This window comes from Streptomyces sp. NPDC127068 (assembly GCF_042724695.1).
Taxonomy (GTDB): Bacteria; Actinomycetota; Actinomycetes; order Streptomycetales; family Streptomycetaceae; genus Streptomyces.
This window is the reverse complement of sequence record NZ_JBHXEN010000066.1, coordinates 1-43,020: the sequence shown is the minus strand read 5'-3', so window position 1 is coordinate 43,020 and position 43,020 is coordinate 1. Positions and strand designations below refer to the sequence as shown.

The 43,020-nt window shown below is 73.3% G+C and carries 31 protein-coding genes, 1 tRNA gene and 2 pseudogenes; 24 read left to right on the top strand and 10 right to left on the bottom strand.

From position 1 onward, the window contains the following. Positions 1 to 47: 47 nt before the first annotated feature. The gene (locus ACFWIA_RS30980; protein WP_006382668.1) at positions 48 to 722 is read right to left on the bottom strand and encodes a Crp/Fnr family transcriptional regulator; all 675 of its coding nucleotides are present in this window, start codon (positions 720 to 722) and stop codon (positions 48 to 50) included. Positions 723 to 973: 251 nt separating this feature from the next. Between ACFWIA_RS30980 and nth the strand changes: the two genes are divergently transcribed. From nth to ACFWIA_RS30965, 3 genes are all read left to right on the top strand, one after another. Next, entirely contained in the window at positions 974 to 1,927 is a 954-nt protein-coding gene (nth, locus tag ACFWIA_RS30975; RefSeq protein ID WP_387010571.1) for an endonuclease III, read from the top strand. Positions 1,928 to 2,060: 133 nt separating this feature from the next. After that, on the top strand, positions 2,061 to 2,864 hold the full coding sequence (locus ACFWIA_RS30970; RefSeq protein WP_387010570.1) for an NUDIX hydrolase: 804 nt from the start codon (positions 2,061 to 2,063) through the stop codon (positions 2,862 to 2,864). A 60-nt stretch (positions 2,865 to 2,924) separates the two neighbouring features. Next, a complete protein-coding gene (locus ACFWIA_RS30965; protein ID WP_387010569.1) occupies positions 2,925 to 4,127 on the top strand; it encodes a MarP family serine protease in 1,203 nt (400 codons plus the stop codon). A gap of 41 nt (positions 4,128 to 4,168) precedes the next feature. Here the strand turns inward: ACFWIA_RS30965 and ACFWIA_RS30960 are convergent, their stop codons facing one another. The 6 genes and pseudogenes from ACFWIA_RS30960 to ACFWIA_RS30935 form a co-directional block, all read right to left on the bottom strand. Then, a complete protein-coding gene (locus tag ACFWIA_RS30960) occupies positions 4,169 to 4,357 on the bottom strand; it encodes a hypothetical protein (protein WP_385484354.1) in 189 nt (62 codons plus the stop codon). A 96-nt stretch (positions 4,358 to 4,453) separates the two neighbouring features. Beyond that, complete coding sequence (locus ACFWIA_RS30955) at positions 4,454 to 5,398, bottom strand: alpha/beta fold hydrolase (protein WP_385761874.1); 945 nt, start codon at positions 5,396 to 5,398, stop codon at positions 4,454 to 4,456. Then, a complete protein-coding gene (locus tag ACFWIA_RS30950) occupies positions 5,395 to 5,880 on the bottom strand; it encodes a phage holin family protein (RefSeq protein ID WP_387010568.1) in 486 nt (161 codons plus the stop codon). Before ACFWIA_RS30950 ends, ACFWIA_RS30955 begins: the two co-directional genes overlap by 4 nt. Before the next feature lie 136 nt (positions 5,881 to 6,016). Next, the gene (gene nhaA / locus ACFWIA_RS30945; protein WP_387010567.1) at positions 6,017 to 7,411 is read right to left on the bottom strand and encodes a Na+/H+ antiporter NhaA; all 1,395 of its coding nucleotides are present in this window, start codon (positions 7,409 to 7,411) and stop codon (positions 6,017 to 6,019) included. 347 nt (positions 7,412 to 7,758) lie between these two features. Beyond that, positions 7,759 to 9,717, bottom strand: coding sequence for an acetate--CoA ligase (acs, locus tag ACFWIA_RS30940; protein ID WP_387010566.1), 1,959 nt, complete (start codon positions 9,715 to 9,717; stop codon positions 7,759 to 7,761). A gap of 152 nt (positions 9,718 to 9,869) precedes the next feature. After that, a pseudogene (locus ACFWIA_RS30935) lies at positions 9,870 to 10,697 on the bottom strand (carbonic anhydrase); the annotation flags it as partial. A 366-nt stretch (positions 10,698 to 11,063) separates the two neighbouring features. Here ACFWIA_RS30935 and ACFWIA_RS30930 point away from each other — a divergent pair. Further along, positions 11,064 to 12,341, top strand: a complete 1,278-nt coding sequence (locus ACFWIA_RS30930; protein WP_387010565.1) for a hypothetical protein — start codon at positions 11,064 to 11,066, stop codon at positions 12,339 to 12,341. 69 nt (positions 12,342 to 12,410) lie between these two features. On the opposite strand, the gene ACFWIA_RS30925 is transcribed toward ACFWIA_RS30930, so the two are convergent. Continuing rightward, entirely contained in the window at positions 12,411 to 13,400 is a 990-nt protein-coding gene (locus ACFWIA_RS30925; RefSeq protein WP_387010564.1) for an ATP-binding protein, read from the bottom strand. Positions 13,401 to 13,501: 101 nt separating this feature from the next. Between ACFWIA_RS30925 and ACFWIA_RS30920 the strand changes: the two genes are divergently transcribed. After that, on the top strand, positions 13,502 to 14,329 hold the full coding sequence (locus tag ACFWIA_RS30920; protein ID WP_387010563.1) for an oxidoreductase: 828 nt from the start codon (positions 13,502 to 13,504) through the stop codon (positions 14,327 to 14,329). 465 nt (positions 14,330 to 14,794) lie between these two features. Here the strand turns inward: ACFWIA_RS30920 and ACFWIA_RS30915 are convergent, their stop codons facing one another. Continuing rightward, entirely contained in the window at positions 14,795 to 15,637 is an 843-nt protein-coding gene (locus ACFWIA_RS30915; RefSeq protein ID WP_387010562.1) for an HAD family hydrolase, read from the bottom strand. A gap of 802 nt (positions 15,638 to 16,439) precedes the next feature. Here ACFWIA_RS30915 and ssd point away from each other — a divergent pair. The 7 genes and pseudogenes from ssd to ACFWIA_RS30880 all read left to right on the top strand — a co-directional run. Beyond that, the gene (ssd, locus tag ACFWIA_RS30910) at positions 16,440 to 17,672 is read left to right on the top strand and encodes a septum site-determining protein Ssd (protein ID WP_387010561.1); all 1,233 of its coding nucleotides are present in this window, start codon (positions 16,440 to 16,442) and stop codon (positions 17,670 to 17,672) included. Next, on the top strand, positions 17,669 to 18,829 hold the full coding sequence (locus ACFWIA_RS30905; RefSeq protein ID WP_387010560.1) for a TadA family conjugal transfer-associated ATPase: 1,161 nt from the start codon (positions 17,669 to 17,671) through the stop codon (positions 18,827 to 18,829). Before ssd ends, ACFWIA_RS30905 begins: the two co-directional genes overlap by 4 nt. Continuing rightward, entirely contained in the window at positions 18,826 to 19,764 is a 939-nt protein-coding gene (locus ACFWIA_RS30900) for a type II secretion system F family protein (RefSeq protein WP_387010559.1), read from the top strand. Before ACFWIA_RS30905 ends, ACFWIA_RS30900 begins: the two co-directional genes overlap by 4 nt. A 44-nt stretch (positions 19,765 to 19,808) precedes the next feature. After that, positions 19,809 to 20,552, top strand: a complete 744-nt coding sequence (locus tag ACFWIA_RS30895) for a type II secretion system F family protein (RefSeq protein WP_387010558.1) — start codon at positions 19,809 to 19,811, stop codon at positions 20,550 to 20,552. 83 nt (positions 20,553 to 20,635) lie between these two features. Then, positions 20,636 to 20,902, top strand: a complete 267-nt coding sequence (locus tag ACFWIA_RS30890) for a DUF4244 domain-containing protein (RefSeq protein WP_387010557.1) — start codon at positions 20,636 to 20,638, stop codon at positions 20,900 to 20,902. A 25-nt stretch (positions 20,903 to 20,927) separates the two neighbouring features. Continuing rightward, the gene (locus ACFWIA_RS30885; protein ID WP_387010573.1) at positions 20,928 to 21,314 is read left to right on the top strand and encodes a TadE family type IV pilus minor pilin; all 387 of its coding nucleotides are present in this window, start codon (positions 20,928 to 20,930) and stop codon (positions 21,312 to 21,314) included. Then, a pseudogene (locus tag ACFWIA_RS30880) lies at positions 21,311 to 21,688 on the top strand (Rv3654c family TadE-like protein); the annotation flags it as partial. The gene ACFWIA_RS30885 and the pseudogene ACFWIA_RS30880, both read left to right, overlap by 4 nt. Before the next feature lie 72 nt (positions 21,689 to 21,760). On the opposite strand, the gene ACFWIA_RS30875 reads toward ACFWIA_RS30880, so the two are convergent. After that, positions 21,761 to 24,163, bottom strand: coding sequence for a DEAD/DEAH box helicase (locus ACFWIA_RS30875; protein WP_387010556.1), 2,403 nt, complete (start codon positions 24,161 to 24,163; stop codon positions 21,761 to 21,763). A 193-nt stretch (positions 24,164 to 24,356) separates the two neighbouring features. Here ACFWIA_RS30875 and bldG point away from each other — a divergent pair, with 193 nt between their 5' ends. The 12 genes from bldG (at position 24,357) to ACFWIA_RS30815 (ending at position 42,789) form a co-directional block, all read left to right on the top strand. Next, a complete protein-coding gene (gene bldG / locus ACFWIA_RS30870; protein ID WP_003975386.1) occupies positions 24,357 to 24,698 on the top strand; it encodes an anti-sigma factor antagonist BldG in 342 nt (113 codons plus the stop codon). Positions 24,699 to 24,829: 131 nt separating this feature from the next. Beyond that, positions 24,830 to 25,234 carry an ATP-binding protein gene (locus ACFWIA_RS30865; RefSeq protein WP_387010555.1) on the top strand — a complete coding sequence of 135 codons (405 nt, stop codon included), beginning with the start codon at positions 24,830 to 24,832 and terminating at the stop codon, positions 25,232 to 25,234. A 491-nt stretch (positions 25,235 to 25,725) separates the two neighbouring features. After that, positions 25,726 to 28,200: a sodium-translocating pyrophosphatase gene (locus ACFWIA_RS30860; protein ID WP_387010554.1), complete on the top strand. Its 2,475-nt coding sequence runs from the start codon at positions 25,726 to 25,728 to the stop codon at positions 28,198 to 28,200. Between the two features lie 140 nt (positions 28,201 to 28,340). Then, on the top strand, positions 28,341 to 28,928 hold the full coding sequence (locus tag ACFWIA_RS30855; protein WP_387010553.1) for a small secreted protein: 588 nt from the start codon (positions 28,341 to 28,343) through the stop codon (positions 28,926 to 28,928). 433 nt (positions 28,929 to 29,361) lie between these two features. Then, positions 29,362 to 30,846, top strand: coding sequence for a methyltransferase (locus tag ACFWIA_RS30850; protein WP_387010572.1), 1,485 nt, complete (start codon positions 29,362 to 29,364; stop codon positions 30,844 to 30,846). Positions 30,847 to 31,001: 155 nt separating this feature from the next. After that, positions 31,002 to 31,199 (top strand): hypothetical protein, encoded by a 198-nt coding sequence (locus ACFWIA_RS30845; protein WP_387010552.1) that lies wholly within the window; start codon positions 31,002 to 31,004, stop codon positions 31,197 to 31,199. A gap of 314 nt (positions 31,200 to 31,513) precedes the next feature. Beyond that, the gene (topA, locus tag ACFWIA_RS30840; protein ID WP_387010551.1) at positions 31,514 to 34,408 is read left to right on the top strand and encodes a type I DNA topoisomerase; all 2,895 of its coding nucleotides are present in this window, start codon (positions 31,514 to 31,516) and stop codon (positions 34,406 to 34,408) included. A gap of 150 nt (positions 34,409 to 34,558) precedes the next feature. After that, positions 34,559 to 38,089: a dTMP kinase gene (gene tmk / locus ACFWIA_RS30835; protein WP_387010550.1), complete on the top strand. Its 3,531-nt coding sequence runs from the start codon at positions 34,559 to 34,561 to the stop codon at positions 38,087 to 38,089. Between the two features lie 103 nt (positions 38,090 to 38,192). Beyond that, a complete protein-coding gene (locus ACFWIA_RS30830; RefSeq protein ID WP_387010549.1) occupies positions 38,193 to 39,425 on the top strand; it encodes a DNA polymerase III subunit delta' in 1,233 nt (410 codons plus the stop codon). 141 nt (positions 39,426 to 39,566) lie between these two features. Beyond that, positions 39,567 to 41,225: an alpha/beta hydrolase gene (locus tag ACFWIA_RS30825; protein ID WP_387010548.1), complete on the top strand. Its 1,659-nt coding sequence runs from the start codon at positions 39,567 to 39,569 to the stop codon at positions 41,223 to 41,225. 96 nt (positions 41,226 to 41,321) lie between these two features. Next, positions 41,322 to 41,395 (top strand) — tRNA-Thr (locus ACFWIA_RS30820). 308 nt (positions 41,396 to 41,703) lie between these two features. After that, a complete protein-coding gene (locus tag ACFWIA_RS30815) occupies positions 41,704 to 42,789 on the top strand; it encodes a TolB family protein (protein ID WP_387010547.1) in 1,086 nt (361 codons plus the stop codon). The last annotated feature ends 231 nt before the right edge of the window (positions 42,790 to 43,020 follow it).

The window sequence follows — 43,020 nt, the reverse complement described above, 5'->3', positions numbered from 1 at the left end:
ACGGGGCGCTCCTCGGCGTTCAGGGGACGGCTCGGCGCCGTCGGGGCTCAGCGCGAGCGCTTCGCCAGGCGTTCCACGTCCAGCAGGATCACCGCACGGGCCTCCAGCCGCAGCCAGCCCCGGCCGGCGAAGTCGGCCAGCGCCTTGTTGACGGTCTCCCGGGACGCGCCGACGAGCTGGGCCAACTCCTCCTGGGTGAGGTCGTGCACCACGTGGATGCCCTCCTCGGACTGCACGCCGAACCGGCGGGACAGGTCGAGCAGGGCGCGGGCGACCCGGCCGGGCACATCGGAGAAGACCAGGTCGGACATCTGGTCGTTGGTCTTGCGCAGGCGCCGGGCGACGGCGCGCAGCAGTGCGGCGGCCACCTCGGGGCGGGCGTTCAGCCAGGGCTGGAGGTCGCCGTGGCCGAGGCCGAGCAGCTTGACCTCGGTCAGCGCGGTGGCGGTGGCCGTGCGCGGTCCGGGGTCGAACAGCGACAGCTCGCCGATCAGCTCGCCGGGGCCGAGCACCGCCAGCATGTTCTCCCGGCCGTCCGGGGACGTCCGGTGGAGCTTCACCTTGCCCTCGGTGACCACGTACAGGCGGTCCCCGGGGTCGCCCTCGTGGAAGAGGGCGTCACCGCGCGCGAGGGTCACCTCACTCATGGAGGCGCGCAGCTCCGCGGCCTGCTCGTCATCGAGCGCCGCGAAGAGCGGGGCGCGCCGCAGAACGTCGTCCACGAGTTCTCTCCTTGTCGACCTGACTCAGGGGTCCGTGCTCCCCATCTTGCCGGACGGTCCAAACAGTGTGATCAGTCACAAGTCTGCCGTACGTACGTCCCGCACAGTGCCCGTGGGGGCCAATTGGGCGCCGATCCTCCAGGTCCCGGGCGGGTGTCGGTGCCGGGCTTTAGGCTGGCCGGGTGTCCAAAACGCCGGTGAGAGCAGAGGCCAAGGGGGCTGCGCAGGTGGCCGCACGAGGGGATTCCGCTGTGGGCGAACAATCGTCCGGGCTTGCCGCAAATGCGGCAAAACGGTCGAGGGGTTCGGGGGGTCGGAGTACCGCAGCGGCCTCCGGGCGCGATGCCGCGGGCAGGGGCGCGGGGGCTGCCGGGAAGGCTCCCGGGTCGGCCGGGAAGGCGGCCGGGGGGCAGCCGTCCGAGTCCCGTACCGCCCTCGTCCGACGGGCCCGGCGGATCAACCGGGAGCTCGCCGAGGTCTACCCGTACGCGCATCCGGAGCTGGACTTCGAGGACAGCTTCCAGCTCCTGGTGGCCACCGTCCTGTCCGCGCAGACGACGGACCTGAGGGTCAACCAGACCACCCCGGCGCTCTTCGCCGCCTATCCGAAGCCCGAGGACCTCGCCACCGCCGACCCCGAACGGGTGGAGGAGCTGATCCGCCCCACCGGGTTCTTCCGGGCCAAGACCAGGTCGATCATCGGTCTGGCCGCCGCCCTGCGGGACGAGCACGACGGGGAGGTCCCCGGCACCCTGGAGGAGCTGGTCAAGCTGCCCGGGGTCGGCCGCAAGACCGCGTTCGTGGTGCTGGGCAACGCCTTCGGCCGGCCCGGGATCACGGTGGACACCCACTTCGGGCGGCTGGTGCGGCGCTGGAAGTGGACCGCGGAGACCGACCCGGACAAGGTCGAGGCCGCGGTCGGCGCGCTCTTCCCGAAGAGCGACTGGACCATGCTGTCGCACCGGGTGATCTTCCACGGCCGCCGCATCTGCCATGCGCGCAAGCCCGCCTGCGGGGCCTGCCCGATCGCCCCGCTGTGTCCCGCGTACGGGGAGGGCGAGACCGACCCGGACAAGGCCGAGAAGCTGCTCAAGTACGAGAAGGGCGGCCATCCGGGGCAGCGGTTGAACCCGCCGCGGTCCTACCTGGAGGCGGGCGGTCGGCCCGCGCCCCCGCTGGGCGCGGCCACCGGGAAGGCCGGATGACGCCCTCCGCACCCGCCGGGGCCCGCCAGGACGGCCTGGACACCCGGGACCCTGGGGGCGCCCGCGTCCGGCGCGTCGGGCCGGAACGATACGGGGGCGGACGCGCGTTGTGTCCACAGGGACGGGGGTGTCGATGACACACACGGGCAGCAACGGCAGTGGCAACGGCGCCGGCACCAACACCGGCAGGACCGGTGGCGGGGTCGGCGCGGAGCGCGCGGGCGCGGCAGCGGGCGGCGACGGCCGCCCGGGCCTGGGAGGGGGCCCCGGCCCGGTCGAGGTCAGCAGCGGCGGACTGCCGCCCTGGCTCGCCCCCGTGGCCCTGGCCGCCGAGACCGTCCAGCCCCCGCAACTCAGCAGGTTCCTCCCCCCGGCGGACGGCGCGGGCCGCCAGTCCGCCGTCCTGGTCCTCTTCGGCGAGGGCGAGCGCGGCCCCGAACTGCTGCTCATGGAACGCGCCGGCTCGCTGCGCTCCCACGCCGGCCAGCCCGCCTTCCCGGGCGGTGCGCTCGACCCCGCCGACGGCGATCCGCACGGGGACGGCCCGGTGCGGGCCGCGCTCCGGGAGGCGTGGGAGGAGACGGGGCTCGATCCCGAAGGGGTGCAGATCTTCGGCGTGCTGCCCAAGCTCTACATCCCCGTCAGCCAGTTCGTCGTCACCCCCGTCCTCGGTTGGTGGCGCGAGCCCAGCCCGGTCGGGGTGGTCGACCCGGCCGAGACCGCGCGGGTGTTCACGGTCCCCGTGGCGGACCTGACGGACCCCGCGAAGCGGGCCACCGCGGTCCACCCGATGGGCCACACCGGTCCCGCGTTCCTCGTGGAACGGGCCCTGGTGTGGGGATTCACCGCCGGAGTCATCGACCGGCTGCTGCACTTCGCCGGCTGGGAGCGCCCCTGGGACCCGTCCCGGCAGGTCCCCCTCGACTGGCGTGCGTGAAACAGTGGGCGACCGGACGGGGACCACGGTGGACGGCGAGGCAAGGCGAGGCGTGGAACGGTGAATGTGCTGGACATCCTGCTGTTGGTGGCAGCCGTGTGGTTCGCCGTCGTCGGCTACCGACAGGGCTTCGTCGTCGGCATCCTGTCGGTGATCGGTTTCCTCGGCGGCGGCCTGGTCGCCGTCTACCTGCTCCCGGTCGTCTGGGACAGCACCACGGACGACGCCGAGGTGGGGACGACCGCGGCCATCGTCGCGGTGGTGATCGTCATCGTCTGCGCCTCCGTCGGGCAGGCGTTCACCACCCATCTGGGCAACCGGCTGCGCCGCCACATCACCTGGTCGCCCGCGCGGGCCCTCGACGCCACCGGCGGGGCCCTGGTCAACGTGGTCGCGATGCTGTTGGTGGCCTGGCTGATCGGGTCAGCCCTGGCCGGGACGACGATGCCCACCGTCGGCAAGGAGGTGCGCAGCTCCAAGGTGCTCCTCGGGATCTCCCGGGCGCTGCCCGAACAGGCCGACACCTGGTTCGCCGACTTCTCGTCCGTGCTCGCCCAGAACGGCTTCCCGCAGGTCTTCAGCCCGTTCGCCAACGAGCCCATCAACGAGGTCAAGCCGCCCGACCCGGCCCTCGCCAACAGCGCGGTCGCCGCCCACGCGAAGCGTTCCATCGTGAAGGTCCTGGGCACCGCGCAGAGCTGCAACAAGGTCCTCGAAGGCACCGGCTTCGTCTTCGCCGAGCGGCGGGTCATGACCAATGCGCACGTGGTCGGCGGGGTCGAGGAGCCCACCGTCCAGATAGGCGGAGAGGGGCGGCTCTACGACGCCAAGGTCGTGCTCTACGACTGGGAGCGGGACATCGCGGTGCTCGACGTGCCCCAGCTGAAGGCCCCCGCACTCCAGTTCGTCACGGACCGGGAGGCGAAGAGCGGGGCGGGGGCGATCGTCGCGGGCTTCCCCGAGAACGGGGCGTACGACGTGCAGGAGGCCCGCGTCCGGGCCCGGATCACCGCGAACGGACCCGACATCTACCACCGGGGCACCGTCCACCGCGATGTGTACTCGCTGTACGCGACGGTGCGTCAGGGCAACTCGGGGGGACCCCTGCTGACGCCCGACGGACGGGTGTACGGAGTGATCTTCGCCAAGTCCCTGGACGATCCCGACACGGGGTACGCCCTGACCGCCGACGAGGTCCGCGAGGACGTCGAGGCGGGCCGGAAGGCCAACCAGCAGGTGGACAGCCAGGGCTGCGCCCTGTAGTCCGCAGCAGCCCGCCGGGGGCTACCCGCGGGCGGGGCCGGTCAGGGGCGGGGATGGCGGAGCCGGGCGGACACCCAGCGGGCGCGGCGGCGCAGGATGCGCGGGATGCCGATGGCCCGTCCGCCGGGGCTCTCGCCCACCCGGCGCGTACCGCTCCGTTGGAGGGAGCCCGGCCCGGAACCCGAGCGGCCCTCGCGTGCTGCGTCACTGTGGTCGTGCGTCCAGCCCATACCCGACGTGTGCCCGGCCCCCAAGGTCGGTAACCGCCCCGCGCGCCCCCAATTGGCCTATGCGCGCGGCAATTGGCCGCGCGGCTCCCGCGCTGCTCAGCGGTCCGGCTCGGGGTCCTTCAACCAGTTGACCAACTCGGTGGAGAACGCCACCGGGTCCTCCTCGTGCGGGAAGTGCCCGACCCCGTCGAACAGCCGCCACCGGTAGGGCGCCTCCACGTACTGCCCCGAACCCGCGGCGCTGCGCGTGCGCATGACCGGATCGAGGGAACCGTGCAGGTGCAGCGTCGGCACCCGCACCGGCCGCTTCATCCGACGGTTGAACTGGAAGCCGTCCGGCCGGGCGAGCGAGCGCACCATCCACCGGTACGGCTCGATCGAGCAGTGCGCGGTGGACGGGATGCACATCGCCCGCTGGTACGCGTCCACCACCGGGTCGGGGAACGCGTCGATGCGGGGCCCGGACCAGTCCCGGATCAGACGCCCCACCAGGGCCCCGTCATCGGCGACCAGCTGACGTTCCGGCAGCCAGGGCCGCTGGAAGCCCCACACGGAGGAGCCGGCCGCGGTCTGCCGGACGTCCGACAGCATCGCCGAACGCCAGCGCCGCGGGTGCGGCATCGAGGACACGGCGAGCCGCCGGACGAGCTTGGGCCGCATCACCGCGGCCGTCCACGCCAGATAGCCGCCGAGGTCGTGCCCGACGAGGGCCGCGTCGTGCTCCCCGAGCGAGCGGACCACCCCGGTGATGTCCAGGGCGAGGTTCGCGGGGTCGTAACCGCGCGGGGTGCGGTCGCTGCCGCCGACCCCGCGCAGGTCCATCGCCACGGCCCGGAACCCGGCGTCGGCGAGCGCGACCAGCTGGTGCCGCCAGGCCCACCAGAACTGGGGGAACCCGTGCAGCAACAGGACCAGCGGCCCCTCGCCGAGCTCCGCGACGTGGAAGCGCGCCCCGTTGGCGGCGACGTCACGGTGCGTCCAGGGGCCCTCGATCCGTACGGGCGAGGGCGGCTGCGCCGAGGGGGTGGCCGGGTCGGTCATGAGGACGAGCGTGCCACAAGCTCGGGCGTGTCGAGGAACTCGTCGTCCTTGGCCAGCGGACGCGGGTGCGGCTTGGCGTGCTGGAGCACGGCGGCCGTCTGCTTGGCCGAAGCGGCGACCTTCTGCGGGCCCTTGCCCTTCTTCGCCTTCTTGGCGAACGCCACGCCGACCAGGCCGAGGACCACCGCGACCAGGACGTTCGCGGCGAACGAGAGCAGGAAGCAGACGGAGAGGTGCCAGCCGCTCCACGCCTGGATGCCGTACGCGAGCGCGAAGCTCAGCATCGGCAGTGAGAACAGCAGCACGGTGCCGGCCGCGATGAACGCGCCGCCGCTGAACACGCCGCGCTTGACGTCCTGACGCAGCTGGGCCTTGGCCAGGGCGATCTCGTCGTGCACCAGCGCCGACATCTCGCTGGTGGCGCTGGCCACCAAGGTGCCGAGGCTGCGGTCGGCGCCCACGGGGGCCTCCGGTGCGCTCATCGCGTACTCCCTCTGTTCCGGTGTGTCCGTCGTTCCGGTGCGTCCGTCTGGCCCGGCCGGTGCTCCGGGGTGGTGGTGGTCCGGGGCCGCCGGGTGTCGCCGCCCGACCGGGCGACGATGACGCTTTGATGTCAGATCATGCCGGACTGTCGCCCCCGTCGCCTGCCCCGGCCATCACTTTCGCGAGCCTGCGGTGTTCGGCGGCCTTCCGTTCGTGGATCCGGGCCATCCTCAGGTGGTACTCCGGGTTGTCCTGCTCGTAGACGTCGGGGATGCCGTCGAGGTCGTCGTCGCGCTCCTCGTCCGCCCAGAGCCGCTGGTACGTGCGGTTGCGGATCTTCAGCAGCACACCGGCGAGCAGGGCCGCGATCAGGGAGCCGGTCAGGACGGCCGCCTTGACCTCGGCGGTCAGGGCGGGGTCGTCGGCGAACGCCAGCTCGCCGATCAGCAGCGAGACGGTGAAGCCGATGCCGGCGAGCGTCGCCACCGCGAACACGTCGGGCCAGGCGAGTTCCTCGCTGAGGGAGGCCCGGGTGAAGCGGGCGGTGAGCCAGGTGCCGCCGAAGATGCCCAGGGCCTTGCCGAGCACCAGCCCGAGGACGACGCCGAGCGTCTCGGGCTGGGTGAAGACCTCGGCGAGCGCCCCGCCGGAGATCGGCACGCCGGCGCTGAACAGCGCGAACAGCGGTACGGCGAGGCCCGCCGAGATCGGGCGCACCAGGTGTTCGATGTGCTCGCCCGGGGAGTGGGCCTCGCCCTCGCGCCGGGTGCAGCGCAGCATCAGGCCCATGGCGACGCCGGCGACGGTGGCGTGGACGCCGCTGTTGTACATCAGGCCCCAGATGACCAGGCCCAGCGGCACGTACACGTACCAACCGCGGACGCCCTTGCGCAGCAGCAGCCAGAAGACGACGAGTCCCAGGAACGCGCCGGCGAGGGCCGCGAAGTCCAGTTCGCTGGTGAAGAAGATCGCGATGATCAGGATGGCGAACAGGTCGTCGACGACGGCGAGCGTCAGCAGGAACGCGCGCAGCGCGGACGGCAGCGAGGTGCCGATGACGGCGAGGACCGCGAGCGCGAAGGCGATGTCCGTGGCGGTGGGCACCGCCCAGCCGGTGAGGGAGCCGCCGCCGCTGAGGTTGGTGACGACGTACACGAGGGCCGGTACGGCCATGCCGCACAGGGCGGCGACCACGGGGAGGACGGCGGCCTTGGGGTCGCGCAGGTCCCCGGCGACGAGTTCGCGTTTCAGTTCGATGCCGGCGACGAAGAAGAAGACCGCGAGGAGCCCGTCGGCGGCCCAGTGCTGGACCGACAGGTCGAGGCCGAGCGCGGCGGGTCCGAAGTGGAAGTCGCGGACCGCCTCGTAGCTGTCCCGCAGGGGGGTGTTCACCCAGACCAGTGCGGTGACCGCGGCGACGAGGAGCAGGACGCCGCCGACGGTTTCGGTGCGCAGGGCCTCTGCGACGAAGTTCCGCTCGGGCAGGGAGAGGCGTCCGAGGAAGGTGCGGGGGGAACGGGGCGCGGCCACGGGTGCGGACCTCCGGGTCGTGTGCGGCGAGCACGGTCAACGGGTCGCTGACTGCGCTGCCGACCAGACTTCCCGGCGCACCTGTAGTTCTCGCGGCATCGAGGCGACCGGGATGGAACCGGTCGGTCGGTTCGGGGCGGACCCCGACGGCGGGTACGGCACACCGTGGTGAGGTGGCCCGGTTCGCCGATTCTTGACGTGACCTTGACGCGACGGACAGCTTACCCGGTGGTGCGACGGGCGTACTGGATGATCTTCACTGTACGCAGGAAAGGGGCGTCCGGCGCGCGACGCGGTGCGTGCGCGGGCCGGACGCCCCTTTCGGGCGCTCAGGGGGCCGGGGGTGCTCAGTCCTCGCTGGACGCGGCCGGCAGCTTGGTCTGGATGAGGTCCATGACCGAGGAGTCGGTCAGCGTGGTGACGTCACCCAGCTCCCGGTTCTCCGCGACGTCGCGCAGCAGCCGCCGCATGATCTTGCCGGAGCGGGTCTTGGGCAGCTCGGCCACCGGCAGGACGCGCTTCGGCTTGGCGATCGGGCCGAGGGTGCGGCCCACGTGGTTGCGCAGGTCGGCGACGAGGTTCTCGTCGTCGGCGTCGGCGCTGCCGCGCAGGATCACGAAGGCGACGATGGCCTGCCCCGTCGTCTCGTCCGCCGCGCCGACGACCGCCGCCTCGGCGACCGACGGGTGGGAGACGAGCGCGGACTCGACCTCGGTGGTGGAGATGTTGTGCCCGGACACGAGCATCACGTCGTCCACCCGGCCGAGCAGCCAGATGTCGCCGTCCTCGTCCTTCTTGGCGCCGTCGCCCGCGAAGTACTTGCCCTCGAAGCGGGACCAGTAGGTGTCGAGGAAGCGCTGGTCGTCGCCCCAGATGGTGCGCAGCATCGACGGCCACGGCTCGGTGAGGACCAGGTAGCCGCCGCCCCCGTCGGGAACCTCGCGGGCCTCGTCGTCCACGACGGTCGCGGAGATGCCCGGCAGCGCTCGCTGCGCGGAGCCCGGCTTGGTCTCCGTGACGCCGGGCAGCGGCGCGATCATCATCGCGCCGGTCTCGGTCTGCCACCAGGTGTCGACGATCGGACAGCGGTCGCCGCCGATGTGCTTGCGGTACCAGATCCACGCCTCGGGGTTGATCGGCTCGCCGACCGACCCGAGCACCCGCAGGCTGCTCAGGTCGAACTTGGCCGGGATGTCGTCGCCCCACTTCATGAAGGTGCGGATCGCGGTCGGCGCGGTGTAGAGGATCGACACGCCGTACTTCTGGACGATCTCCCAGAACCGGCCCTGGTGCGGGGTGTCCGGGGTGCCCTCGTACATGACCTGGGTGGCGCCGTTCGCGAGCGGGCCGTAGGTGATGTACGAGTGGCCGGTGACCCAGCCGATGTCGGCCGTGCACCAGTAGACGTCGGTCTCCGGCTTGAGGTCGAACACGGCGTGGTGCGTGTACGCGGCCTGGGTGAGGTAGCCGCCGGAGGTGTGCAGGATGCCCTTGGGCTTCCCGGTGGTGCCCGAGGTGTAGAGGATGAACAGCGGGTGCTCGGCGTCGAACGCCTCGGGGGTGTGCTCGGTGGACTGACGGGCGGTGATCTCGTGCCACCACACGTCGCGGCCCTCGGTCCAGGCGACGTCCTCACCGGTGCGGCGGACGACGAGGACCTTCTCGACGCCCTCGACCCGGCCCAGCGCGTCGTCGACGGCGGGCTTGAGGGCGGAGGGCTTGCCGCGGCGGTAGCCGCCGTCGGCGGTGATGACCACCTTGGCGCTGGCGTCCTGGATGCGGGCCGCGATGGCGTCGGCGGAGAAGCCGCCGAAGACCACGGAGTGCGCGGCGCCGATGCGGGCGCACGCGAGCATCGCGACGACCGCCTCGGGGATCATCGGCAGGTAGACGGCGACCCGGTCGCCCTTGGTGACGCCCAGTTCGGTGAGGGCGTGGGCGGCCTGCGAGACCTCGTCCTTGAGCTGGGCGTACGTCACGGCCCGGCCGTCGCCCGGCTCGCCCTCGAAGTGGATGGCGACGCGGTCGCCGTTGCCGGCCTCCACGTGACGGTCGACGCAGTTGTAGGCGACGTTGAGCTTGCCGTCCTGGAACCACTTGGCGAACGGGGGGTTCGACCAGTCGAGCGTCTCGGTGGGCTCGGTCGCCCAGCTCAGCCGGCGGGCCTGCTCGGCCCAGAAGCCGAGCCTGTCAGCCTTGGCCTGCTCGTACGCCTCCGCGGTCACGTTGGCGTGTGCGGCCAGCTCGGCGGGAGGCACGAATCTGCGGTCTTCTCGCAGCAGATTGGCCAGGCTTTCGTTGCTCACGACTTCTCCCTTTCCCAGGAGGTCCGGTCCGCTGTGTCCCGCGCCACAGCTCACCAGAAGCAACGGCCGCTGACAAGGGCTGGCCGAAAATTGGTTTAGACCTGTGTGGCGTAGGTCGCGGAGGGGAGGACGGTGGGTGCCGGGGGCGCCGGTCAGGTGCGGGGGGCGGGGGCGCGGCGGTTGGCCGGGGGGTCCTCCACGGCGGTGACCTGGGTGAACGTCGCCTCCGACTCGTCCAGGAGATAGGACTGGGCCTCGCCGACGTGGAAGTACATCCCGTGCAGGTCGAGGGGGTTGCGCGCGAGCCTTCGGGCCACGGACGGGTGTTCCCGTAGGTGGGCGAGCTGTTGCAGCACGTTGGTGAGGGAGAGCTGTTCGACGGCGTCGACGGGTGGGCGCCAGGAGAGGCGGGGCGGCGGTGCGGCGGGGGTGCGCATCCGCTCCAGGCTGGGCAGGCCGTGCCGGAGCCAGCGACGCAAGGGTGTCGGCTCCGTACCCGTACCGCCCGTACTGCCCGTATCGCCCGTGCCGGTGGCTTCGGTGGACAGGAGTGCCTGCATCGCCCCGCATCCGGAGTGCCCGCACACGGTGATCGAGCGGACCTCCAGCACGTCGACGGCGTACTCGATGGCCGCCGCCACGGAGTCGTCACCGCGTTCGGAGCCGGGGCGGGGTACCAGGTTGCCGACGTTGCGGACCACGAACAGGTCGCCCGGTCGGCTGGACGTGATCATCGACGTGACGAGTCGGGAGTCGGCGCAGGCGAGGAAGAGTTGGGAGGGGCGTTGTCCCTCGCGGGCGAGCCTCGCCAGTTCTCCCCGTACCAGGGGTGCCGTGTGACGTTGGAACGCGCTGATGCCGCTGGCGAGGGGGTGCCTGGCGAGGGGGTGCCCGGCGTGCGGTGCGCGGGGCGTGGCGACGGGCGGCGCCGCACCAGGTGGTGGGCCGTGGGGCGGCGGGCTGTGGGGCGGGTGGGCGCAGGCGGTGCGCTCGGACGCGTCGTCGGTCTCGTCGGCGTGAGCAGTGTGAACGGCGTGGGGGCAGGCTGGCATGTCCCGTCTCCTCCGGGGCGGCGCGGTCGCGGACAGGGGCCCCCGGTCCCACGGAGGGCGGGGGCGGGCTCGCGGCCGTGGGGTCACGGCGTTGCAGCGGCGGGATGACTCAACTCTTGGTAAACGGATCGTCATCCAGAGTAAAGAGACGTGCCGAACATTTGCCTTAGGTATCGCAAATAATCACCTAGGTGAGTGAATAGGCATTTTTATCGGCTTGTCATACAAACGTATTGACGTTCCCGTGCGACGTTGGCGGCGCCCAGATTTGTCGTACAGGAAGAAGGTGGGCGGATGGCCGCCACCCAGAGGATCGCCGCGGGCCTGGCCGTGACCGCGACCTGCGCCATGGCCCTGTCCGGCTGCGGCGACCCCGACAGCGCCGGAGCCCGGAAGGCGGGTTCGGGGGAGAAGAAGGCCTCCGCGGCCCCCGCGCCCAAGAACGCGGTCCGGCTGATCGGCGACGGGTCCACCGCCTTCACCGGCCCCCAGCCGAAGCTCCCGCGCCCCGAACGGTTGAAGCCCGGTCAACGCCCGCCGCAGTTCGTCGTCTTCTCCTGGGACGGTGCGGGCGAGGACAGTCAGCGGCTGTTCTCGCACTTCCGGAAGGTGTCGAAGGCCAACAACGCCACGATGACGTACTTCCTCAGCGGCGTGTACATGCTCCCGGAGGAGAAGCGGAAGCTGTACGACCCGCCGCAGCACAACACGGGCAGCTCCGACATCGGCTTCAACGACGTCCAGGGCATCAAGGACACCGTCGACCAACTCCGGGGCGCCTGGCTGGAGGGCAACGAGGTCGGCACCCACTTCAACGGCCACTTCTGCGGCAGCAGCGGCGGAGTCGGACAGTGGTCGGTCGACGAGTGGAAGAGCGAGATCGCGCAGGCCAAGTCCTTCGTGACGAACTGGAAGACCAACACCGGCCTCAAGGGGGCCCAGCCGCTGCCCTTCGACTACGACAAGGAACTCATCGGCGCCCGCACCCCCTGCCTCGAAGGGCAGAAGAACTTCATGAAGGCCGCCCGCGAACTGGGCTTCCGCTACGACACCAGCGGCGTCAACGACCAGGTCTGGCCGAAGAAGAAGGAAGGACTGTGGGACCTGTCCATGCAACTCGTCCCCGTCCCCGGCCGCTCCTTCGAGACATTGACCATGGACTACAACTTCATGGTCAACCAGTCCGGTACGACCTCGCAGGGCGACCCGTCGATGCACGAGTACTGGGGGGACCAGATGCGCGACGGCCTCCTCCAGGGCTTCGACCGGGCCTACGAGGGCAACCGGGCGCCGTTGATCATCGGCAACCACTTCGAGTCCTGGAACGGCGGCACGTACATGCGGGCCATCGAGGAGACCATCGAGTCGGTGTGCACCAAGAGGGACGTGCGGTGCGTGTCCTTCCGGCAACTCGCCGACTGGCTCGACGCCCAGGACCCGGGCACCCTCGACAAGCTGCGCACCCTGAAGGTCGGTCAGGCCCCCAAGGGCGGCTGGGCGTCCCACCTCTCGGCCCGACCCGCACCGGCACCCAAGGGCGTGCCCGGGGCGCCGGCCGCCGGCGAACGCTGACGCCCCGCCTCCGGCCCCGGGGCGGGCCGCCCCTGTGGGAGGCCCGCCCCGGCCGAGCGGTCGAGGGCCTCAGACGGGCTGGGGCGCGTCGACTGACTGTTCGCGCAGCACGAAAGCGGGATCGACCTGGGTGGCCAGGTCGATCCCCGTGCGCTCGTTGCCCCAGGACTTGGCGTTCCGCAGGTGGAACTGGACCGTCTGGCGCGTGTAGCGCTCCCAGTCGCGGGTGCCGTAGGTCGCGTCGGCGGCCTTCTGGAGTGCGTGCAGGGCGGCGCGGTTGACGTCCTCCAGGAGGGCGAACCGGGGCGGGCGCCCCTTCTCCATGGACCGCACCCAGTCCGAGTGGCCCACGGTCACCAGCAGGTCGTCGCCGACCTCCTGACGCAGGAAGTCGATGTCGTCGGGGCCCTGCACCTTGTTGCCGATGACGTGCAGCGCGACCCCGAAGTCCCGTGCGTACTCCTTGTACTGGCGGTAGACGGAGACCCCCTTGCGGGTCGGCTCCGCGACCAGGAACGTCATGTCGAAGCGGGTGAACATGCCCGAGGCGAACGAGTCGGACCCCGCGGTCATGTCGACCACCACGTACTCGTCGCGACCGTCGACCAGGTGGTTCAGGCACAGCTCCACCGCGCCCGTCTTGGAGTGGTAGCAGGCGACGCCGAGGTCGGCCTCCGTGAACGGCCCGGTGACCATCAAACGGACGGTGGAGCCGTCGAGTTCCACCGGGTGGGCGCAGGCGTCGTACACCGGGTTGTTCTCCCGGACCCGCAGCAGTCGCGAGCCCTCGCCGGGCGGAGTGGTCTTCACCATGGTGTCGGCGGAGGCGATGCGCGGGTTCGAGCCGCGCAGATAGTCCTTGATCATCGGCAGCCGCGCGCCCATGGCGGGCAGTCGGGCCGAGGTCTCGTCGTCGAGGCCGAGGGCGGCCCCCAGGTGCTGGTTGATGTCCGCGTCGATCGCGATGACCGGCGCGCCGGTCGCGGCGAGATGCCGGACGAAGAGCGACGACAGGGTGGTCTTGCCGCTGCCGCCCTTCCCAACGAAAGCAGTTTTCATGTTCAGTAAGCTTAGTGGGCACCCCTCGACCGGACCGGCCCGGACGTGAAGAAGACCACTCCTTCGTGGGGTGGCGGCACCGGGTGCGTAGGGTCGTACCCATGAGTACGTCAGGTGCGCAGGCCGATCCGCTCGTCGCGCTCGGGGAGCTGCCCCGGGTGGCCGAATCCGTGGCGGCCGTGCGCAAGGCGGTGGACCGCGTCTACGGGCACCGCGTCATGCGCAGGCGCAGCAACGAGGTCACCTCGGAGGCGGCACTGCGCGGCGCGCGTGGTTCCGCCGCACTCGCCGGGGCCGACTGGGCGTTGGAAGAGGTGCGCCGGCGCAGTGACTTCGGTGTGGACGAGGAGTCCCGCGCGGTGGGCGCCGCCCTGCGGTTGGGCGCCGAGGCCGGGCAACTCCTCTCCGTCTGGCGGCAGTCCCCGTTGCGGGTGCTGGCCAGGCTGCACCTGGTGGCCGCCGCCGCCCGGCGGGACGGGTCGGTGGGGCGTCCGCGGCTGTCGGGCGAGCCGGTGGACGAGCCGCTGATTGAGCTGCCGTTGCCGGGCGCCGACGAGGTGGCCGCGCGGCTCGACGGGCTGGCGGGGCTGGTCGTCGCGGGCGGTTCGGCGCCGGCCCTGGTCACCGCGGCCGTGGTGCACGGGGAGCTGCTGGCGGTGCGGCCCTTCGGTTCGTACAACGGGCTCGTCGCGCGGGCGGCCGAGCGGATCGTCCTGGTGGGCAGCGGGTTGGACCCGAAGGCCGTCTGTCCGGCCGAGGTGGGTCACGCGGAGCAGGGGCGGGCGTCCTACGCGGCGGCCCTCGCGGGTTACGCGTCGGGCACCCCGGAGGGGGTGGCCGAGTGGATCGCCCACTGCGGCCGTTCGGTGGAGCTGGGGGCCCGGGAGTCGACGGCGGTGTGCGAGGCGTTGCAGCGCGGGGCCGCCTGACGCGGTGCGCCGGGCCGGTCCGACGCGGTGGGCTGCCGGGTGCGGGCTGCGGGTGCGCGGGGTCGCCGTCGCGCTGGTGTCGGGGTGGGGGCGGGGACGGGCGGCCCTGAACGGGGTTGCGGCGGTACGAGGATCCGTACCGCCGCTGGCATGTCCACCCGGTTACCAAGCGTCCTCGAAGTGTTGCCCATCAGGTCGGGTGCTTCGCCCGTCACCTGGTGCGGCTGGCCCGTATTCGACGGGTCGACGTCGCGTGGGTGCCCGGTTTCCATGCTCGGTCCGTGGGGCCACGGTTGCTGTCTTCGGGTGATCCTCTCGGATGCCCTTGGTCTCGCGGGCCGTTGACTCCTTTGTACTCCTGTCCGCAGGGAAGTGGAACCCCTTGCTCCACTTCTTTACCTTTACCCCTAAAAGGTGCGCAAGCGGACATGTTGTGGGGTGGTCGGGGCGAGGGGAGCGCTCCGTTCAGGCGACCGGTGCGCGGCGCCTGCTGGCGTACCAGACGAGTCCGGCCGCCGCGGCGGCGCCCACGGCCGCGGCGGCGACCAGGGCGGGGCGCGGCGGGACCCGTAGTGCGGGGATGCGCTGTTTGAGCCGCACCGGGCGGTGGAAGTCGAGGATCGGCCAGCTGCGGGCGACCGCCTCGCGGCGCAGCGCCCGGTCCGGGTTCACCGCGTGCGGATGGCCGACCGCCTCCAGCATCGGCAGATCGGTGATGGAGTCGCTGTACGCGTAACAGCGGGCCAGGTCGTACCCCTCGGTCGCGGCCAGCTCCCGGATCGCCTCGGCCTTGGTCGGGCCGTAGGCGTAGTACTCCACCTCCCCGGTGAAGCAGCCGTCCTCGCCGACGACCATCCGGGTGGCCACGACCCGGTCGGCGCCGAGCAACTCCCCGATGGGTTCCACCACTTCGGCGCCGGACGTCGAGACGATCACGACGTCCCGCCCGGCCGTGTGGTGTTCCTCGATCAGGGACGCCGCCTCGTCGTAGATGATCGGGTCGATGAGGTCGTGCAGCGTCTCGGCGACGATCTCCTGCACCTGTCGTACGTTCCAGCCCCGGCAGAGCGCGGACAGGTATTCGCGCATGCGTTCCATCTGGTCGTGATCGGCGCCGCCGGCGAGGAACACGAACTGCGTGTACGCGGTGCGCAGTACGTCTCGCCGGTTGATCAGGCCACCGTGATAGAACGACTTGCTGAAGGTGAGCGTGCTCGACTTCGCAATGACCGTCTTGTCCAGGTCAAAGAAGGCGGCTGTGCGGGGCAACGAGTGGTTTTCCACGGCTTGAGCATAGGCGCCCACCATTCGGCGTAAGCCGGGGCGTGTGGGTTTGCCTGGGAGGGCCTTCGGGTACACCATGGAAGTCACGGATCGTTCGCGACCGTGCTAACCCGGTCCGACTCCTCCCCCCCCCGAGTCGGCCGTGGGGACGACCCCCGCTCTCCCCCCCGGCGGGGGTCGTCGCATGTCCAGACCGGTTTGGCCCCCTTTCTCCCGCGGCCCGATGACCTTCTCGCCGCTGTGCAGGCTCTGGCGCCCAGGCTCGGCACCCCCTCGCTCCCTCACTCAGAGTGACGATCGGGCTGCGCTCCAGGCGTCAGGTCGTGGCCGTCGCTGTCACTGGTTTGGGTGATGAAGTTATTCACAGGGGCGGCCTTGTCCACGGTATTTGACCAAGATCCACACGTTTTCCGGGATCCGCGCATCGTGATTCCCACGCGGTCGACCACGGAGTTCCCACGGTTCGCTATGGCGCGGTCCACATGGCCGGATTCTGACGGCCGTGCGTATCGCGGAGAACGGAACTCCACGTTCGGGATTCACGGACCTCCGGGGTCCGGTGGGTCCCGGGCGGGCGCCGAGGAAGGGAGCGCGTGCAGGGGCACGCGGGTCGCGTCCGGCGTGCACCGGGCGTACGGAACGAGGGGCTGGGATCGGAATGGACGGCACGGGGAAGAACGGATCGGGACCGGCGTACGGATCGGGAACCGAGTACGGGTCGGGGACCGAGTACGGGTCGGGGCCGACCCCGGGAACGGAGCCGGTGTACGGGGCGGGGCGCGGGTCGGGGGCGGTGGGGCGTTCCTCCGGTGAAGGGTCGACCCGGGTGGCTCCGGCGAGCCGGGGCGGACCCGTGCGCCGGGTCAAACCGGTGGCCGCCGCGGACCCGGTGGGGCGACCGCGCGCGTCCGGAGGCCCGTTGGTGCTCACCGAGGACCCGGCCCTCCTCGACGACCTGCTGCGGCTGTGCGCCGCGGCGGGCGCCCGTGCCGAGGTGCGGCCCGGCCCGCCGGAGCCCGCCCGTTGGGACTCCGCCCCGCTGGTCCTCGTGGGGCCCGACGCCGTCCCCCGACTGCGGGCCGCCACCCGCAGGCGCGCAGTGGTGCTGGTGAGCCGGGCGCCCGCCGACCCCGAACGGTGGCGGCACGCGGTCGAGATCGGCGCCGATCACGCACTCGTGCTGCCGGACGGCGAGGAGTGGCTGGTCGACCGGATCGCCGACGTCGCCGAAGGAGCGGACCGACCCGCCCGGACGGTGGGCGTGCTCGGTGGCAGCGGAGGCGTCGGCGCCTCCACCCTCGCCTGCGCCCTCGCGGTGACCTCGGCCCGGGCCGGCCGCCGCACCCTGCTGGTCGACGCCGACCCGCTCGGCGGAGGGCTGGACGTCGCGCTCGGCGGGGAGGACGTCGACGGCTTGCGCTGGCCGGCCTTCGCGGCCTCCCGGGGCCGGGTCGGCGGCGCCGCGTTGGAGGAGGCACTGCCCGCGCTGCACGGGGTGCGGGTCCTCAGCTGGGACCGGGGGGAGCCCGTTCCGGTGCCGCCCCCGGCCGTGCGCGCGGTGCTGGCCGCCGCCCGCCGCCGGGGCGGGGCCGTCGTGGTGGACCTGCCGCGCCGGGTCGACGGTGCCTCGGTGCAGGCCCTCGCCCAACTGGACGTCGGACTCCTGGTGGTGGCGGGCGGCCTGCGCGCGGTGGCCGCGGCGGGCCGGGTGGCGGCGGCCGTCCGCCCGGTGCTGCGGGACCTGAGGGTGGTCGTCCCGGCCGACCGACCGGAGCGCGGCGGTCCCGACGGCCCGGGCACGGCCCGCCTGCTGGGGCTGCCGTTCGCGGGTGAACTCCCGCGCGAGGCCGGGCTGTCGAACGCTCAGGAGGACGGAAGGCCACCGGGCCACGACCCCCGGAGCCCGCTCGCCCGGTTCTGCACCGCCTTCTGGGAACGGGCCGCGCCCGAGGCCGCGTCCATGGCCGCGCCCGACGGCCCGCCCGGTGACGCGGGCGGTAGCGCGGACGGCGGTAAGCCCGGTGGTGTGCCCGGTGGTGCGGACGGAGCGGGAGGATGAGCACGGTGGTCGGTGAGCGCATGCTCGACAGCGTCCGGCAGTGGCTCGCCCGCAGCGGGCTTGACGCCACCCCCGCCCACGTCGCCGAGGCCCTGCGCGCCCAGTCCGTGGTCCTCGGGGACGCCGAAGTGCTCGGCACCACCGAACAGCTGCGGTCCGAACTGGTCGGCACCGGCCCGCTGGACCCGCTGCTCGCCGACCCGGCGGTCACCGACGTCCTGGTGTCCGCACCCGACCGGGTCTGGGCCGACCGGGGGCGCGGCCTCCAACTCACCGGCATCGGTTTCCCCGACGCGGCGGCCGTCCGGCGGCTCGCCCAACGGCTGGCCGCGGCGGCCGGGCGACGCCTCGACGACGCCCGCCCGTGGGTCGACGCCCGGCTGCCCGACGGCACCCGACTGCACGCGGTGCTGCCGCCCGTCGCGGTCGGCTCGACCTGCCTCTCGCTCCGGGTGGCCCGGCCGAGGGCGTTCACACTGGCCGAACTGGCGGCGGCCGGGACGGTGCCGCCCGGCGGCGACCGAGTGCTGCGGGCCCTGTTGGACGCCCGGCTGTCGTACCTGGTGAGCGGCGGTACGGGCACCGGCAAGACCACCCTGCTGAGTACGTTGCTCGGCCTGGTCCCCCCGGACGAGCGCATCGTCCTCGCCGAGGACTCCGCGGAGCTACGCCCCGACCACCCGCACGTGGTGCGACTGGAGGCCCGCCCGGCGAACCAGGAGGGCGCGGGGCTGGTGACCCTCCAGGACCTCGTCCGCCAGGCCCTGCGGATGCGGCCCGACCGGCTCGTCGTCGGTGAGGTGCGCGGCGGCGAGGTGCTGGACCTGCTCGCCGCGCTCAACACCGGCCACGAAGGCGGCTCGGGCACGGTGCACGCCAACACGGCCGCCGACGTGCCCGCCCGGTTGGAGGCCCTGGCCTCGGCCGCGGGGCTCGGCCGCGCCGCGCTGCACAGCCAACTCGCGGCAGCCGTGGCGGTGGTGCTCCACCTGGTGCGCGACCGGCGGGGACATCGGCGGATCGCCGAGGTGAGCGTCCTCGGCAGGGACCCCTCGGGGCTCGTGATGACCACTCCCGCACTCCGGTGGGCGCCCCAGGGGTTCCTCCGTGAGCGAGGCTGGCCCCGGCTGCGGGAGTTGCTGGGGGAGTCCCGGTGAGCGGGGCCGGGGCGACGGCCCCCGGGGCGCTCGGCTCGGCGGTCCTGGTGTGGGTGGCCGTGGTGTGCGCGGGGGGCGCGGTCCTCGCGGCGCGGGACCGGCGGACGGTGCGGGTGCGGCGGTCACGGGCGCTCGCGGGCGCCCCGGTGCCCGGCGGGATCGGGGCGGCCTTCCCCGGCGCTGGACGGCACGCCGCCATCGGCCGTGTCGTGCACGGCGCGGGCGGACCGGCGGTGGCCCGGCTGCGCGGGCTCGTCGGACCCGAGGCATGGGTCCTGGTCGGCGGGGCAGTGGTGGCCCTCGCCGGCGAGTCACCCGTACCGCTGCTGCTGGCGGCCCTCTCGGTACCCGTGGTGCGCCGGGCACTGCGCGAACGCGCCCGTCGGGTGGCCGGGGAGCGGCGTGCCGACGAGGTGATCGCCCTGTGCGGGGCACTGGTCGGCGAGGTGCGGGCTGGACGGCAACCCGGGGAGGCGCTGGCGGCCCTGGCGCGGGCACCCGACGGCGGGCTCGGCGCGGCGGCGGAGGGAGTGCTCGCCGCGGCGAGGTTCGGCGGGGACGTGCCGGCGGCACTGGGGGCAGCCGCACGGGAACCGGGCGGCGAGGGACTGCGGGGGCTCGCCGCGTGCTGGCGGGTGGCGGTGGACCAGGGCGCCGGGCTCGCCGCGGGGCTGGAACGGGTGGAGGCGGCCCTTCGCGCCGAGCGGGACCTGCGGGGCGATCTGCGGGCGGGGTGCGCGGCGGCGCGGGCCACCGCCGTGATGCTCGCCGGACTCCCTCTGGTGGGGCTGGTGCTCGGCTGGGCGCTGGGCGCCGATCCGCTGCGGGTGCTGCTGCACACCGCGGGCGGGCTGGGGTGCCTGGCGGTGGGCGGGGTGTTGGAGGCGGCGGGGCTGTGGTGGGCGCTGCGGATCGTGCGGAGCGCCGGAGCATGACGGCTGCGCGGTCGGACGGATCGATCGGTGAGGGAGGAAGGGTGATGGGGCGTCGCAAACGGTCCGCCGCGCGGTGGGCCCGGCTGTCGGGGGAGCAGACGGGCTCCCGGGTGCCGGGGGCTCGGGGCGCGGGGTCGCTGAGACGGGCGGCGGGCCGGCCGACCCGGTGGCGGGCGGAGGCCGCCGGGGCACGGCGCTGGGTGGTGACGGTAGGCGCCGGCTGCGCCGGGTTCCTGCTGGTCGAGGGGGTCGCCGGAGTGGTGGTCGGGGTGTTGGCCGCGGCCGGTGTCCGGTGGTTCGACCGGCGGCGGCCGGCGGTCGGATCGCATGCGCCCCCGTCAGTGTGCGCGGAACTCCCCTTGGCTGCGGATCTGTTGGCCGCCTGTGTCGCGGCGGGGGCGCAGCCGGTGGTGGCGGCGCGGGCGGTCGGTGAGTCGCTGGGCGGGCCGGTGGGTTCGGCCCTGTCCTACGGCGCCGGGGAAGTGCGGCTCGGCGCCCGACCCGCCGACGCCTGGCGGGAGTTGGCTGCCCTTCCGGACGGGAGGGCGCTCGCCCTGCTGCTGGAGCGCGCGGGCGAGTCGGGTGCTCCGGCCGCCGTGCCCGTGGCGCGGTACGCCGCCGAGGTGCGGGCCCGGTGGGCCCGGGCCCGGACGACCCGCGCCCGCCGGGCGGGCGTGCTGATCACGGCACCCGTGGGCCTGTGCTTCCTGCCCGCGTTCGTCGTCATCGGAGTGCTGCCCGTGGTCATGGGGCTCGCGGAACGCCTGCTCGGCGGGGACGGGGGGTGAAGGGCTGATGCAGCGTCAGTAAGGCGGCGAAGCGCTGGGTTTCGAGGATCGACCAAGCACGAACGAGAGCAACGGGGATCGGCATGGCACGGGTGACGGGGGTCCACATGGAGCGGGTGAAGGGACGGGTCCGGCGGCTGTGCGCCGGCGGTGGCCGAGCGGTGGCCGCGGCGCTGCGGAACGCGGTACGGGGACACCACCGGGAACGGGGGATCGTCACCTCGGAGTACGCGGTGGGGTTGATCGCCGCGGTGGGCTTCGCCGGGCTGTTGTACAAGGTGGTCACCAGCGACCGGGTGCACGCCGCGCTGCACGGCCTCGTGGCACGGGCCCTCGATGCCCAGCTCTGAGCCGACGGAACGGTCCGCGCCCCCGGTGGGGCACGCTGCGGTGGGGTCCGGCAGCTCGTGGCGGCTTCGGCGCGCTGACCACGGGTTCGTGACGGCGGAATCGGCGGTCGTCCTGCCGGTCCTGGTGGTGTTCACGGTGGGCCTCGTGTGGGCGCTGCTCGCGGCTGCCGCACAGGTCCAGTGCGTGGACGCGGCGCGGGCGGGTGCCCGGGCCGCGGCCCGCCAGGACCCGGACGCCGTGGTGTTGGCTGCGGTGCACCGGGCGGCGCCGTCGGGTGCCCGGGCCACGGTGCGACGGGAGGGAGGTCTCGTCCGGGTGGAGGTCGTCGCCCCGGCGCCGGGCCCGGACGCCCTCCCCCTCCTGCGGCTGCGGCACACCGCGGTGGCTGCTGCGGAGGAGGTGGTGCGGTGAACGGGCCCTCGCAGACCTCGCAGTGCCCGCAGACCCCGCAGACCCCGCAGAGGCGACAACACTGGGGGCCCGGGCGGTGGCGGGACGGGGGACGGCGGCTCCGGGCTGGTGCTGGAGCCGCGGACCGGGGCGCGGCCTCGGTATGGGCCGTCACGGGCATCGCGGTGCTGGCAACGGTGTTCGTGGCGTTGCTGGCCGTGGGACAGGCCGTGGTGGTGCGCCACCGGGCCGCGGCGGCGGCCGACCTGGCGGTGCTCGCCGCCGCCGACCACTGGACGCGGGGCCGGGAGGCGGCCTGTGCCCGTGCGCGGACGGTCGCCGGGGCGAACGGGGCGCGGGTCGGGCGGTGCGTGCTGGACGGAGAGGTCGCCGAGGTGCGGACGGCCCTGGGGACGGGGCTGTTCGCCGCCCGGGCCAGGGCCCGGGCGGGACCGCAGGAGGCGGTGTCAGCCGGTGTCCCCGTCCGGGTCCGGGTCCCGCTGCGGGGCGTCGGCGAGGAGCGTGGTGAGCAACCGCAGCGCGCCCCGCTTGTGCAGCGGCTCGTTGCCGTTGCCGCACTTGGGCGACTGGATGCAGGACGGGCACCCGGCCGCGCACTCGCACGCTCCGATGGCCTCCCGGGTGGCGGTGAGCCAGTCCCGGGCGGTCCGGAAGGCGCGCTCCGCGAAGCCCGCGCCGCCGGGGTGGCCGTCGTACACGAAGACGGTGGGCAGCAGGGTGTCGGCGTGCAGCGGGACGGAGACGCCACCGATGTCCCAACGGTCGCAGGTGGCGAAGAGCGGGAGCATCCCGATGGCGGCGTGCTCGGCGGCGTGCAGGGCGCCCGCGAGCTGTTCGGGGCCGATCCGGGCGGCGTCGAGCTGGTCCTCGGTGACGGTCCACCACACGGCTCGGGTCCGCAGGGTGCGCGGCGGCAGGTCCAGCTTGGTCTCGCCGAGCACCTCACCGGTGACGAGCCGGCGGCGGAGGAACGACACGACCTGGTTGGTGACCTCCACCGACCCGTAGGCGAGCCGGGCGGAGCCCCAGGGGACCTCGACGTCGGTCTCCAGGACGGACACCGACGTCACGTCACGGGCGACCGTGGAGTAGGTCGGGGCCGCCTGCTCGACGAGCGCGACGGAGTCGTCGAGGTCCAACTGCCGGACCAGGTAGGTGCGCCCCTGGTGCAGGTGCACGGCACCCTCGTGGACGGAGGTGTGCGCGGCGGAGGCGTCGACCGTGCCGAGGAGCCGCCCGGTGTCGGCCTCCACGATCTGGACCGGTGTTCCTCCGCCGCCGCGGATGTCGGTCAGGTCGGCCGCCCGTTCGCGGCGCGTCCAGTGCCAGGCCGAGGCGCGCCGCCGCAGCAGCTTCGCCGCCTCCAGCTGGGGCAGCAGCGCGAGGGCCGCGGGACCGAACAGGGGCAGGTCCTCGTCGGTGAGCGGTATCTCGGCGGCGGCGGCACACAGGTGCGGTGCGAGGACGTACGGATTGTCGGGGTCGAGGACCGTCGACTCCACCGGCTGGTCGAAGAGGGCCTCCGGATGGTGGACGAGATACGTGTCCAGGGGGTCGTCACGGGCGACGAGGACCGCGAGGGCACCCGTTCCGGAGCGTCCGGCCCGGCCCGCCTGCTGCCACAGGGACGCCCGGGTGCCTGGATAGCCGCAGATGAGGACGGCGTCCAGGCCGGAGACGTCGATGCCGAGTTCGAGGGCGGTCGTCGCGGCGAGCCCCAACAACTCGCCCGAGTGCAGCGCGCGTTCCAGGGCCCGGCGTTCCTCGGGGAGGTAGCCGCCCCGATAGGCGGCGACCCGGCGGGCCAACGAGCGGTCGACCTCGGCGAGCCGGTCCTGGGCGATCACGGAGATCAGTTCGGAGCCGCGTCGGGACCGGACGAACGCCACGGTGCGCACTCCGTCGCGGACCAGGTCGGTCAGCAGGTCGGCGGTCTCCGCGGTGGCCGTGCGGCGCACCGGGGCGCCCTTCTCCCCGTGCAGTTCGGTCAACGGCGGCTCCCACAGGGCGAACACCACCGCACCCCGCGGCGAGGCGTCGTCCGCCACCTCCCGCACCGGCACCCCCGTCAGCCGGCCCGCGGCGGCGGCCGGCTCGGCGGCGGTGGCCGAGGCCAGCAGGAACACCGGTTCGGACCCGTAGCGGGCGCATAGTCGGCGCAGTCGGCGCAGCACCTGGGCGACGTGCGAGCCGAAGACGCCGCGGTAGGTGTGGCACTCGTCGATCACCACGTACCGCAGGGCCCGCAGGAACGACGACCAGCGCGGGTGCGAGGGGAGGATGCCGCGGTGCAGCATGTCCGGATTGGTGAGGACGTAGTTGCCGTACTGGCGTATCCACTCGCGTTCCTCGAACGGGGTGTCGCCGTCGTAGACCGCCGGGCGCACCGCCTTGCCCAGCGGAGCGGCCAGCTCCCGCACGGAACGGTGCTGGTCGGCCGCGAGCGCCTTCGTCGGCGCCAGGTACAGGGCCGTGGCCCCCCGGCCGTTCGGGGCCTCGGAGCCGTCCAGCAGCGCGGACAGGATCGGGACGAGGTACGCCAGTGACTTGCCGGAGGCCGTCCCGGTGGCGACCACGACCGACTCGCCGGCCAGGGCGTGCTCCGCGGCGGTCGCCTGGTGGGCCCAGGGGCGGTCGACGCCCGCGGTGCGCAGCGCAGCGGTGATCTCCGGCCGAATCCCCTCGGGCCACTCGGCATGACGGCCCGCACGCGGGGGCAAGTGCTCCGTATGAGTGATGCGGGTGGCCCTCCCTTGCCGCGCGGCGAGACGGCCGAGGACGACGTCAGGGGCGTCACCGGCATCTGCCCCCGGTCCGGAAGGGCGAGGAAGATTAGTCAAATCGGCCATTGGCACCGAGTGTGTCACTGGTCTGGTGGACAATCACTGTTAGGCGCCCCCGGGGCTCCTACGGCTTTGGTTGTCCCCGTCGTCTCGGGGGCGCTCCATGATTGAATGCCCACGCGGCTGGCGATCCGTCCCGGGGGTTCAAGCCGAGGTGTCCCTAGGGGCGACCGCTCGATAGCAAGGTGCTGGAGGATCCGTGGACCTGTCCCTGTCGACCCGTACCGTCGGCGATCGTACGGTCGTCGAGGTCGGTGGCGAAATCGATGTATATACCGCGCCCAAGCTGCGGGAGCAGCTGGTCGAGCTGGTGAACGACGGCAGCTTCCACCTCGTCGTGGACATGGAGGGCGTCGACTTCCTCGACTCCACCGGACTCGGCGTGTTGGTGGGCGGCCTGAAGAGGGTGCGGGCCCATGAGGGCTCGCTGCGCCTGGTGTGCAACCAGGAGCGCATCCTCAAGATCTTCCGCATCACCGGTTTGACCAAGGTGTTCCCGATCCACACCTCGGTCGAGGAAGCCGTCGCGGCGACCGACTGATACCGGCTGATACTGACCGAGTGTCGACCGATCTAGCTCCCGGGCCCGTCCCGGGAGGCAGCACGACCCTGGGGGACCGGGCCCCGGGCCCGGTCCCCCGCACAGCACGCCGGCCCGTCCGAGGGGGACGTATGACAACCGTCGAACTCCGCTTCAGCGCACTCCCCGAGCATGTGCGGACCGCCCGTCTCGTCGCGGCGGCCGTGGCCCGTCGGGCCGGGGTCGAGGAGGCCGTGCTCGACGAGGTGCGCTTGGCGGTCGGCGAGGCGTGCACCCGCGCGGTCGGTCTGCACCAGAGCGCGGGGATCGACGCGCCGGTCCAGGTGCGCCTGATCGAGGAGGAGAAGCAGTTCTCGATCGAGGTGGAGGACGAAGCACCCCGTTCCGGCCCCGACGCCGTCATCTCCGGTGAGAGCGCCGAGAGCGAGGACGAGATGGGCCTCGCGGTGATCAGCGGCCTGGTGGACGAGGTCGAGGTCACCGCCGGTGAGTCCGGTGGCTCCCTCCGCATGACCTGGCCCACGCCGGGACACTGACCTCCCGTCCGCCGGACGGGGTCCCCCCCCGCGGCGGCACACCCTCCCCTCCGCAGCGCTCCTGCCCGTCCCGTACGGCCGCCGTGGCACCGAGCCGCGCCCCGGGCCCCACGCGCGCCCCGGGCCCCACGACACGCCCTCGGCTCGCGACCGCCTGCGCCCGAACGGCGTCTTCCGACGCTCCGGGCCGCGCCCACCCCCATGGCCGAGCACGCCCCCCCATGGCCGCGCCCATCCGATGGCTATGCCCATCCGATGTGCGGGGCTCACCCGAACGGGCGTGTCCACCCGAATGGGCGTGCCCTCGGGAAAACACCACCCGACACACACCCGGGCCCTTTCCGGTAAACCGCATCTCAGCCATTACGTTGCTCGTGCGGATGCGAAGCACCTGAGAATTCCGCTCACCCGGCAGCGTCATCTGCTGTGACCGGGTCGAATCCTGCGATCCGTCCACGGCTTGAGCTACGTCCCAGTCTCCAGGAGGACGAATGGCGGAGCTTTCCCCCCGGCTGGAAATCGGCCGTTCCTCTCCCTCCGCCGCCGCGGTCCTGACCGGCGAGAACCGTCTGATCGTCGTGGTCGTCGCGGCCGTGGCGCTGGCTGCGCTGCTGGTGGCGGCGGTCCTGGCACGCCAGGTCCTCGCGGCGGACCAGGGCACCGACCGCATGAAGAAGATCGCCGCCGCCGTGCAGGAAGGCGCGAACGCCTATCTGACCCGCCAAATGCGCACACTCGCCCTCTTCGCGGTGCTGGTGTTCTTCCTGCTGCTCCTGCTTCCCGCGGACGACTGGAATCAGCGGGCCGGCCGATCGGTCTTCTTCCTGGTCGGCGCGGTGTTCTCGGCGACCACCGGATATGCGGGAATGCGGCTCGCCGTCCGCAGCAATGTGCGGGTGGCCGCGGCGGCCCGGGCGGCCACTTCGGGAAAGGGCGAACCGGAAGGGGACCGCAGCGTCGTCACGCACCGGGCGATGCGGATCGCGTTCCGCACCGGCGGGTTCGTCGGCATGTTCACGGTCGGGCTCGGTCTGCTCGGCGCCTGCTGCGTGGTGCTGGTGTACGCGGCGGACGCGCCCGAGGTGCTGGAGGGCTTCGGCCTGGGCGCCGCCCTCATCGCCATGTTCATGAGGGTGGGCGGCGGGATCTTCACCAAGGCCGCGGACGTCGGGGCCGATCTGGTCGGCAAGGTCGAACAGGGCATCCCGGAGGACGACCCCCGCAACGCCGCGACCATCGCCGACAACGTGGGCGACAACGTGGGGGACTGCGCGGGCATGGCCGCCGACCTCTTCGAGTCGTACGCGGTGACCCTCGTCGCCGCACTGATCCTCGGCGAGGCGGCCTTCGGAGACGCCGGCCTGGCGTTCCCGCTGATCGTGCCGGCGATCGGGGTGGTCACCGCGATGATCGGGATCTTCGCGGTGGTCCCGCGCCGGAAGGACCGCAGCGGCCTGACGGCGATCAACCGGGGCTTCTTCGTCTCCGCGACGGTCTCCCTGCTGCTCGTCGCCGTGGCGGTGGCCGCGTACCTGCCGTCCTCGTACGCGGACCTCGAAGGCGTCACGGACGCGGCCGTCCGGGGCCACGACGGGGACCCGCGGGTCCTCGCCCTCACCGCCGTCGCGATCGGCATCGTGCTGGCCGCGCTGATCCAGCAACTCACCGGCCACTTCACGGAAACCGGCCGCCGTCCCGTCCGGGACGTCGCCGGGGCCTCGCGCACCGGTCCGGCCACCGTGGTCCTGGCCGGGGTCGCCCTGGGCCTGGAGTCGGCCGTGTACACCGCACTGCTCATCGCCCTCACGGTGTACGGGGCGTTCCTGCTCGGCGGCGCGTCCATCACCTTGGCGCTGTTCGCGGTGGCGCTGGCCGGCACCGGGCTGTTGACCACGGTCGGCGTCATCGTCGCGATGGACACCTTCGGGCCGGTCACGGACAACGCGCAGGGCATCGCCGAGATGTCCGGGGACGTCGAGGGCGAGGGCGCCCGGGTGCTCACCGAACTCGACGCCGTCGGCAACACCACCAAGGCGATCACCAAGGGCATCGCCATCGCCACGGCGGTCCTCGCGGCGGCGGCCCTGTTCGGCTCCTACCGGGACGCCATCACCACGGCGGCGGCGGACGTGGGCGAACGGGTCGGTCCCGGTGGCCCGTTGGACCTGGTGATGGACGTTTCGCAGCCCAACAACCTGGTCGGGCTGATCGCCGGGGCGGCCGTGGTGTTCCTGTTCGCGGGGCTCGCGATCAGTGCGGTGTCCCGGTCGGCGGGCGCCGTGGTCCAGGAGGTGCGGCGGCAGTTCCGGGAGCGGCCCGGGATCATGGACCACACCGAACGACCCGAGTACGGGCGGGTGGTCGACATCTGCACCAGGGACGCACTGCGCGAGTTGGCGCCCCCCGGGCTGCTGGCGGTCCTGGCCCCCGTGGTGATCGGCTTCACCCTCGGGGTCGGGCCGCTCGGCGCGTTCCTCGCGGGGGCGATCGGGACGGGCACCCTGATGGCGGTGTTCCTCGCCAACTCCGGTGGGGCGTGGGACAACGCCAAGAAGCTCGTCGAGGACGGCGCGCACGGCGGCAAGGGCAGTGCGGCACACGAGGCGACGGTGATCGGTGACACGGTCGGCGACCCCTTCAAGGACACCGCGGGGCCGGCGATCAATCCGCTGCTCAAGGTGATGAACCTGGTGGCGCTGCTCATCGCGCCCGCCGTCGTCGCCTTCAGCCACGGCGACGACGCCAACCCGGCCGTCCGCGCCCTGGTCGCGGTCCTCGCCCTCGCGGTGATCGGTACGGCCGTGGGGATCTCCCACCGACGGGGCACCGCCCTGGACGGCGACGGAGGGCCCGGGGGAGGCCGTGGGGGAGACGGGGGCGGGGACGACGGCCACCGGGGCGACGGACAGGGCGGCGGTGGCGCTCGACGGCCGGCCGCGACGGGCGGTGCGGCGGTGGCGCCCTGACCGCGGATCGACGCGGTCGTGAATCTTCTCTCCCCCGCCCCGTACCGCTCTTGGTGCAAATGGCTTCAATAGCGGGTGCAGTGGACAGCCCGCAGGCGATCGGCCGGCGGCCGGCGTGTATGTTCCGGGGCCGAGAGGCCATGGAAGGGACCGATCCGGTGAACAAGAAGCTCGCAGTCGCACTGTCCGGCGGTGCGGTACTCGTACTGGCTCTGTCGGGATGCAGCGACGACGGCAACGAGAAGCTCGACTCCTGGGCCAAGTCGGTCTGCGACTCCGTCCAACCGCAGGCGAAGAAGATCGAGGGCGCCAACAAGGCGATCCAGGCGCAGACCGCCGACAACAGCAAGCCGGAGGACGTCAAGTCGACGGACTCCAAGGCGTTCCAGGACATGTCCGACGCGTACAAGGCGATCGGTGCGGCCGTGGACAAGGCCGGGGCGCCGCCCGTCGACGGCGGCGAGACCAAGCAGCAGAACGCCGTCAAGGAACTGAACGCCATCTCCACGGCGTACGCGGGGCTGAAGGAGCAGGTCGACGGCTTGGACACCGAGGACCAGGGGCAGTTCGCCAGTGGCCTCGACGATGTCGCCGGCGAGCTGATCAAGCTCAGCCGCAGCGGGAACGACGCCTTGAAGAAGCTGGAGGAGGGCGAAGTGGGCGAGGCCATGCGGAAGCAGGAGAGCTGCAAGACGGCGGGCGCGTCCCCGGCCGCCGCCAGCGGCTGACCCCACCGGCCCTGCCCGGGGCCGCCCCCGGCCAGCCCGTCGCACCCGGTGGCCCGACGCACCCCGTACCCGGACCCGGACCCGTACCCGTTCTGCGTCAGCCCGTCTCCCCGTGGAGTGCCCGTCCCCGTCCCAGGGGTCCGGCGCCCACCGGGAGGCGGGCGCCGTCGTGCCCGCCCTGCGCACCCGCCGTCCGGGCCCTGCCGCGCGGGGCCCGGCGGGCCGGCTCGCCGACGGGGACCGGGCCCACCACCGGTCGGCGGGTCCGGCGCCGTCCCCGGCCGGACCGGCGGGGGACAATGGGCGGGTGACTCTCTCGCGGCTGCCCGTGCTCGACGGAACTGCTGGTTCCGACACCCCTGACACCTCCAGCGCCCCTGCTGAACCTGATGCCCCAGGTGGCTCCAGCGCCCCCGGTACCCCGGGCGGCGTCGTGGAGGCGCTCCGGGCGGCCCTGCTCGGCGCCGACTTCACCGCGGACGGCCTGTTGGAGCTGCTGGGCGCGCCCGCCTACGCGGCGCTGGCCCGCGGCGAGACCGTGCCCGCGCTGCGCGCCAGCCGCGGCGACAGCCCGTTGGAGACCCTCGTCCGCCTGTTCCTCCTGCAACAACCGGTGCCCCGGGCCCGACTCGCGGACGTCCTGCCGGTCGCCGCCTGCGAGGCGACCGGCTGGCTCACCGAGGTCGGCGGGGACGAGTGCGCGGCGACCGTCGACGTCCGTCCGTACAGCGGCCCCGAGGGCGAGGACTGGTTCATCGTCTCGGACCTCGGCTGCGCGGTCGGCGGCGCCGGCGGAGCGGTCGGCGCGGACGGCGGACCGGCCGAGGAGGGCGTGGTCCTCGGAGTGGGGGGCGCGTCCACGACGCTCGCCGGGATCACCGTGCGCACCACGGTCGGCTCCGCGCTCGACCTGGGCACCGGATCGGGCATCCAGGCGCTGCACGCCTCCCGGCACGCCACCCGGGTCACCGCCACGGACCTCAACCCGCGCGCCCTGCACGTCACCCGGCTCACCCTCGCCCTCTCCGGCGCCCCCGCGGCGGAGTTGCTGGAGGGGTCGTTGTTCGAACCGGTCGCCGACCGCGGTTACGACCTGATCGTCTCCAACCCGCCCTTCGTGATCTCGCCCGGCGCGCGACTCACCTACCGCGACGGGGGCATGAGCGGGGACGCGCTGTGCCGTGCGCTGGTCCAGCAGGCGGGGGACCGGCTGAACCCCGGGGGGTACGCGCAGTTCCTCGCCAACTGGCAGCACGTGGACGGCGAGGACTGGACCGAGCGGGTCCGCTCCTGGGTGCCGCGCGGCTGCGACGCGTGGATCGTGCAGCGCGAGGTGCAGGACGTCACCCAGTACGCCGAACTGTGGCTCAGGGACGCGGGCGACCACCGCACCGACCCGGTGGCGTACGCGGCCCGGTACGACGCCTGGCTCGACGAGTTCGCCGCGCTCGGGACCCGCGCGGTCGGCTTCGGCTGGATCACCCTGCGCAGGAGCGACGCGCCGCGCCCCTCGGTGACCGTCGAGGAGTGGCCGCACCCCGTGGAGCAGCCCCTCGGGGACGTCGTGCGCGCCCACTTCGCCCGCCAGGACTACCTGCGCGCACACGATGACGCCGCGCTGCTCGCCGGGCACTTCCGGCTCGCGGACGAGGTGGTGCAGGAGCAGGTGGGACTGCCCGGCGCGGAGGACCCGGAACACGTGGTGCTGCGGCAGAACCGCGGGATGCGGCGGGCCACCCGGGTCGACACCGTGGGCGCCGGGTTCGCCGGGGTGTGTGACGGCTCGATGAGCGCCGGGCGCATCATCGACGCCATCGCCCAGCTCCTCGGTGAGGACCCGGTGGTGCTGCGCTCGCGGACCCCCGCCCAGATCCGGTCACTCGTCGAGCAGGGTTTCCTGGAGCCGACCGGCGGCTGAGCACCCCCCGCCGGCGGGGGCGGTCGCCCGGACCGGGGCGGTGCGCGACGGTTCACCCCGAAGGGCGGGCGGCGTTCACCCGTGGTTCGCCGCGCCGACTTCCGTAGCTGCCAACCTCCCACCGCTGGGGACCGCGGAACGGGAGGCTCTGTGCCATGGAAAGTGCGCCGGCGATCTTCGCGGGAATGGTGTTCGCCCTGTTCGGGGCCGCGTTGTTGGTGTGGACGGGGACCCGGCTGCGCCAGGGACTGCCCGTCGCGGACGGGGTCGACCGGGCGGTGTCCGTGACGGTCGCGACCGGGGTCGGGGTGGTCGCGCTGGTCCTGGCGGCCTGGTGCTTCACCCGGGTGTGAGCGGGGCCCGCGGATGCCGCCCGCCTTCGAACGGGAACCCCCGGCGGGCCGTGCGGAGGGGCGTCGCGGAGCGGCCGAAACCCACGGGAAGATCACCCTGTGCACTGCGCCGGAAGGACCTGTCGACACTCCGGGCGGCAGGAAAGGTGGTAGTCGGGTTACCGTTCGAGTGGCCGTTGCGGGCTTTTCCCGTTTGACACGGGGGCGGGATGTACCGTCACACTCCGCAGCGTCAGCGTGTGGACATCCGTTCCGCACCCGCCACCGAGACGTAACGCAGCGTCATCGAGCGCCGACCGGAGAGAAGAGCGAAGTTGTCCCCGACCAGCGAGACCGCACAGGGCGGCCGCCGACTCGTGATCGTCGAGTCGCCTGCCAAGGCGAAGACGATCAAGGGCTACCTCGGCCCCGGCTACATCGTCGAGGCGAGCGTCGGGCACATCCGCGACCTGCCCAGCGGGGCCGCCGAGGTCCCGGAGAAGTACACGGGTGAGGTCCGCCGCCTCGGCGTGGACGTCGAACACGACTTCCAGCCCATCTACGTGGTCAACGCCGACAAGAAGGCACAGGTCAAGAAGCTCAAGGACCTGCTCAGCGAGTCCACCGAGCTCTTCCTCGCCACCGATGAGGACCGCGAGGGCGAGGCCATCGCCTGGCACCTCCAAGAGGTGCTGAAGCCGAAGATCCCCGTGCACCGCATGGTGTTCCACGAGATCACCAAGGACGCGATCCGCGATGCCGTCGCCAACCCGCGCCAGCTGAACAAGAAGCTGGTCGACGCCCAGGAGACCCGCCGCATCCTCGACCGCCTCTACGGCTACGAGGTGTCGCCCGTCCTGTGGAAGAAGGTCATGCCGCGGCTGTCGGCGGGCCGCGTCCAGTCGGTCGCCACCCGGCTCGTCGTCGAACGGGAGCGCGAGCGCATCGCGTTCCGCTCCGCCGAGTACTGGGACCTCACCGGCACCTTCGGCACCGGCCGTGCCGGGGACGCCTCGGACCCCGCCTCCCTGGTCGCCCGGCTGACCGGCGTCGACGGCAAGCGGGTCGCGCAGGGCCGTGACTTCGACTCGCTCGGGCAGCTCAAGGGCGCGAACACCCTGCACCTCGACGAGGCGAACGCCCGGGCGCTCGCCGCGGCCCTGGAGCAGACGCGTTTCTCCGTCCGCTCCGTCGAGTCCAAGCCGTACCGCCGCTCCCCGTACGCGCCGTTCCGCACCACGACCCTCCAGCAGGAGGCCAGCCGCAAGCTCGGCTTCGGTGCGAAGGCCACGATGCAGGTCGCGCAGAAGCTGTACGAGAACGGCTTCATCACGTACATGCGTACGGACTCCACGACCCTCAGCGAGACGGCCGTCTCCGCCGCCCGCGCCCAGGTCACCCAGCTGTACGGGGCCGACTACCTGCCCGACAAGCCGCGCACCTACGCCGGCAAGGTCAAGAACGCCCAGGAGGCGCACGAGGCGATCCGCCCGTCGGGTGATCGTTTCCGCACCCCGGCCGCCACGGGCCTGACCGGCGACCAGTTCCGGCTCTACGAACTCATCTGGAAGCGCACCGTCGCCTCCCAGATGAAGGACGCCGTCGGCAACTCGGTCACCGTCAAGATCGCCGGCACCGCCAGCGACGGCCGGGACGTCGAGTTCTCCGCCTCCGGCAAGACGATCACGTTCCACGGCTTCCTCAAGGCGTACGTCGAGGGCGCCGACGACCCGAACGCCGAGCTGGACGACCGCGAGCGCAGGCTGCCGCAGGTCTCCGAGGGCGACCCGCTGTCCGCCGACGCCCTGTCCGTCGACGGGCACGCCACCAAGCCGCCCGCCCGCTACACCGAGGCCAGCCTCGTCAAGGAACTCGAAGAGCGCGAGATCGGCCGCCCGTCCACGTACGCGTCGATCATCGGCACGATCCTGGACCGCGGCTACGTCTTCAAGAAGGGCACCGCGCTCGTCCCGTCCTTCCTGTCGTTCGCCGTGGTCAACCTCCTGGAGAAGCACTTCGGGCGGCTCGTCGACTACGACTTCACCGCCAAGATGGAGGACGACCTCGACCGCATCGCCAGCGGTGAGGCCCAGGCCGTGCCGTGGCTGCGGCGGTTCTACTTCGGCGAGGGCCCCGCCCCCGTCGGCGACACCGGCCGCGCCGCCGAAGCGGGCAACGGCGACGGGGACCACCTCGGCGGCCTCAAGGAACTCGTCACCGACCTGGGCGCCATCGACGCCCGCGAGGTGTCGTCCTTCCCGGTCGGCGACGGCATCGTGCTGCGCGTGGGCCGCTACGGTCCCTACGTCGAGCGCGGGGAGCGGGACGCCGAGGGCCACCAGCGGGCGGACGTCCCCGAGGACCTGGCACCCGACGAGCTGACCGTCGCCTACGCGGAGGAACTGCTCGCCAAGCCCAGCGGTGACTTCGAACTGGGCACCGACCCGATCAGCGGCCACCCGATCGTCGCCAAGGACGGCCGGTACGGTCCGTACGTCACCGAGGTGCTGCCCGAGGGCACCCCGAAGACCGGCAAGAACGCCGTCAAGCCGCGCACCGCGTCCCTCTTCAAGACGATGTCCCTGGACACCGTCACCCTCCAGGACGCGCTCAAGCTCATGTCGCTGCCCCGGGTCGTCGGGGCGGACGCCGAGGGCGTCGAGATCACCGCGCAGAACGGCCGCTACGGGCCGTACCTCAAGAAGGGCACCGACTCGCGGTCGCTCACCGCCGAGGACCAGCTCTTCACCATCACCCTGGACGAGGCGCTCGCGATCTACGCGCAGCCCAAGCAGCGCGGTCGCGCCGCGGCGAAGCCGCCCCTCAAGGAACTCGGCGAGGACCCCGTCAGCGGTCAGCCCGTGGTGGTGAAGGACGGCCGCTTCGGCGCGTACGTCACCGACGGGGAGACCAACGCGACGCTGCGGGCCGCCGACAGCGTCGAGGAGATCACCCCGGAGCGGGGCTACGAACTCCTCGCCGAGAAGCGGGCCAAGGCACCCGCCAAGAAGACGGCGAAGAAGGCCGCCAAGAAGGCCCCGGCCAAGAAGGCCCCGGCCAAGAAGGCGCCCGCGAAGAAGACGGCGGCCAAGAAGACGGCCGCCACCGCCAAGACGGCCGCCGCGAAGAAGACCGCCGTGCCGGCCAAGAAGACCGCCGCGAAGAAGACGGCGACGAAGGCCACCGCGAAGACCGCCGCGAAGGCCCCGGAGACCGCCCCCGAGGTCTGACCCGCTCCGCAGGTCGTACGTCGTACGGCGCCCCACCGCGCCGTACGACGTACGCGGTGACGCCCGCCTGGCCCGGTGGGAGAGCCCCTGGACCACCCCGGCGGGTTCCGTCCGGAACCCGGTGTCAGCAAGGGCCGATAGGCTGTCAGGATGACCCGAGCCGAGCAGCCAACGGCCGGGAATCCGGCCCCCGACACCGCCCTGGTCGCCGATTCCCGAGAGCGCGCCATCCGCGCCCTGTTGCGGAACGCCCCCCTCAAGCGCCTCTGGGGCGCCCAGCTCATCGGGGGTGTCGGCGACGCCCTCGCCCTGCTCGTCCTGGTACTGCTGACCCTGCGGGCAGCGGTGTCCGAGGTGCCCTTCGGCGGCGACTACCGGGGCGCCGCACTGGCCGTCGCGGCCGTCCTCGGCGTCCGCCTGTTCGCGACGCTGCTGACCGGCGCGGTCCTGCTCGGCCCGCTCACCTCGCTCACCTCACCCGGCGGACTGCTGGACCGCCGCTGGACCATGATCACCGCCGACGGGCTGCGCGTCGCCCTGCTGGTCGTGGCCCCCCTGTGGCTCGACTGGACCCCCGGCAACGCCGTCACGCTGCTCCTGGTCACCACCTTCGTCACCGGCGTCGCCGAACGCTTCTGGGCGGTCTGCCGGGAGAGCGCGGCCCCCGCCCTGCTGCCCGCGCCCCCGCCGGAGGGCACCGCCGTCCGCCCGCTGCCCGACCACCTCGGAGCACTGCGGAGCCTGTCCCTGCGCACCGGCTTCGCCGCCGTGCCGCTCGCCGCCGCCGCGCTCGTCGTGGTCACCCTGGTGGGCAACCTGCTCGGCGCGGGCATCGACTGGTTCGGCGCCCACCAGGCGGCCCTCGCCTCGTACGCCGCCGCCGGACTCTTCGCCGCCTCGCTGTCCGTCGTCTGGTTCCTCAGCTTCCCCGCCACCCCGACCCCCCGCGCGCGCTCGCCGCTCGAAGGGCTGCGCCGGCCCCGCACCGGCACCGGCCCCGACAAGGGCCGCACCGGCGCGATCACCCTGCTGGTCCTGGCCTGCGCGGCCGTCGCCGCCGCGGTCGCCGCCGCCGTCGGCGTCGCCGTGCTGCACGCCGCCGACCTCGGCGGCGGGCCCGTCCTGTACGGCCTGCTGGTGCTCGCCCTGACCGGGGGCACCGTGCTCGGCATCCGGGTCGGCCACGCCGTGCTGCCCGCGCTGTCCCGGCGCCGACTCCTCGCCCTGGCCATCGCCGTCACCGGCGTCGCCCTGCTCGCGGCGGGCCTCGTCCCGGACGTGACCACGGTCCTGCTGATCATGACCCTCACCGGCACCGCCGCCGGGGTCGCCGCCCACACCGGCCACGGCCTGATCGACCTGGAGACCGAGGAGTACCGCCGCGCCCGCACCACCGACCACCTGCACGCCGTGGTGCGCGTGTTCGTGGCGCTGGGCGCGGTGACGGCCCCGGTCCTGGCCGGACTGATCGGACCGCACCGCCTGGAGAACGGCAAGTTCGTCTTCGACCACGGCGGCGCGGGCTTCACGCTCATGCTCGTCGGCGCCCTGCTGCTGCCCGTCGCGGCCCTCGTCCTCGCCCGCGCCGACGACCGCTCGGGCGTACCGCTGCGCCAGGACCTGCTGGACGCGCTGCGCGGCTCGGACCCCGCACAGGCACCGGCCGAGACCGGCTACTTCATCGCCCTGGAGGGCGGCGACGGCGCCGGCAAGTCCACCCAGGCCGAAGCGCTCGCCGAGTGGATCCGCGGCAAGGGCCACGAGGTCGTCGTCACCCGCGAACCGGGCGCCACCCCGGTCGGCAAGCGACTGCGGTCGATCCTGCTGGACGTCTCCGACGCCGGACTGTCCCACCGCGCGGAGGCCCTGCTGTACGCGGCCGACCGGGCGGAACACGTCGACACGGTGGTCCGGCCCGCGCTGTCCCGGGGCGCCGTGGTGATCTCCGACCGGTACATCGACTCCTCCGTCGCCTACCAGGGCGCCGGCCGCGACCTGTCGCCCACCGAGGTCGCCCGGATCTCCCGCTGGGCCACCGACGGGCTCGTCCCGCACCTCACCGTCCTGCTGGACGTCGACCCCGAGGCCGCCCGCGAGCGCTTCACCGAGGCGCCGGACCGGCTGGAGTCGGAGCCCCTGGAGTTCCACGCCCGGGTGCGCGCCGGCTTCCTGACCCTGGCCGCCGCCGCGCCCGGCCGCTACCTGGTGGTCGACGCGGGGCAGGAGCCGGAGACCGTCACCACGGTGATCCGCAACCGGCTCGACGTGCTGCTGCCGCTGTCCGAGGCCGAGATCAAGGCCCAGGAGGAGGCGCGCAAGGCCGCCGAGGAGGAGGCCCGCCGCCGGGCCGAGGAGGAGGCCGCGCGCAAGGCCGAGGAGGAGCGGCTGGAGCGCGAGCGGCAGGAACAGCTCGCCAAGCTGCGCGCCGAGGAGGAGGAGCGCAAGCGCCGCGAGCTGGAGGAGGCGCAGCGCCGCGAGGCCGAACGCCAGGCCGAGGAGGCCCGCCGCAAGGCGGAGGAGGCCCGTCGCCGCGAGGAGGAGGAGCGGCAGCGGGCCGAGGAGGCGGAGCGTAAGCGGCTCGCCGAGGAACGCGTGCGCGCCGAGGAGGAGGAGCGCAAGCGTCGTCAGGCCGAGGAGGAGGCCCGGCTCCAGGCGGAGGCGGAGGCCCGCCGGCTGGAGCGCCAGCGCAAGGCGGAAGAGGCGCTGCTGAAGGCCGAGGAGGCGCGGCGGGCCGCCGCGGCGGCGGAAGCGGCGGAAGCCGCGCGGCGTGCCGCTGAGGCCCGCAAGGCGGCGGAAGCCCGTAGGGCGGAAGAGGCCCGGCTGGCCGAGGAGGCCCGCAAGGTCGAGGAAGCGCGGCTGGCCGAGGAGGCCCGGCTCGCTGACGAGGCGCGGCTGGCGGAAGAGGCGCGCCGGGCGGAGGAATCGCGCAAGGCCGACGCGGTGCGCAAGGCGGACGCGGCTCGTCAGGCGGATGCGGCTCGGCGTGCGGCTGAGTCCCGTGCGGCTGTCGAGGCTGAGCGGTCGGAAGGGGCCGAGCCGTCGGAAGGGGGCCGTGAGTCCGAGGAGCCGCGGCGGCCCGTGGACCCCCGGCTCGGTCCGTCGGACGCCGAGGTGACCGTACCGACCCCCGTCGTGGCGAAGCCCGGCGCGCGTCCGGCCGGATCGGACGACGACACGGCGACGCTGCCCCGGGTCCCGCCCGGCGCGGCGGACGAGACCGCGGTCCTGCCGCCCGTCCGACCGGACGGCTCCGAGGAGGACACCGCGGTGCTGCCGCAGGTGACCGAGGAACAAGCGGCCCGGCGTTCGACGCACCGCGTGCCGCCCGGCTACTTCCGCGACGAGTTCCGTGACGCGCGGACCGACCGTCCCGCTGCGTCGCCCGAAGCCGGGAAGCCGGTCGGGGGCGGTGCCGGGGGCGGCGCCGGTGCCGGGGGCCTCCTGGGGCCCAACGACCGTACGGCCGAGCTGCCGCAGTTGGACGAGCAGGGCGTGCCCCGGCGGCGACCGCGGCCGGAGTGGGCGGAGGAGACCCCGCTCGACGACCTCCCGAGCCTCGCGGACGAACTGCTCGGCCCGCGCGACGACCACGACGACCGGGACGCCCGCGACGACCGGAACCGCTTCGGCCACGACCCGCGGGAGGGCCACGGCGGCCGGGGCGGCCGGGGCGGTCGATGACCACTGGACGTCCGGGGCGGCCGGGGCTGTCGGTGGCGTCGTCCACAATGGACCGCGCAGACGTACGTCACGCGTACGCGGGAGACACGAAGGCGGCAGCCCCTTGACCGTGTGGGACGACTTGGTGGGCCAGGAGCGGGTGAGCGGACAGCTCGCCGGCGCCGCCCGGGACGCCGACGCACTCGTGACCGCGGCGCAGAGCGGCACCGCGGGCGCCGCCGGAGCCTCTGACGGCACCGCCTCCGAGGGCTCCCGGATGACGCACGCCTGGCTGTTCACCGGCCCGCCCGGGTCCGGCAGGGCGACGGCCGCCCGGGCGTTCGCCGCCGCGCTCCAGTGCGTCAGCCCGGACCGCGCCCTCGGCGGCGCCCCCGGCTGCGGCTTCTGCGACGGCTGCCACACCACCCTGGTCGGGACGCACGCGGACGTGGAGATCATCCGCACCGACCTGCTGTCGATCGGAGTGAAGGAGACCAGGGAACTGGTCCGCAGGGCCCAGCTCTCGCCGGCGGTGGGCCGCTGGCAGGTCATCGTCCTGGAGGACGCCGACCGGTTGACCGAGGGCGCCGGGAACGTCCTGCTGAAGGCGGTGGAGGAACCCGCGCCCCGCACGGTCTGGTTGCTCTGCGCCCCTTCCCTGGAGGACGTGCTCCCGACCATCCGGTCCCGGTGCCGCCACCTCACCCTGCGCACCCCGCCGGTGGACGCCGTGGCGGACGTCCTGGTCCGCCGCGACGGCATCGAGCCGGAAGCGGCGGCGGCCGCCGCCCGGGCCACCCAGGGGCACATCGGTCGCGCCCGCCGCTTGGCCACCGACCCGCGGGCCCGGGAGCGGCGGGCCGCGGTCCTCAAGCTGCCGCTGCGGGTGGCGGACGTCGGCGGCTGTCTGCGGGCCGCGCAGGAACTGATCGACGCGGCGGCCGAGGACGCCAAGGAGATGTCCGAGGAACTCGACGTCAAGGAGACCGAGGAACTCAAGGCGGCGCTCGGCGCGGCGCAGGGCGGTCGGATGCCCCGCGGTACGGCGGGCGTGATGAAGGAGTTGGAGGACCGGCAGAAGCGCCGCCGGACGCGGACCCAGCGCGACAGCCTGGACCGCGCGCTCACCGAACTGACCGGCTTCTACCGCGATGTGCTCGCGCTCCAGCTCGGCACCCGACTCGCCCTCGCCAACACCGACCGGCAGGACGCCCTGGAGCGGCTGGCCGGGGAGGGCACCGCGGAGGCGACCCTGCGCAGGATCGAGGCGATCTCCGCGTGCCGGGACGCCCTGGACCGCAATGTCGCCCCGCTGCTGGCGGTCGAGGCGATGACCATGACCCTGCGGGCGGGCTGACGAGGGCCCTGCGGGCCGGTTGACGATGAACCTGCGGGCCGGTTGACATCCGGACACCCTGCCGACGTCCCGTTCACTCGTACGAGCCGATTGACCGAAGACCCTGCGTGAGGGTTCGACCGCGGACCGTAGTATCGGTGGATGCGTACGAGCATCCGTCGTGGTCCGCACCCCGTGGGGGCCCACCCGCTCTCCCCGTCCGGCCGTGCCCCAGGGAGCCCGCCCCGCGGTCCGTCCCCCGGGCGCCCGCCCGCCCGTGGCCGTCGGCCGCGCGGCCGACGGGCGGCGGGTGCCCTGCTGGCGGTCGCGACGCTGCTGTTGCCGGGCTGCGCGGTGAGCGGCTCCACCACCGAGGTGTCGCTGGCGGGCGCCCTGCCGAGCCGCACGCCCGAGGCGCTGGCTCCGCACTACGCACAGGAGCCGAACTGGCGGGAGTGCGCCACCGCCGGGTTCCAGTGCGCGACGCTGCGCGCCCCGCTGGACTACGGCCGCCCCGGGGCCGGTGACGTGAAGCTCGCCGTCGCCCGCAAGAAGGCCAGCGGGCCGGGCCGGCGCCTCGGGTCGCTGCTGGTCAACCCGGGCGGCCCCGGCGGCTCCGCGGTCGGCTACCTCCAGTCGTACGCGGGGGTGGGCTACCCGGACGAGGTGCGGGCGCGGTACGACATGGTGGCCGTCGACCCGCGCGGGGTGGCCCGCAGCGAGGCGGTGCGCTGCCTCGACGGCGCCCGGATGGACGCGTACACGCGGACCGACGTCACCCCGGACGACCAGCGGGAACGGCAGGCGTTGGTGGCCTCGTTCAAGGAGTTCGGCAAGGGCTGCGCCAGCCGTTCCGCACGGGTGCTGCCCCATGTGTCGACGATCGAGGCCGCGCGGGACATGGACCTGGTGCGGGCGGCCCTGGGCGACCGGCGGCTCACCTTCGTGGGCGCGTCGTACGGGACGTTCCTCGGTGCGACGTACGCCGGGCTGTTCCCGGCCCGGGTCGGACGGCTGGTGCTGGACGGTGCGCTGGACCCGTCGCTGCCCGCGCGGCGCATGAACACGGACCAGACGGCCGGGTTCGAAGCGGCGTTCGCGTCCTTCGCGAAGGACTGCGTCCGGCGGTCGTCCTGTCCGCTGGGCCGCTCGGCCGCGCAGGCCGGCCCGCGGCTGAAGGAGTTCTTCCGTGCCCTGGACCGCACACCGGTGCCCGCCGCGAAGGGCGGCCGGGAGCTCGGCGAGGCGTTGGCCACGACGGGGGTGATCGCGGCGATGTACGACGAGGGGACGTGGCCCCGGCTGCGGTCGGCCCTGACCGCCGCCATGGACGAACGCGACGGCAGCGGCCTGCTGGCCCTCTCGGACGGCTACTACGAGCGCGGTGCCGACGGCGAGTACGGCAACCTGATGTTCGCCAACGCCGCGGTCAACTGTCTCGACCTGCCCGCGGCCTTCACCTCGCCGGAGGAGGTCGAGGTGGCGCTGTCCGACTTCGAGGCGGCGTCGCCCGTCTTCGGCGAGGGCCTGGCCTGGTCGGCACTGAACTGCGCGTACTGGCCGGTCCCCGCGACCGGTGCCCCCCGCCGCATCGAGGCCCGGGGCGCCGCTCCGATCCTGGTCGTCGGCACCACCCGGGACCCGGCGACCCCGTACCGCTGGTCCGAGGCCCTCGCCGATCAGCTCGCCTCCGGGGTCCTCCTCACCCACGACGGCGACGGCCACACCGCGTACGGGCGCGGATCCACCTGCATCGACTCGGTGATCGACCGCTACCTCCTCACCGGCGCCCCGCCCGCTGACGGGAAGCGCTGCTCGTAGCGGTGCCCGGGCCGCTCTCCCGGGGGTGGTCCGGAGCACCAGTCGAAACTGTGTAGACTTTCCTCCGTCGCGCACCACATCCTGGTGCACACGCCAGCCGCCTTAGCTCAGATGGCCAGAGCAACGCACTCGTAATGCGTAGGTCTCGGGTTCGAATCCCGAAGGCGGCTCTGTAGAAGCCCTAGGACTCACTCGCCGTGACCTGGGGCTTTTGCTCTTTCCGGGGCCGGTCGGCGCGTACGCCGTCGCCGCACAACGCTGCCAGGAACTCGAAGGCAATGTGACGGCCTTCCACACCCTCAACTCCCGCTGAGCCCCTCCGTCGCCCCAGGTGTCGTAGGGCCCGGGGCAAGTGACGGGATGTCGTGCATACGGCGAGTGACGCATTGACGCCGCGGCGCCACCGCGGTTGCATGCTTGACGGTCCTCCGGTGGAGATCCCGGAGGAGAGACGCCGTGTCCTGCCCGAGGGGAGAACATGAGGGGAATCCCGAACCGGAGCACCACCGCACGTGTACGGAACGCCCTGAGCGCGACGGTCGTGGTCTGCGCCGTCACGCTGGCGGCACCCACCGCCGCCACCGCCGCCCCACCCGGGCCGACGGTCGCGACGGGAGGTTTCAGCGTCGGTGTGGAGAGGATCAGCGTCGCGACCGACGAGGGCTACGGCGCCGCCTCGATCACGCCCGACGGCCGCAGCATCGTCTTCACGTCGCTGAAGAACGGCCCGGCACAGGGCGGCAACACGGTGTACGTCCGCGACCGGCAGGCGGGGCAGACCAGGACGGAGCCCCTGAGCGAGGGCTGGACCCCGGCGATCAGCGGCGACGGGAGACAGGTCGCCGCCAACGCCCCGAGGCAGGGGATGACCGCCGAGCGGATCCAGCAGCACTCGCTGGACCTGGGCCTGCTTCCGGTCACCTGCGGTCGCTGCAACCAACCGTCGCTGAGCGCGGACGGCCGCCACCTCGCCTTCGGCCTCCTGCTCCACCCACCGCTGAACCGGCACGTCGTGGTCGCGGACCGCAACGGCGGCAGCGAAACCATCGCCGTCCTCAACACCTCGGCCCCGGCCCGGCCGTCCATCAGCGGCGACGGCCGCTACGTCGCCTACCAGGACCTCGCGTACCGGACCGAGGGCGTCTACCTGTGGGACCGGACCACCGGCACCACGTCGGGCCCCCTCGAAGGCGCGTCCACGAGCGCGTCGCTCGTCCAGCTCAGCGACGACGGCAGCAAGGTCGTCTACCTCTCGGGCTCCGACACCTACGTCCACGACGTCGCCTCGGGCCACGCCCAACGGGTCGCGAACGTGCAGGGCGTGGCCATCGACCCCACCGGCCGTCACCTGCTGTACGTCCCGAACGGCACGGGTGGACCGTCGCTCGTCCTGCGCGACCTCCAAACGGGCGCCGACGAGACCGTCTCCGACCAGCCCGCCACGGCCGAGGCCGACTCGGTCAGCGCCGACGGACGCGACGTGGTCTTCCAGTCCGCGGCCGACGGCATCGTCCCCGGCGACACCAACGGCACGTCCGACGTCTTCGTCCGCCGCTTCTCCTGATCGTCCCGGCCTCGGGCCGCGCGACGGGGTCCACCAGTCGGTGGACCCCGAGTTCCACCGGTCGCTGCTGTCGGCGCCACCGCTCGGACGAAGAGCATGGACGCCATGAAGAATCTCCCCGTACGCATGGCCCGTTGGAGCGCCGCCCACCCTTGGAAGGGCATCGTCGGCTGGCTCGTGTTCGTCGTCCTGTGCCTCGGCATCGGCATTACCGTCGGCGCCAACCCGGCG

Coding starts and splice junctions, on each gene's coding strand:
- ACFWIA_RS30970 (WP_387010570.1), top strand. CDS start 2,061: ATGACACACACGGGCAGCAACGGCAGTGGCAACGGCGCCGGCACCAAC.
- ACFWIA_RS30960 (WP_385484354.1), bottom strand. CDS start 4,357: ATGGGCTGGACGCACGACCACAGTGACGCAGCACGCGAGGGCCGCTCG.
- ACFWIA_RS30955 (WP_385761874.1), bottom strand. CDS start 5,398: ATGACCGACCCGGCCACCCCCTCGGCGCAGCCGCCCTCGCCCGTACGG.
- ACFWIA_RS30950 (WP_387010568.1), bottom strand. CDS start 5,880: ATGAGCGCACCGGAGGCCCCCGTGGGCGCCGACCGCAGCCTCGGCACC.
- ACFWIA_RS30930 (WP_387010565.1), top strand. CDS start 11,064: ATGGCCGCCACCCAGAGGATCGCCGCGGGCCTGGCCGTGACCGCGACC.
- ACFWIA_RS30925 (WP_387010564.1), bottom strand. CDS start 13,400: ATGAAAACTGCTTTCGTTGGGAAGGGCGGCAGCGGCAAGACCACCCTG.
- ACFWIA_RS30920 (WP_387010563.1), top strand. CDS start 13,502: ATGAGTACGTCAGGTGCGCAGGCCGATCCGCTCGTCGCGCTCGGGGAG.
- ACFWIA_RS30915 (WP_387010562.1), bottom strand. CDS start 15,637: ATGGTGGGCGCCTATGCTCAAGCCGTGGAAAACCACTCGTTGCCCCGC.
- ACFWIA_RS30905 (WP_387010560.1), top strand. CDS start 17,669: ATGAGCACGGTGGTCGGTGAGCGCATGCTCGACAGCGTCCGGCAGTGG.
- ACFWIA_RS30895 (WP_387010558.1), top strand. CDS start 19,809: ATGGGGCGTCGCAAACGGTCCGCCGCGCGGTGGGCCCGGCTGTCGGGG.
- ACFWIA_RS30890 (WP_387010557.1), top strand. CDS start 20,636: ATGGCACGGGTGACGGGGGTCCACATGGAGCGGGTGAAGGGACGGGTC.
- ACFWIA_RS30875 (WP_387010556.1), bottom strand. CDS start 24,163: ATGGCCGATTTGACTAATCTTCCTCGCCCTTCCGGACCGGGGGCAGAT.
- ACFWIA_RS30865 (WP_387010555.1), top strand. CDS start 24,830: ATGACAACCGTCGAACTCCGCTTCAGCGCACTCCCCGAGCATGTGCGG.
- ACFWIA_RS30860 (WP_387010554.1), top strand. CDS start 25,726: ATGGCGGAGCTTTCCCCCCGGCTGGAAATCGGCCGTTCCTCTCCCTCC.
- ACFWIA_RS30855 (WP_387010553.1), top strand. CDS start 28,341: ATGGAAGGGACCGATCCGGTGAACAAGAAGCTCGCAGTCGCACTGTCC.
- ACFWIA_RS30845 (WP_387010552.1), top strand. CDS start 31,002: ATGGAAAGTGCGCCGGCGATCTTCGCGGGAATGGTGTTCGCCCTGTTC.
- tmk (WP_387010550.1), top strand. CDS start 34,559: ATGACCCGAGCCGAGCAGCCAACGGCCGGGAATCCGGCCCCCGACACC.
- ACFWIA_RS30825 (WP_387010548.1), top strand. CDS start 39,567: ATGCGTACGAGCATCCGTCGTGGTCCGCACCCCGTGGGGGCCCACCCG.
- ACFWIA_RS30815 (WP_387010547.1), top strand. CDS start 41,704: ATGAGGGGAATCCCGAACCGGAGCACCACCGCACGTGTACGGAACGCC.